Here is a 56,421-nt window from a genome sequence, read left to right as displayed (position 1 = left end):
CCTGCGCGGGGTCGACCTGGCCGTCCGGCCGGGGGAGTTGGTGCGGATCGCGGGGGCGAACGGGACGGGCAAGTCGACGCTGCTCAGGCTCGTCGCGGGGATCGAGCGGCCGAGCGCGGGGCGGGTGGTGCGGCCGGGGACGGCGGCGTACGTGCCGGAACGGTTCCCGCCGGCGCTGCCGTTCGACGCGGCCTCGTACCTGCTGCGGGTCGGCCGGGTGCACGGGCTGACGGACGCGGAGGCGCGGCGCGGGGCGGCGGAGTGGCTGGACCGGTTCGGCATCGCGGACCGAGCGGGCACGCCGCTGAGCCGGCTGTCGAAGGGCACCTGCCAGAAGGTCGCGGTCGCGCAGGCGCTGCTGCCCGGGGCGCGGGTGCTGCTCCTGGACGAGGCCTGGACCGGGCTCGACCCGGCGGCCCGGACGGTGCTGGACGAGGCCGCGGCCGAGCGGGCGGCGGGCGGCGGCGCGGTGCTGTTCGTCGACCACGACCCGGCGCGGCTGGCCGGACTGACCACGGCCGCCTACCGGGTCGGCTCGGACGGCGGGCTGCGGCCCGCGGAGGAGCGGGCCGTGCGGGCGGACGGCCCGTCGGTGCGGGTGGAGGTGGACGTGGACGTCCTGGACGGTGATCCGCTGCCCGCCCGGCTGCCGGGCGCCCCGGAGCTCACCGCGCTGGAGGGGACGGCGGTGCGGCTCACGGTGGCGGCGGCGCACTCGGACGCGCTGCTGCGCCGCCTGCTGACCGGCCGTCCGGCCGTGAGCGTGCTGGCCGTCCGGCGGCGGGAGGGGGAGCGGTGAGGCAGGTCGGGGCGCTGGCCCGGTACCACCTGGAGCTGCTGCTGCGCGGGCACGGATGGCTGCCGCCGTTCCTCGCGTACGCGCTGCTGCTGGTGCTGGGCGTGACGGCGGGTGATCCGTTGCTGGGCGGGCTGGGCTACGGCGCGGGCGTGCTGCTGCCGGTCAGCGCGTGGTACGTCCGCAGTGCGCTGAACGCCGAGCCGCCGGCCTCGCGGGCGTGTCTGGTGGCGGCGGCGGGTCCGGCCCGGGTCCAGCTGGGCGGGCTGCTGGCGGCGCTGACGGTCGGTCTGATGCTGGCGGTGGCCGAGGTGGCCGGGCTCTGGTGGGTGAGCGGGCCGGTCGCCAACCCGAAGGCGGACCAGCCGCCGGTCGGGGTGTCGCTGCTGGCCGGGCTGCTGGCCTCGGTGGTCTCCGTGCTGCTGGGGGTGCTGGTGGGGGCGCTGTGCAACCGGCCGGTGCTCGCGCGGGCGCAGTACGGCATCCCGCTGGCGCCGGCGCTCGCGACGGCGGTGCTGGTGGCGCCCGGCTCGCCGGCGAACGCGGCGGTGAGCGGCCTGGTCGCCGCCGACCGGACCGGGCGGGTCGGCCCGCCGTGGCTCGAACTGCTGGCGGCCGCGGGGCTGCTGGTGGCGGCCGCGGCGGGTTCGGCGGCGCTGGCGGGGCGGCGGCCGGAGTGAGCCGGCGGGCGCGGACCCCGATGATCCGGACAATTGCTGACACACCGTGAAGAAGAGCCGATAAATATGGATAGTGCTCGTTAGGGTGACGAATCGGGGCGCGGGCGCTTCCGCTCCCCGGTACGTCCGACGCGCGGGAAGGACCCGCGGTGAGCACCCCCAGGACGGTCCGTGGCGACACCCTCCGCCGTGACCACCACCGCCGCCCGGCCGGCCCGGCCGGTGCCGACCCGGCGCACCACCGAGCTCGTGCTGGTGCTGGCCGCGGTGCTGATCGCCGTGTTCGGCTACGTCGAGGTCGGCGTCGACCTGGACGGCACGGTGCCCGCCGACACCGCCGGGTACGGCGCCGCGCTCGGCGTGCTCGCCCTGCTGGCGCACGCCGTCGTCCGGTGGCGGGCCCGGTACGCGGACCCGCTGCTGCTGCCGATCGCGGTGCTGCTCAACGGGATCGGGCTGGTGGTGATCTACCGGCTCGACCGGGCGACCTCCGGCCCGGGCGCGGCCTCCACGCAGCTGCTGTGGTCCGCCCTCGGGGTGGGGCTGTTCGGCGCGGTGGTGCTGCTGGTGCCCGACCACCGGCGGCTCCGGCGCTACGCCCACGTGGGCGCGCTCGCGGCACTCGTCCTCCTGGTGCTGCCGATCTTCTTCCCGCCGGTGTACGGGTCCCGGATCTGGATCGTCGTCGGGCCGCTCTCCTTCCAGCCGGGGGAGTTCGCCAAGGTCCTCCTGGCGGTCTTCTTCGCCGCCTACCTGGCCGTGCACCGGGACGCCCTCGCGCTCACCGGGCGGCGGGTCTGGCGCTGGCAGCTGCCGCGCGGGCGGGTGCTCGGGCCGGTGCTGCTGATCTGGGCCGCGTTCGTCGGGGTCCTGGTGCTGGAGACCGACCTCGGGACCTCGCTGCTGTACTTCGGGCTGTTCGTCGTGATGCTCTACGTCGCCACCGCGCGCACCGGCTGGATCGCGATCGGGCTGGGCCTCGCGGCGGCCGGCGCGGTGACGGTGGGATTCCTGGAGGCCCACGTGCGCAGCCGGGTGGCGGACTGGCTGGACCCGCTCGGCTCGATCGCGGCGGGCAAGGGGGCCAACCAGATCGCCCAGTCGCTGTTCGCCTTCGCGTGGGGCGGGGAGCTCGGGACGGGCCTCGGCAACGGGCACTCGGTGCTGATCGGCTTCGCGGCCAAGTCCGACTTCATCCTCGCGACGATCGGCGAGGAGCTCGGCCTGACCGGGCTGGTCGCGGTGTTCCTGCTGTACGCGCTGCTGGTCTCGCGCGGGTTCCGGACGGGCATCGCGCTGCGCGACCCGTTCGGGCGGCTGCTGGCGATCGGGCTGGCGGCGATCGTCGGCCTGCAGGTGTTCGTGGTGGCGGGCGGGGTGCTCGCGCTGATCCCGCTGACGGGGATGACGCTGCCGTTCGTCGCCCAGGGCGGCTCGTCGGTGGTCACCAACTGGATCATCGTGGCGCTGCTGGTCCGCATGAGCGACATCGCGCGCCGGCCTGCTCCGGGGGAGGCCTGATGGCGCGCTTCGGGCCGGCCCGGGGGAACGGGCCGCAGGGGCTCCCAGGGATCTCCGTGACCGGCCGCCGTGCCGGCACGTTCTGCCTGCTGCTGATCGCCGCGCTGTGCGTCCAGGCCACCCGGGTGCAGGTCTTCGAGGCGAAGGACCTCGACCACAACAGCGCCAACCAGCGGCTCACCGTCGAGCGGTACGGGCAGCCGCGGGGGAACATCCTGGTCGGCGCGGACACCGTCACCGGCTCGGCGCCCACCGGCGGCCGGTACGCGTACAAGCGCACCTACACCGACGGCCCGACGTACGCAGCCGTCACCGGCTTCGCCTCGCAGGCGTACGGCGACACGCAGCTGGAGGGGACCGAGGACGACCTGCTGACCGGGACGGACAGCCGCCTCGCCGGCTGGGCGGTCTGGGACGCGGTCGCGCGCCGGCAGAACCCCGGCGGGGACGTCTACACCACCCTCGACCGGGCGGCCCAGGAGGCGGCGATGCGCGGGCTGGGCGCGCAGACGGGCGCGGTCGCCGCGATCGAGCCCGCCACCGGGCGGATCCTGGCGCTGGCCAGCACGCCCACCTACGACCCCGGGAGCTTCGCCGGGTCCACGTCGGCCGACCAGACGGCGTGGAACCGGCTGCAGGCCGACAGCGGCCAGCCGATGCTCAACCGGGCGCTGCGCCAGACCTACCCGCCCGGCTCGGCCTTCAAGGTGGTGACGGCCGCCGCCGCGCTCGCCAGCGGGGTGGTCACCGACATCAACGCGCCCACCGGCGCGCCCTTCCCGTACGTCCTGCCGGGGACGACCACGCCGCTGGTCAACGACACCAGGGCCTGCGACCAGCCCGGGCAGTCGCTGGACACCGCGATGACCTACAGCTGCAACAGCGTCCTCGGCTACCTCGGCGTGCGCACCGGCCTGGACGCGATGGCCGCGATGGCGGCGAACTTCGGCTTCAACGACGCCAGGCTCGACATGCCGGTGCGGCCGTCGCGCTCGAACTTCGACACGAAGATGAACGACTCGCAGCTCGCGCTCTCCTCTATCGGGCAGTTCGACACGGCCGCGACCCCGCTGGTGATGGCGATGGTCGCGGCCGGGGTCGCCAACAACGGGACGGTGATGCGTCCACAGCTTGTGGACAAGCTGACGAAGAGCGACGGGACGGCGGTCCAGCTGATGAAGCCGGCCGTCTACAAGCGGGCGATGGAGCCGGGGGTGGCCGCGCAGGTGCAGCGGCTCATGACGGACGTCGTGGACAACGGCACCGGCGCCAACGCCCGGATCCCGGGCGCGGTGGTCGGCGGGAAGACGGGCACCGCCCAGCACGGCGTGGACAACAGCGGGACGCCGTACGCGTGGTTCGTCTCGTGGGCCAGGCCAGCCGGATCGGACAAGGTGCCGCCGGTGGCCGTCGCCGTGGTCATCGCGGACAGTGACGCCACGGACGTGACCGGTGGCGGGCTCGCGGCGCCGATCGCCCGCTCGGTGATGCAGGCCGTCCTCGGACGGTGACCGGGGCGATACCCCTGAGCTGCGGCTTTACCTCGCCCGAGGGAGATTCGCCGTTTACGAAGCGTCCGGTTTGTCCTTGTCCATTCGACAGTTCGTATAATGCGCAAGCCCGGACTGTTCGTTTGCGACACTGGTGCATTCGCGCGGTACTGTCCCATCTTTGTTCGGTTGGTCCCCGATGACACCCCGTATCGCACTTGGTGACCGACCGCTAGGACACCCTCCCTCGCCTAGAAAGACCGCGGTTTTGGCCAGCAACTCCCTTGGTGCGCGTCTGCTGCGACGCAAGCCCGTGTCGACACTGATCGCCGAGAGCGAGGGCCGGGACAGCCTCCCGGCCGGCGCACCGGAGGAGGGCGGACGCTCCGGCATCCACCTCCGCCGCTCCATCGGACTCTGGCAGCTGTCCTCGATCGGCATCGGCGCCACCATCGGTACCGGCATCTTCTTCGTGCTCAACACCGCGGTGCCGTCCGCCGGACCGGCCGTCATCCTGTCCTTCGTCATCGCCGCCGTCACGGCGGGCCTCACGGCGCTGTGCTATGCCGAGATGGCTTCCGCGATCCCGGTCTCCGGCTCGTCCTACTCCTACGCCTACGCGACCCTCGGCGAGGGCGTCGCCTTCGGCGTCGGCATCTGCCTGCTGATGGAGTACGGCGTGTCCGCCTCCGCGATCGCGGTGAGCTGGGCCGAGTACCTCGACAAGTTCCTCGACCTGGCCTTCGGGGTCAAGATCCCCGAGCAACTGGCGGGCGCGCCGGACAGCACCCACTGGTTCAACCTGCCGGCGCTGCTGCTGGTCGCCATGGTCTGCTTCCTGCTGATCCGCGGCGTCAGCGAGTCGGTGAAGGTCAACGCGGCGATGGTCGCGATCAAGATCCTCATCCTGGTGCTGTTCGTCGGCGTCGCGCTCACCGGCTTCCACTCCGGCAACCTGACCCCGTTCATGCCGCTCGGCATCGGCGGCGTGCAGGTCGCGGCCTCCAGCATCTTCTTCTCGTTCATCGGCCTGGACGCCGTGTCCACCGCCGGCGAGGAGGTCAAGAACCCCCGCCGCACCCTGCCGCTGGCGATCATCATCTCGCTGGTCGTGGTGACCCTGCTCTACATCCTGGTCGCGCTGGCCGGCATCGGCGCCCAGCCGTGGCAGAAGTTCGACGGCCAGGAGGCCGGGCTCGCCCAGATCCTCCAGGACATCACCGGCCAGAGCTGGCCCGCGATGGTCTTCGCGGTCGGCGCGATCCTCTCGATCTTCAGCATCACCCTCGTGGTGATCTACGGCCAGACCCGCATCCTGTACTCCATGGGCCGCGACGGCATGCTGCCCAAGCGCTTCGCCGAGCTCTCGCCGCGCACCGGCACCCCGGTCTGGAACACGATCGTGGTCGGCGTCGGCGTGGGCGCGCTCGCCGCGTTCGTCCCGCTCAACATCCTGGCCGACATCACCAGCCTCGGGACGCTCATCGCCTTCTCGGTCGTCTCGGTGGGCGTCATCGTCCTGCGCCGCACCCAGCCCGACCTGCCGCGCGGCTTCAAGGTGCCCGGCTACCCGGTCGTGCCGCTGCTCAGCGTCGGCTTCTGCGGCTACCTGATCACCGGCCTGCACGCCGACACCTTCCGGGCCGGGGCGATCGCCCTCGCCGTCGCCGTGGTCGTCTACTTCGGTTACAGCATCAAGAACTCGAAGCTGGAGCGCGGAGCGGAGCAGCAGAGCGCCCCGGTGGACAGCCACTCCGGCTGATCCGTCTCACGCTCCGGATCCGGCGGTGGTCACCGCCCGTTGCTATGGATACGAAGGGTCGCCAGGTGGCAAGACGCCTGGCGACTCTTCGCGCGTAGACCGCGACTCTCCGTCGATCCCGGTGGCGACAGCGCGGGCCCCCCACCCATAACCTTCCACCATGGTGAGCACCCGCACGCCCGGCTTCTCCCGCCCGCGCGGCCGCTTCACCGGCCGTTCCAGAACGCCGGCCCCCCAACCGGTCGGACCGCCCTCCCGGCCCGACCGCCCCCTGCGCGGCCTGGTCTCCAGGGCCGTCCCCCGCCAGCGCCGCGAGAACACGTTTCCGCCCACGGCCGCGCGGACCGACCCCGCCCGGCTCGCCTCCCTGCGCAGCGTCCAGCTGCTCGGCTGCGCCGTCGCGGCCGGCTGGGCGGCCGCCTTCCCGCTCGTCTCCGACCTGCCCAACCAGCGCGTCTGGGGCATCATCGCGGCCCCCGCCTACCTCCTGGCCGGGCTGCTCTGCCTGATCCTGCCGCGCCGGTTCGCGGCGCGTTCCGCCGCGGCGGTCGCCCTCCTCGGGGCCGTCGTCGTGCCGCTGGCGCTCCTCGCCGTCCAGGGCCGCCACCAGTCCGAGGTGATGGTGGTCGAGCGCTCGGCCCACCTGCTGCTCACCACCGGCAGCGCCTACCTGCAGCACCCCGTCGTGGTCACCGACTACAACCCGTACCTGCCGGCCATGTCCCTCTTCGGGATGCCCCGCCAACTGCTCGGCAGCGGCGACGCCTTCACCCGGGTCGCCGGGGACGCCCGGATCTGGTTCGCGCTCACCTTCTTCGCCTGCCTGCTGGCCAGCTGGCGCCTGCTGCGGCCCTCCCGGGACCGCGCCCCGCTGCTGCCGCTCGCGGTGCTCACCGCCTCGCCGCTGATAGCGCTCGCCCTCGTCGTCGGCGGTGTCGACCTGCCGCTGATCGGCGTCTGCTGCCTGGCCATGGCACTCGCCGAGCGCGACCGCACCGTCGCCGCGGGGCTCGTCCTCGCCCTCGCCTGCACCCTCAAGTGGACGGCCTGGCCCGCGCTGCCCGTCGCCGTCCTGCTGCTGTGGCGGCTCTACGGGCGGCGCCCGGCGGCCCGGACCGGGCTGATCGCGGTCGGCACGAGCCTGGCCGTGCTCCTGCCGTCCGTGCTGACCAGGGCGGCCGAGCTGCGTGAGCAGGTGGTGCTCTTCCCGCTCGGGATGACCGCGATCCGCACCCCGGCTGGCAGCCCGCTGCCCGGCAAGGTGCTGGCTGGCTTCGGACCGACCGGGCACACCGTCTCGCTGACGCTGATGACCCTCGGCGGCGTCGCGGTGGCCATCTGGCTGCTGGCCCGGCCGCCGGTGACCGCGACCGGCGCCGCCGACCTGCTGGCCGCGGGGCTCGCGATCGCCTTCATGCTGGCCCCGGCCGGGCGCTTCGGGTACCTCGCGCTGCCGGCCGTCCTGGTGATCTGGCCCCGGCTCGCCGCGCGGCGGTGGAGCAACCGGCCGGCCGCCGTGGTGCGGCGGCGCCCGGAACAGCCGGACCGCCCGGAACGGCCGGAGCCCGCTCTGCCGAGAGGCTGAGCGGGCTCCTGGGGGTGCCGGTGCGTGTGGGGTCTACCGGTTGCCGAAGGACTTGAGCAGCGAGGCGACGGCCGGGCCGGCCGCGTCGACGCCGTGGCCGCCGCCCTGCACCTCGGCCGCGACCGCGATGTTGCCGCGGTAGGCGGTGAACCAGCTGTTGGTGGTGGCCGCGCCGGCGACCTCGGCGGAGCCGGTCTTGGCGCCCGCGTTGTCGGTGATCCCGGCCATCACGGCCTGGGCCGTGCCGCCGGTGGCGGTGGCGTTCATCATCGCGCGCAGCTTGCCGGCGACGTCCGGCGAGATCTGGCGGGCGGCCGGCTGCTGCGGCAGGCCGGCGACCAGGATGGGCTGCTTGAACGCGCCGCTCTGCACGGTCGCCGTGATCGAGGCGATCGCCAGCGGGTTCATCTGGACCTTGCCCTGGCCGATGTAGTTCATCGCCTGCTCGTCCTTGCTGCCCGGGGTGGCCGGGATCTTGCCGTCCGAGTTCGGCAGGCCGGTCTTCCACTCCAGGCCGACGCCGTAGACGTCCTTGGCGGTGGCCGCGAGCGTCTCCGGCTTCAGGCTGGTCAGGCCCTGGTTGATGAAGGCGGTGTTGCAGGACACCTTGAAGTCGTCCTGGAGGGTGTTGTTCGGGAAGGCGCCCGGGAAGTCGTTCGGGATCGCCACCGGGTTGCTGCTCTTCTCCGGGCAGGCCACGTTCGAGTCCGGGTTGATCCCGGCCTCCAGCAGCGCCGTCGAGGTGACGATCTTCATCGTCGAGCCGGGCGCGAGCAGGCCCAGGAAGGCCCGGTTCTGGCCGTTGGACGGCGCGTTGGCGAAGGCCAGCACCTGACCGGTGCTCGGCTCGATCGCGACGATGGAGCCCTGCTTGCCGCCCAGGTCGGTCATCGCCTTCTCGGCCGCGGCCTGGATGGCGTTGTCGATCGTCACCTTGAACGGCTTGCCCGGCTTGGGTTCGACGATCGTGAACAGCTTGTCCGGGGCGGTCTTGCCGGCCGGGTCGCTGATGACGACCGCGCTGCCCGCGTCCTGGTCCTTGTTCGGGTCCGGCGGCAGCAGCTTGCGGGCGTTGTCCTGGAGGGTCGCCAGCGACGCGGTGAGCGAGGGGGCCTGCAGCGGCTTGCCGTTGCGGTCCACGGCGCTGGACGGCGGGGCGAAGACCTGCTGGGTGGCGATCGTCTCGTTCCCGGACAGGTGCGGGTGGAGCACGCTCGGGGCCCAGTGCACGGCCGGGGTGTCGTCGCTCATCTTCACGACGCCGAGGAAGCCGTTGTAGTCCCAGACCCGGGCGGTGCCCTCGAACTCGGCGCGCGCCTTGAAGCCCATCAGCACGCCGGTGGGCGCGGGGGTGGCGGCGGCGGACGGCGAGTCGCTCGCGCCCGGCGTGCCGGCGGCCGAGGGGGTCGCGGACGCGGAGGGTGCGCCGGACGGCTTGGCCGGGGTGGGGGTGCCGGTGGCCGAGGCGAAGGCCTGCGGGGTGGCCGGGCCGGACGGGGTCAGCGTCAGCGCGCTCGGCTTGACCTGCTCCTTGAAGGCGGTCAGCGCGGCCGTGGCGGCGTCCGGGTTGTCGGTCAGCGAAGCCGCCTTGGCCACGTCGCCGGCCGCCCAGGCCGCCAGGAAGTCCTTGGCGCCGCTGGCCGCCTGGTCCGCGGAGGGGGGTTCGGCGACCACCGTGCGGGGCTTCTTGGCCGAGCCGGACCCGTCGCCCGAGCCGTTCACCAGGCTGTACGCGCCGTAGCCGCCGCCTGCGAGCACGGCGACGGACACGCCGGTGATGATGCCGATTTTCGCGCCTTTGCGCATGGTGCTGCTCCCCCAGGGGTCGGGCGACTAACGCGGTACTGACCCCCCACCCTAGGCAGGCCGACTCGGTGCGCCGACGAAACGCCCGGGAGTTGTGACGGTTCTGGTACGTGTCGAACACCGTATGCGTACGGTCCCCGCACTCCCGGCCGGACCGGGGCGCGGCGGGCCGGCCCGGCCCGGAGCCGGCTCAGATCCAGCTGTTGAACCACATCCGCCGGCGCCAGTCGTCCATCGGGATCGTCTGTCCGGAGAACAGCGGGAAGAAGAACAGGAAGTTCCAGACGATCAGCAGGACCAGCAGGCCGGCCGACGCGCCGCCGATGATCCGGCGGTCCCGGGAGGCGCCCGGGGGCCCGATCATCGCGCCGAGCATCATCGTCACCGCGAGCACCAGGAACGGGACGAAGGCGACCGCGTAGAACAGGAAGATCGTCCGCTGCTGGTACTCGAACCAGGGCAGGTAGCCGGCCGCCAGGCCGCACAGCACCGCGCCGGCCCGCCAGTCCCGCCGGGCCGCCCAGCGCCACAGGCAGTACACCAGGGCGATGCAGCCGGCCCACCACAGCAGCGGGGTGCCGAGGCCGAGCACCTCGCGGGCGCACTCGGCCGCGGTGCAGCCGTCCTGGCCCGTCTTCGGGGACTCGTAGTAGAAGGAGACCGGCCGGCCGAGGACCAGCCAGCTCCACGGGTTCGACTGGTAGGTGTGCGGGTCGGTCAGGTGGGTGTGGAAGTCGTACATCGTGGAGTGGTAGTGCCACAGGGCGCGCAGGCCCTCCGGGATCCACGGGTAGTCGGTGCTCCGGCCGGCCGCCCAGTCGCGGCCCCAGCCGCCCTGGCCGGGCGCGTTGCTGCTGGCGAACCAGCCCCACCACGAGGCGACGTAGACCCCCAGCGCGACCACGACGACCGAGACGAAGGCCGGCAGCGCGTCCCGGGTGAGCGCCGCCAGGTACGGGCGCGGGGCCCCGGCCAGGCGGCGCGCGCCCGCGTCCCAGAGCACGGTCATCAGGCCGAAGGCGGCCGCGACGTACAGGCCGCTCCACTTGGTCGCGCAGGTCAGGCCGACGCAGACGCCGGCCGCGATCCGGTACGGGCGCCAGCCCAGGCGCACCCGCTGGGCGAGCGCGGCGTCCGCGATCCCGTCGAGCCGGGCGGCCAGCAGGGCCCTGGTGCGGTCGCGGTCCAGGATCAGGAAGCCGAAGGCGGCGAGGATCCAGAACATCACCACGAGGTCCAGCAGGGCCGAGCGGCTGAGCACGAAGTGCAGGCCGTCCACCGAGAGCAGCAGGCCGGCCACGCAGCCCAGCAGGGTGGAACGGAACAGGCGGCGGGCGATCCGGGCGATCATCAGCACGGACACCGTGCCGAGCAGGGCCACCGCGAAGCGCCAGCCGAAGGGGTTCATCCCGAACAGCCACTCGCCGAAGCCGATGATCCACTTGCCCACCGGCGGGTGGACGACGTAGCCGGCCATCGGGCGGTAGGGGGCCGTCCCGTCCTTCATGATCTGCTCGTTGGCGCCGTCCGGCCAGTTGATCTCGTAGCCGCCGTGCCAGAGCGCGTACGCGTCCTTGGCGTAGTACGTCTCGTCGAAGATGATCGCGTGCGGCTCCCCGAGGTCGGTGAACCGCAGGATCCCGGCGAAGACCGCGACGGCGACCGGGCCGAGCCAGCCCGACCAGCGGCACAGGAACGCCCACAGGGCCGGCGGCACCGCGATGCCCAGGCGCAGCAGCAGCGGGGACGGCGGGACGTCGTCCGGCGTCACCCCGGGGCCGTCCGGCATCGGCGGCACGAGGCGTTCGGTCAGCGGCGCGGCCGGGCGCGGCGCGTAGCCGAAGCCGGCCAGGCGTCGGCGCCAGGCGGCGGGCCGGTCGGCGGGCGGGTCGGCGGGCGGGTCGGCCACCGGCGGGCGCGGGGCCGGGACGGCGGGCACGGAACCGGACGGCAGGTCCGTCGCGCCGAGGCCACCCGGTGTGGTGCGGTCTCTACCAGTGGGCGTCTGCGCCGCCGTGTCGCCGTTCATCCGCCACATCGTAGGCGCGCGGTCCTATCGTCGGACCGGCCCCTCGGAAGCTGCCCGAATCGTCACCATAAGCACGCGGGCTGGAAGGATGGGGCCCGTGACAGGAGTACTCGTTCTCGCAGGCACCCCCATCGGCGACGTCTCGGACGCCCCGCCCCGGCTGCTCACCGAACTCTCGACCGCGGACGTGATCGCGGCCGAGGACACCCGGCGGCTGCGCCGGCTGACCCAGGCGCTCGGGGTGACCCCCGCCGGGCGGGTGGTCTCCTACTTCGAGGGCAACGAGGTCGGCCGCACCCCCGAACTGGTCGAGGCACTGCTCGGCGGCGCCCGGGTGCTGCTGGTCACGGACGCAGGCATGCCGTCCGTGTCCGACCCCGGCTACCGGCTCGTCGCCGCGGCGGTCGCGGCCGACGTCAAGGTCACCGCGGTGCCCGGGCCGTCCGCGGTGCTCACCGCGCTCGCCCTGTCCGGGCTGCCCGTCGACCGCTTCACCTTCGAGGGCTTCCTGCCGCGCAAGACCGGCGACCGGGCCCGCCAGCTCGCCTCGATCGCCGCCGAGCCGCGCACGATGGTCTTCTTCGAGGCGCCGCACCGGATCGCCGAGGCGCTCGCGGCGATGGCCGAGGCCTTCGGGCCCGAGCGGCCCGCGGCGGTGTGCCGCGAGCTGACCAAGACCTACGAGGAGGTCAAGCGCGGCCCGATCGGCGAGCTGGCGGCCTGGGCGGCCGAGGGCGTCAAGGGCGAGATCACCGTGGTCGTCGCCGGGGCCCCGCCGGCCGCGCCGCAGGAGCTCACCCCGGCCGAGCTGGCCCGCCTGGTCGCCGTCCGCGAGGAGGCGGGGGAGCACCGCAAGGAGGCCATCGCCGCCGTCGCGGCGGAGCTGGCGCTGCCCAAGCGGGAGGTGTTCGACGCCGTCGTCGCGGCGAAGAAGGAGGGCTCCGGGACCGGGAAGCACGGCCCGGCCGGTACCGGGAAGTAGGACCCGGCCGGTGCCGGGAAGCAGGGCCCGGCACCACGGGGGAGGGGGCGCCCGCGGCCACGGGGAAGTGGGCGCGGGCGGGTACGGGTTCGAACGGGTTTGATAAGCCGGTGAATTCCGGGGGTTGCGTGGCGGGCGGTGCGTCGTACCTTGGAGTGAAGGCCCCGGTAAACGCCAACTGAGCTGAAGCTTTGGCCGCGGTTTCCGCAATGGATCCGACCTTTCGTCTAGGGATCCCCAACCCGCATCCAAGTCTTCACAAGCAGGGCATCGCCAGGGGCGGTCCGGGCATTTCCTGGAATGGAAAGACCCAGCCGGGCGAGCGCCCGGCGGGCGCTGGGAGACGGCTATGAGCGAGACGATCGGTAGCCCCCTCGGTGGCAACGCGCTGAGCGACCCCGTCCCGGCCGGGCGGGCGCACACTCCCGTCGAGACCGTTCGGGAGGCCTACTCCTTCGCGTGCCTGAAGTGCGGGTACGGGTGGGAGCAGGCGTACGACATCGAGCACCACGTCGCCAGGGACGGCCACGTCGTGTTCGAGTACCACGCCAACGGTGTCCGGGTACCGTCCCCGCTGCTCAAGCCGACCTGCCCGGGGTGTGGTGGACACACCGTCCGGATCATGCGCGAGGGCCGGGTGGCCGTCGCCGACCAGCCCTGGCAGCACGCCCCCGGCTACCCGGCGCACGCCGAGCCGGCCGGGCCGCCCGCGGTGTCCGGGCCCGCGCAGCCGCGCGGACGCTGGGCCCGGTTCTGGTCGCGGTTGCTGGGCTGACACCAAGGCGCGCACCGGGGCGCGCAGCGGGGCCGTCCTCCCGTGACCGCCGGGGCGGTCCCCGGGCGGCCGGTGTCTGCGGTCGGCGGGGGCGGCTCCCGGGCGTCCGCGGGGCGGAACGCGGTCGAGGGCCGCTCGCGTGCCCGACTAAGCTTTCCGACCATGGCGGCCACTGCAGACCACAGCACCACCGGGGCGAGCGCCCCGGCGTACTACGTTTCCACCCCGATCTACTACGTCAACGATCGCCCGCACCTGGGCCACGCGTACACCACCGTGGCGGGCGACGTCCTCACTCGCTGGCACCGCCAGCGCGGCGAGAAGGTGTGGTACCTGACCGGCACCGACGAGCACGGTCAGAAGATCATGCGGACCGCCGAGGCCAACGGCGTCACCCCGCAGGAGTGGTGCGACAAGCTGGTCGAGGAGGCGTGGAAGCCGCTCTGGGAGCACCTGGAGATCGCCAACGACGACTTCATCCGCACCACCCAGCAGCGCCACACCGACCGCGTCCAGGAATTCGTCCAGGACCTGTACGACAAGGGCGAGATCTACAAGGGCGGTTACTCCGGCCCGTATTGCGTCGGCTGCGAGGAGTTCAAGCTCCCGGCCGAACTGCTCGACGGCGCCACCGCGGACGAGAAGCTCTGCGCCGTGCACAAGCGGCCGGTGGAATGGCTGGAGGAGGAGAACTACTTCTTCCGTCTCTCCGCCTACGGACCGAAGCTGCTGGAGTTCTACGCCGCCAACCCGGACTTCATCCAGCCCGCCTCGGCGCGCAACGAGGTGCTGCGCTTCGTCGAGCAGGACCTGAAGGACCTGTCGATCTCCCGCTCCACCTTCAACTGGGGCGTCCCGCTGCCCTGGGACGAGAAGCACGTCCTGTACGTGTGGGTCGACGCGCTGCAGAACTACATCACCGCCGCCGGCTACGGCAGCGACCCGGAGCGCTTCGCCGAGCTGTGGCCCGCCTCCGTCCACCTGGTCGGCAAGGACATCCTGCGCTTCCACGCGGTGATCTGGCCCGCCATGCTGATGGCCGCCGGACTGCCGCTGCCCAAGCGGGTCGTCGCCAACGGCTGGCTGATGGTCGGCGGCGAGAAGATGTCCAAGTCCAACCTGACCGGCATCGCGCCCACCGACCTCACCTCGCACTTCGGCGTGGACGCCTACCGGTACTACTTCCTGCGCGCGATCCCGTTCGGCACCGACGGCTCCTTCTCGTGGGAGGACTTCACCGCCCGGTACACCTCCGAACTCGCCAACGACTTCGGCAACCTGGCCTCCCGCGTCGCCGCCATGGTCGGCAAGTACTTCGACGGCGTGCTGCCCGCCGCGACCGCGTCCGGCGAGGCCGAGAAGGCCGTCCAGGACGGGCTCGCCGCCGCCGTCGCCGCGGCCGACCGGAAGATCGGCGAGGACCTCGACTTCGCGGGCGGCCTCGCGGCGATCTTCGAGTTCGTCAAGCAGGTCAACGGCTACATCAGCGACCAGGAGCCCTGGAAGGTCGCCAAGGACGACTCGGCCGAGGGCCGGGCCCGCCTGGCCACCATCCTGTACACCGCCGCCGAGTCGCTGCGCGCCACCGCCGTCCTGCTCAACCCGGTGATGCCGGCCACGGCCGAGAAGCTGTGGGCGTCCCTCGGTGCCGAGGCCGGACTGGGCGCGCTCGCCGCGCAGACCGTCGCCACCACGGCCGACTGGGGCCGACTGCCCGTCGGCGCCACCGTCACCAAGGGCGAGATCCTCTTCCCGCGCCTCGAAGAGAAGCCCGCCTCCTGATGGCGAAGAAGGACGACGACCGGTCGACCCCGCCGCCGCTGCCGGAACCCCTGGCGGTGGCGGTGGCCGACTCGCACACCCACCTGGACATGCAGTCCGGCACGCCCGAGGAGGGCCTCGCCCGCGCGGCCTCGGTCGGGGTCACCACCGTCGTCCAGGTCGGCTGCGACGTGCCCGGCTCGCACTGGGCAGTCGAGCTGGCCGCCCGGTTCGAGCAGGTCCACGCGGCCGTCGCGCTGCACCCCAACGAGGCGCCGCGGATCTTCCTCGGCGACCCCGACGGCTGGTCCGGGCAGCAGCGCCCGGCCGGCGGTGCGGCGGCGCTGGACGAGGCGCTCGCCGAGATCGACGCCCTCGCGGCGCTGCCGCAGGTGCGGGCCGTCGGCGAGACCGGCCTCGACTACTTCCGCACCGGGCCCGAGGGCGTGGAGATCCAGAAGGAGTCGTTCCGCCGGCACATCGAGATCGCCAAGCGGCACGGCAAGGCCCTGGTCATCCACGACCGCGACGCCCACGAGGACGTCATCGCCGTCCTCCTGGAGGAGGGCGCCCCCGAGCGGACCGTCTTCCACTGCTACTCGGGCGACGCGGAGATGGCCAAGGTCTGCGCCGAGCACGGCTGGTACCTGTCGTTCGCGGGCCCGGTCACGTTCAAGGCCAACCAGCCGCTGCGCGACGCCCTGCTGGCGACCCCGCTCGACCGCGTCCTGGTCGAGACGGACGCGCCCTTCCTCACCCCGCACCCCTACCGCGGCCGGCCCAACGCGCCGTACCTGATCCCGGTCACGGTCCGGTCGATGGCGGCGACGCTGGGGCTGCACGAGGACGAGCTGGCGACGGCGATCGCGGCGAACACGGCGCGGGCGTTCGGGTACTGAGCCGGGGGCGCCTCGTTCGTGGGTGCCGGGGTTGGGGCCGGGGCTGGGGCTGGGGCTGGGGCTGGGGCTGGGTGCCGGTGCTGGTGCTGGGTGCCGGGGCTGGGTGCCGCCCGGTTCGGGGGTACCGAACCCGGTGCGTCCGGTCTGCGGGCGGCATCGGGAACCCGTCCGTCCGGTCCGGCGCGTCCGGACGGCAGGGCCCGCGCCCGTATCCTTGGCCCGTGAGCACCACCGAACCCACCCCTGACAGCCACCTGCTGGGCGCCGCCGACATCCGGGAGCTGGCCGCCGCGTTCGGCGTGAAGCCGACCAAGCAGCGCGGGCAGAACTTCGTCATCGACGGCAACACCGTGCGGCGGATCGTCCGGGCCGCCGACGTGACGGAGCAGGACGCGGTGGTGGAGGTCGGCCCCGGCCTCGGGTCGCTGACGCTCGCCCTGCTGGAGGTCGCGCGGCACGTCACCGCCGTCGAGATCGACCCGGTGCTCGCGCAGCACCTGCCGGACACCGTCGCCGCCCGGATGCCGGGCAAGGCCGACGCCTTCGACCTGGTGTTCAGCGACGCCATGGAGGTCACCGAGCTCCCCGGCCCGGCCCCCACCGCGCTCGTCGCCAACCTCCCGTACAACGTGGCGGTGCCCGTCCTGCTGCACATGCTGGCCACCTTCCCCAGCATCGAGCGCACCCTGGTGATGGTGCAGAGCGAGGTCGCCGACCGGCTCGCCGCCAAGCCCGGCAACAAGGTGTACGGCGTCCCGTCGGTCAAGGCCAACTGGTACGCCGACGTGAAGCGGGCCGGCGCCATCGGGCGCAACGTCTTCTGGCCCGCCCCCAACGTCGACTCCGGCCTCGTCTCGCTGATCCGCCGCGAGCCCCCCAGGACCACCGCGAGCCGCGCGGAGGTGTTCGCGGTGGTCGACGCCGCGTTCGCCCAGCGGCGCAAGACCCTCCGGGCCGCCCTGGCCGGCTGGGCCGGCTCCGCCGCCGGGGCCGAACAGGCCCTCGCCGCCGCCGGGATCGACCACAAGCTGCGCGGCGAGATGCTGACGGTGGAACAGTTCGCCGCCATCGCCGAGCACAAGCCGAAGGCTGGGAACGAGTGATCACCGTACGGGTGCCGGCCAAGGTCAACGTCCAGCTGGGGGTCGGCGGCCTGCGCGCCGACGGCTTCCACGACCTGGCCAACGTCTTCTTCGCCGTCGCCCTCGGCGACGAGGTGACGGCCACCCCGGGCGACGGCCCGGGCATCACGCTGACCTGCTCCGGCCCGGACGCCGGCGCCGTCCCGCTCGACGACGGCAACCTCGCCGCCCGCGCGGCCCGGCTGCTCGCCGCCCACCACGGCATCGCCGACCCCGCCGTGCACCTGCACATCGCCAAGGCCATCCCGGTCGCCGGCGGCATGGCCGGCGGCAGCGCCGACGGCGCGGCGGCACTGGTCGCCTGCGACGCCCTGTGGAAGCTGGACACCCCGGCCGACGTGCTGCTGGAACTCGCCGCCGAACTCGGCTCCGACGTGCCGTTCGCCCTGGTCGGCGGCGTCGCCCTGGGCCGCGGCCGGGGCGAGATCCTGGAGCCGCTCCCGGTCGAGGGCACCTACCACTGGGTCTTCGCCGTCGCCGACGGCGGCCTCTCCACCCCCGCCGTCTTCCGCGAGTGCGACCGCCTGCGCGACGAGGCCGGCACCGGCTCCAGCGCCGTCGACGTCCCCACCCCCGACGCCGACCCCGCGCTGCTCACCGCCCTGGCGGACGGCGACGCCGTCGCCCTCGCCGCCGCGCTCTCCAACGACCTCCAGGCCGCCGCCCTCTCGCTGCGCCCCGCCCTCGCCGCCACCCTGCGGGCCGGCACCGAGGCGGGCGCGATCGGCACCCTCGTCTCCGGCTCCGGGCCGACCTGCGCGTTCCTCGCCAAGGACGCCGACGGCGCCGCCGCCATCGCCGCGGCCCTGCGCGCCTCCGGCACCTGCCCGAGGGCGCACGCCACGTACGGGCCGGTCGCGGGGGCCGCGGTGGTGGACCGGCCGCTGTAGGGGATCGGCCCCGGTGATGCATCGGCCCCTGTACTGGGGCCGAGCTCGGCGGTGCGGGCGGTGAGCTCGGCGGTGCGGGCGATTCGGCGGGCCCATTAGGCTGGGGAGATCGGGGCGTCCCCGAGAGGGGCGCCCGGCCGGGGAACGGCGGGCCGCCCCGGCACCGCCGAACCCCCCAGGAGCGCAGCACACGTGGCCGTCAACCTCGCCACCATCGAGTCCGTCACGAAGGTCTACGGCACCCGCGCCCTGCTCGACGCGGTCAGCCTGGGCGTGAGCGAGGGCGACCGGATCGGCGTCGTCGGCCGCAACGGCGACGGCAAGACCACCCTGATCCGGATGCTCGCCAAGCTGGAGGAGCCCGACGGCGGCCGCATCACCTGGAACGGCGGCCTCGAACCGGCCGTCCTCACGCAGCACGACTCGCTCGACCCGAAGGCCACCATCCGGCACGAGGTCATCGCCGACCGCGCCGACCACGAGTGGCTCGGCGACGCCCGCATCCGCGACATCATCGAAGGCCTCTTCGGCGGCCTCGACCTGCCCGGCTTCGCCGACGGCCTGGACACCGTGATCGGCCCGCTCTCCGGCGGCGAGCGCCGCCGGATCGCCCTCGCCAAGCTGCTCCTCGGCTCGCCCGAGCTGATCATCCTCGACGAGCCCACCAACCACCTCGACGTCGAGGGCATCAACTGGCTCGCCCAGCACCTGCAGAAGCGCCGCTCGGCCCTCGTCTGCGTCACCCACGACCGCTGGTTCCTCGACCAGGTCTGCACCCGGATGTGGGACGTCCAGAGCGGCTCCGTCCACGAGTACGAGGGCGGCTACTCCGACTACGTCTTCGCGCGCGCCGAGCGCTCCCGCATCGAGGCCGTCGAGGAGCAGAAGCGCCAGAACCTCGCCCGCAAGGAGCTCGCCTGGCTGCGCCGTGGCGCCCCCGCCCGCACCTCCAAGCCGCGCTACCGCATCGAGGCCGCCAACGCCCTGATCGCCGACGTGCCGGAGCCGCGCGACAAGTCCGAGCTGATGAAGTTCGCCAACGCGCGCCTCGGCCGGACGGTCTTCGAGCTGGAGGGCGTGACCGTCAAGGCCGGCCCCAAGCTGCTCCTGGAGAACCTCACCTGGCAGCTCGGCCCCGGCGACCGGATCGGCCTGCTCGGCGTCAACGGCGCCGGCAAGACCTCGCTCCTGCGCGCCCTGCGCGACGCGTACGCCTCCGAGGGCGACGTGCAGCCGGACTCCGGCGTGATCAAGGTCGGCAAGACCGTCCGGCTCGCCTACCTGTCCCAGGAGATCGCGGAGCTGGACCCGGAGGTGCGCGTGCTCCAGGCCGTCGAGCAGGTCCGCTCGCGCGTCGACCTCGGCAAGGGCCGGGAGATGAGCGCCGGCCAGCTGTGCGAGCAGTTCGGCTTCGGCAAGGACAAGCAGTGGACGCCCGTCGGCGACCTCTCCGGCGGCGAGCGGCGGCGACTGCAGCTGCTGCGCCTGCTCATGGACGAGCCCAACGTGCTCTTCCTCGACGAGCCGACCAACGACCTCGACATCGAGACGCTCAACCAGCTGGAGGACCTGCTCGACGGCTGGCCCGGCTCGATGGTCGTCATCAGCCACGACCGCTTCTTCATCGAGCGGACGACCGACGTCGTGCACGCGCTGCTCGGCGACAAGCGGATGCGCATGCTTCCGGGCGGCGTCGACGAGTACCTGGAGCGCCGGGCGCGGATGGCCGCCGCTGCGGCTGCTGCCGCGTCCGCGGCCGCTCCCGCGGTCGAGGAGGCCGCCGGGGCCGGGCTCTCCGGCGGGGACCTGCGCGCCGCCAAGAAGGAGATGCAGAAGCTGGAGCGGCAGATCGCCAAGCTGGACCAGAAGGAGTCCAAGCTGCACGCCCAACTCGCCGAGCACGCCGCCGACTTCTCCAAGGTCGCGGAGCTGGACGCGCAGCTGCGCGCCGTCCGGGAGGGGAAGGAGGAGCTGGAGATGAGCTGGCTGGAGCTGGCCGAGCAGGTCTGACGGCCCTACGGGGTGAGCAGGGCTTCGAGCTCGTCCGCCGCACGGCCCAGCGCGCTGCGCGCCGGGTCGTGCGGCTTCGTCGGGCGGGCCGCGGGGCCCGTCGGCGGGCGGTGCTCACGGGCGGCGGCGGTCAGGTCGTCCAGCGCCCGGCGCACCCGGTCGACCTCGGCGGGGTCCGGCACCCGCCCGCCGTACCGGAGCTGCGCCGCGTACGCCGCCACCGCGCCGCCCAGCCGCTCCAGCGCCGCCGTCGCCGGCAGCCACTGCTCGGCGAGCCGGCCGGTCGGGGGCGGTTCGGCGAGGCCCTGCTGCACCTCCAGGCGGGCGTCCGCGAGCGACCGGTACGCGGTGCGGCGCAGCCACACCTCGGCCCGTCCGGCCGTCGTCACGGCGTCCAGGTAGGACCGGAGCGTGGTGGCCGCGTCGACCACCCGCGGCTCGATCCGGTGCCGCGGGCGCTCGGGCCACAGCAGGTAACCGAGCAGCAGGACGATCGCGCTCGCCAGGGCCGTGTCCAGCACCCGCGGCCGGAACTCGGCCGCGCTGCTCTGCCCGCCGAGCTGCAGCAGGAGCAGTGCCATCGGCGTCATCGCGACCGTCGTCAGCCCGTAGTGCGCCGCCGTCGCGTACGGCAACAGGGCCACGCAGAGCGCGGCGACGGCGGTGAGGATCCACTCGTCGGTGGTCACGCCCACGACGGCGGCGGTGAGCGCGACGCCCAGCACGGTGCCGACCGACCGGCTCACCGCGCGCAGGAACACCGAGCCGAGGTCCGGCTTGAGCACGAACGCGATCGTCATCGGGACCCAGTAGCTCTTGCTCAGCGGGTAGTTGGCGGTGACCGCCGCACCCACCGCGGTGCAGAGCGCCACGCGCAGCCCGTACGCCACCGAGCCGCGCGACAGCAGGCGCGCCCGGATGCGCCACGGGTCGGGCGGCGGCGCGGGGGCGGTGCCGAGCACCACCTCCCGGCCGGCCACCGTGTCCGCGGCGGCGCGCAGGGCGGCGTCCAGGGCCTGGCGAGCGGGGGTGTCGGGGCGCCAGTCGGGGACGGTGATCTCGCTGCCGCCCTGTTCTATGGCGCGTGCGAGGCGGACAGGGACGTCGGCGACCTCGGGCGGGACGGGGCGGCGCGCCCACAGCAGGCCGGTGGCCGCCTCGGAGGTGGCCAGGGCGGCCTCGTACCGGGGATCGGTCCGGTCCGGGTGGAAGTCCTGCACCTGGTTCAGCCGGGCCGTCAGGACCCGGCGCGAGGCCGGACCCTGCGGGGTGCCGAGATCGGCCAGCATTCGGCCGAGCGCGTCGTACGCGGCGGCCAGGGCGCGGTCGCGCTCGTCGACGTGACCGGCCGGCAGCCCGAGGACGAGGACGAACGCCGCACCCGCCAGCATCATCGGCGCCGCCGCCCACCACGGATGCGGCAACGGCATCCCGCTCCCCAGCGCCGTCGACACCAGCAGCAGCATGCCGGCGGCGGAACCGCGCGGGCCGGTGGCGCTGAGGGCGCCGGACACGAACGCGGTGACGGTGAGCGCCGCGCCGAGGACCAGCGGCGAGACGTGGACGTACTGCAGCACCGTCCCGATCAGCATTCCGAGGGCGGAGGCCAGCAGGGCCGTCCCGATCCGCCGCACCCGCAAGCCGTTCGGCTCGGCCCGGTCGTTCATCGTCGCGTGCATCGCCCCGAGCCCGGCGAACACCCCGAGATCCAGCCGGTGCGCGAGGAGCCCGACGGAGAGCGGCACCCCCATCCCGGCAGCCGCCCGCACCACCAACGCACCCGGGAACACGACCCGCGTCGGCCGCACGGCCCGGGCCCACCAGGCGGTGGCGGGGATCTCCTCGACAGGCATGCGGTCACGTCCGTTCTGCGGCCAGGGGTCGCTGCTGTGCGACATTGCGCGGCAGATCGGGTCGTACACCGCGATCCTACCGGCCCGAGCGCGCCCGCCCGCCCGTTCGTACCGATCGCACCCAAGCGCACCAAGGCTGACGGTGCCGATCGCTAGCATGACCCGTACCGGCAACCCGTCGGGGTGGTGGCGTTGCCGACAGTGACTACAAGGCTCAGTAGTTGACGGTGTGTTGCGGACCGCCATCCGCAGCGGGGGAGAGGTGTTCGCTGTGCCAGGAGAAGTCCCGCCCGGTCCCAGGCCGAAGCCGGACCAGCCCGTGGGGGTACCGGAGACGCCCAACGTCGCGGACCTGGTGTCCGCGTTCGGCAAGCAGGACGTCAAGGTGGAGCTCGACACGCTGACGGCGTTCGCCAACAAGATCGAGGCACTACTGCAGACGATGGAGGGCTCGGCAGCGGCACCCGACAAGCTGCAGGCGCAGAAGCTGACGGGGAAGGTTCTGATCAGTGGCGCCTACAGCGAGCATGTGGTGGAGGCGACGGCTCTAATGGGTGCCTACGACAAGGTTCACACCCAACTCGTCAAGCTCCACAAGGACTTCGCCTCCCAGATCGAGGCTATGAAACTCGCGGTGGCCAAGACGGCCGGCAGCTATGCGGGCAACGAGCAGGCAACGGTCGACGCGCACAAGACCGTGCACGCGAACTTGGGCGGGGCAGGCGGGGCAGCGTCGAAGAGCATCGAGGGGCTGTGACGAAATGGCAGACGGCACGAACTTTGAGCAGTACGACCATGCCCAGCTGAAGGACATGGTCCGCTCGACCGACGCGAAGACCGTGGTGGACCGCGGCGTACAACTCCAGGCGGCCGGCCAGGTCCTGAAGGACCTGAGCGCAGCCCTCAAGTCGCACGTCGACAACGTCGGTTGGGAAGGCCCGGCGGCCGAGAGCTTCAAGACCTGGGCCGGAAACCTGCAGAAGTCCGCCACGCTGCTCGGCGACTACTCCACCAAGGCCGGCGACGCGCTCCTGCAGGCAGGCGAGTCCCTCAGCACCGCGCAGGTCGCCGTTCCCGATCCTCCCAACAAGCAGATCAGTCTGCTGGCGGCCGCCAAGAACCAGCTGCAGTACCTGTCACCCGGCGTGGGATCCCAGATCGCCGAGTCGGGCCAGTCCTTCGACGACTTCATGGCGAAGAACAAGGAAGGCTGGATCACCAAGGCCCAGGCCGACGTGGCAGCGGCGAGGATCGAGAGTGACCGCCAGGAAGCCATCCGACAGATGGAGAAGCTGGCGCAGGCCTACTCCGCGGCCACGACGACACTGAACTCGCTGGAAGAACCGACCCTGCCGGGAACGCCGGGGGCCAAGCATCGGGAGGACCTGGTTGGTTACTCCCCCGGCGGTGAGGGATCGACACACCCCGATGGTGCAGTCCACCACCCGAGCGGGAGCGCCGGTGGCCAGCGTTCTGCCTACGCCCCGCCGGGCGGCGGCTACAGCGGCGGCTCGGAAGCGCTTCGCCAACCGCCAGTTGGTCAGCAGAAGCCAGAGGCGTTGGGGCGGATCGATCCGATTTCTTCGAGTCGTGGAGAGGGCGTGCCACCTCCGCAGGAACAGGAGGGGGCAGTAGCTCCGTCGATTCCCGTTGACCGTCCTGGTTTGGGTCTCGATAGCCTGCCAGCCGTCCCAAGCCTGCTGAGCCCGAGTGTGCCGGTCGGTCCGATCGATGGCGGGAATCTGCCACTCGATGGTGTGGGAGGGGCTCCCGGACGCTCGGGCGGGGCTGCGGAGGCCGGAGGTAACCCCGCCTTCCCGATCGGCGGTTCGGTTCCGGCGGGTGGCCACCCAGGAAAGGGTGGATCGGTGCCAGGCAGGAGTGGTGGCTCGACTTCTGGCAGGCCGGCTCCCTTCGGCGGCGGTTCTCTTCCAGGACGGTCAGCTACCCCAGGGCTGCCCACCGGGACAGTCTTCGGAGCTTGTGAGGCGCAGCCGGGGCGAGCAGGGGTATCGGGGATGCCGGGGATGGGTGGCATGCATCCCGGTCCGGTTGGCCCCGGTATGGGTGCCTCGGGCGGGGGCACACGTGGCCGGGGCCTGACCTCGACCGGTGGCGGGATTGTTGGCGGACGGAAGAGCCCTTCCGCTGGTGGCGAGTTCACCCCCGGCGGTACTGGCCTGCGCAGGCAGACTGCGACTGTTGAAGGTGGGGCTCGCTCCGGCCAGAACGGCATGATGCCGGGCGTGCATGGGGGCGGGGCGGGGAGGAACGAGCGGGATCGCCGCCAGAGGCCTGACTACCTGCACGAGGACGAGGAGACCTGGACCAGCGGTACACCGCTTAGCAATCCGAACGTGGTTGAGTAGAACTGACGCGACTGCCCGGCCGGTTGGTCTGTCCCCAAGGGCCGGGCAGACCTGTCCGGGGCACGGCCCTCGGCTGACACGAAGACTGACGAGGAGTTGTGATGCGGCGAACGTGCGGCAGAGTGCGTTGGCGCGGCCTTGCTGGAGCGGTTTTGGCGGTCGGCGTCATGGCCGGTCCGGCTGTGGCTCCAGCAGCTGCCGGGGGTTCCATTCGTGGCGATCAGTGGTATCTGGACGCGATGCACGCTCCGGAGATGTGGAATACGTCGACCGGACAGGGCATCACCGTTGCCGTGATTGATGGCGGGTTCAAGTTCGATCACCCGGACCTAACCGGACAACTTCTGCCGGGTAAGGACTTCAGTGGACTGCCGGGTGGGGTTGGGGACGACTCCGACGGTCACGGTACGGCGATGGCGAGCCTCATTGCCGGGTCTGGCAAGGGAATGGGGGGGAAAGGTGCCTATGGCCTGGCGCCGGGGGCCAAAATCCTTCCCGTGAAGGTCGACGGTGGTGTCCCGGGCCACGCGGTTCCCGCAGCGGTCTTTCTTGATCAGATCGGGCAGGCCGTCGATTTCGCGGTTGATCAGGGGGCCAAGGTCATCAACATCTCGCAGGGGGTCGCTGCGGCTGTGACGTCTCCCGAAAATGCGGCAAAGCTAAATGCCGTACTCGCTCGTGCGGTGGCCAAGGGTTCGTTGGTGATTGCCAGCGTAGGGAACAGTGCAGAGGACGGAAACCTGGTCGAGTACCCGGGAGGTTTGCCGTATGTCGTCGGTGTCGGGTCCGTCGACAGGAATTTGGTGACGGCGGCTGAGTCTCAACAGGGTTGGCAGGTTGATCTCGTGGCGCCTGGCACAGATATCGTCCAGGCGTGTATCGACCCTACTGGCTACTGCAAAGGCCACGGCACGTCGGCTGCGACCGCTTTGGTCTCAGCCTCGGCGGCCCTGGTGTGGGCCGTGCACACCGACTGGACGGCGAATCAGGTTCTGCGGGTCCTCATCAACACGGCTGGTAAGCCGACCGACGGTTCCAGCCGCAACGACAGCGTCGGGTATGGCGCCGTCCGCCCTCGCATCGCCTTGGCCACGCCGGGCGATCCGGGGCCGGCGGATGTGTACCCGATTCCGAGCAAGACGGCTCCGATGCCCTCGGCTTCGCCATCGGCCGCTACCTCTTCTGCCTCGGTGACCTCACCCGCTGCCGTGCCCGCAGCACCGACGAACGTCAGTTCTCCGGCAGCGGCGCCCATCGCAGACAAGGCATCCGATTCGGGTGGCGCGGTGCTGCCGATTGCGATCGCCGTGGTCAGCGGAGTGGTACTGGTGGCGGGTGGGGTGATCTTCGTGGCACGGTGGCGAAATGCGGCCAGCAGGGTTGCAGCCGATGGGTCGCCGGTGAAGCCAACGGACAACCGTACGTGAGGTAATTGGCGGCCGAGTTGGGGCTGAACCGCTTCAGGATGCCGACATCGAGGCGCGCGAGTTCGACCACGACAGCGACCTCACCGCCCGAACGAATGCAGCGGCGGCCTCTCGGTCCGCGGCAGGAGCGAGAGGCCGCCGGGCGACGCGCCGTCGTGCGAATCAGACCACCCCGGGCGCCTGCGCCGGGAAGTGAATCGGGTTCACGCACCCGCTCGTGCTGGCGGCCGTCTTGGCCGTCTTCAGTGCAGTGTTCAGGCGGGCCTGGCGAACCGATGGCAGCTCGGGGTCGACGAGTTCGGAGTCTCCCCAGACCATGACCTCCAGGTACGTGAGATGTGTCAACTTCGCCGCTGGATTATCGCAAAGAAACGCGAGCCGCATTCTGCTGTGTTCCTCCCACAGCCCCTGGATGTCGGGGCCGAGGTCCGACTGCCGCTTCGCCGCCGGGTCCGCGTTCGCTTCGTAGACATCGTGGTAGGTGAGCTTGCCCCACGGGCGGACGGTCACCCCCGAGAGCACGTGGTGATCCTCCTCCACTGTGCAGGTCTGATTCTGTAGGCCCGGCTGGAGCGAGTTTTCGTCCCCACGGTGCTCTCCGTAACGAACGGTGTACGTCCCCCGCGCCGCACCGGCCAGCGAACGCAGGTCATTCTGATCCAATATCGACCAGCAGGCACTTTCGGGCAGGTTCAGCGAGTCGTGCGAGGCCCACCACCACAGCCCGCCGCCCCCGCCGACGACCAGCGCCAGCACCATCGCGAGTACCAATCGGCGTTGCCGGTACCGGACCGCTTTTTGTTCTGCGGGGGCACTTTCGAGGGGATTCTCCGGGGCGTCAGGCATTGATTGCCTTTGTCAGGATGCTTCCGTCGGAGAGACCCTGCTTCGCCCCGTTGGCGGCCGTATTGGCCAAGGCGTTGAGGTACGTCGGGTCGATTCCCTTGCCCTTCGCCGTCTCCCTGATGGCTGCTTCTGCCGCGTCCGACGCGGCGTTCCTCCCGCTGTTGAAGCAGTCCGCGGCGGCGTCGCTCGGATATCTGTCGATGTGGTAGCCCAGCGCTATGTTCTGAAATATCTTGTCGGTGGGAATTGTCAGAAGCTTATCCGCCCCGGGGATTCCCTCTATCGCCTTGCCTGCGGTAGCCGTCCATACCTGCTTGGCCCAGCCGACCTTCTCGTCGACGCTGTTGTTGTAGTCGGTCATTTCCTGCAGCTTCTGCTTGTAGACCTCATCGGTTGCCACAGCGTTGAGGATGCCGGCCACCTCGCCTCCAGGGCGGGCAGCATTCGTGATGGCCTCGCCGAAGAGTTCCCCGTACTTGTCCTTCTGCAGCATGACGTCCTGCAGGTGGGCAGTCGTGTAGGCCTGTTGTGCCTGCGCGATCGTGCCGAAGGCATCCGGGTTCCGGCCGAGCACCCCCAGCAGCTTCTGGGTGGCGCCCTGGTCGAGGCCGGCCGGGTCCCCGTTGGTCGGCATCGAGTGGTTGTTGTGGTCGACTGCGATCTGGACGTCGCCCATGTACGACGCCACCATGTGGCCGAAGCTCGGGTCCATGGTGGTGAATATCCCGTCCTTCTTGAGCAGCCCGGGGCCGTCCGTGTTCCCGAACCGATCGACGACGTCTTTCATCACCGCGCTCATCTCGCGTGAGTGTGTGGGCATCGGACCGTCGGTCGCGTCGTAGGCCCGCCCGGTGGTGGCCGCCTCCAGCGCATGGCCGAGTGCGGTCGCGTCATGTGCCGCTGCCCGGTAGTGCGGAGTGAGGTGGTCCGGCTCGAAGTCCTGGAGGAGGGAGTTGAAGCCCGCGTCGGTCAGTTGTTTCAGGTAGGTGTTCGGCTGACCGGTGGCCTTGACCGTTCCGTCCTCGTTGTAGGTGGTTGCCGGGTCATGGAAGTACGCGGTCGCCGCCTCCGGCTTGTGGCCGAGCGCCTCCAGGGCGCCGGCCATCGGGTTGAGGCCTGAGCCGTCTTTTCCGAGGACCAGTACCTGTTCCAACGGGTTGGCCTTGCTGACGGCGTCCTCCCAACGGCCTGGATTCGCTGCACTGAGCTGGGTGATGTGCTCGACCAGCGGGTTGAGGAAGCGCTGGTCGTACGTGCCGGTCCGGAGGATGTTGGAGAGGATCTGGTAGCCGTACGGGTTGCCGCCTTGGAGCTGGTCCGGGAGCAGTTGGTACTGGCTGGCTCCAGCCTTGCGCAGTCCCGCCTGCCACGCGTCGGACAGATGCGGTTGCTTGGCCCCGTCCGTTGCCGTTGCGAGGGTGAGGCCGAGATTGGCCTGCATATCGGCCAGGGCCCGTTTCGTCGCGTCGTTGCCGTAGTAGCCGCTGTACTCGGCCATCGCGCCGAAGGACTTGAGGAAACCGTCCGGCCCCATGGAGTCGAGGAAGAGGGTGGCGAACCGCGAGCCGCTGGAGTGCGCCTTCAGCAGGGCGTCGAGCTGGGCGATCTGTGCGGGCGTGGCCTTGTCCCCGAGACGCATCAGGTCCACTGCCTGCTTTGCCTCCTGCTCGGAGACGCCGCCCACCGGCTTCTTGTTGAACGCCTTCCGGTCAGTGCCGGTGTCCGCTGCGAGAGCGGCTGCTGCGGCGGCGTCCGCTTCGGCGGCCCGGGACAGTGCTTTGGCTATCGCGTCGGCGGCGTCGGTGGCCTTCTGGCGGTAGGCCCCGGTGTAGTCGGGGTCCTTCTTCTCCTCCGGGGTCGTCGCCGGGGGCCAGTGGACGGTTCCGTCGTTGTCGACCGTCAGCTTCTGGTCGGTTGCCGATCGGATCGCCGCCTCCAGGTCGGCCTTTGCGGCGGTGATCTCGGTGTGGGCATCACGGAGGGTCTGGGCGATGCCGCTGGCCTCCTCGAAGGCCGCGTCGATTTCGTTGCGTATCTTCGTGATGTTCTCAGCCGCGGTCTCGGCCGCGAATCCGCGCCAGCCCGAGCCGTTCAAGGGCGTGATGATGTCGCCGGTCAGCTCGGAGGAGAAGTTCCACTGCCGAAGCATCGCCTCGAACTCGCCGGCCAGGGTGTCAAGGCCGGTCACCTGCGCGTTCCTCAGTTCTTCGAACTTCATGCCGGTGCTTCAGCCCTTTCCGAACGCGCGGGTATTCGCCTGATCCGTTTGCGCATACCGGTCGGCGTTGAGGCGTAAGTTCCCGGCCACGTTTCCGATCGCATCCTCAAGGGTCCTGACCTGGTCCGTCCAGACGCCGGCCGCGCTGGTGATCGCAGCGCGCAGCGCCCAGCTGGTCGGGAGCTGCGCGGAGGCCGCGGAGGCGTGCGTGGTGGGCTGCTTGCACGCCTGCCCGAATTTGGTCTTCAGGGTGTCGCTGTTGGTTGCCGCACGCCTCAGCGCCTCCGGACTGACGGCTACGGTCGGCGCCGATGCTCCGGGCGCGGGGGCGCTCGGTGTGTAGACCGGCGCCGGCGCTCCGGACTCGACGGCGGCCAGGTCGGGAAACTGCTTCCTGGCCGCGTCCGTCAGTTTTCCGGAGCTGTCGAAGAGCCACGGGTTCATTCGGCGCTCGAAGTCCAGATCAACCATCAATCCCCCCTCAGGAGTGGGCTGAACGACCTCCACCGTGCGCGGAGTGTCGCCACTTCGTCGCTGCGAGTCTGCCACGGGGCGCGCGGGATGGGGTCGTGCGCCGGGGTCACTCGGGTGGGGGCTGGGGGTGGGGTGGGTGGGGCGGGCAGGGTTGGGGGCATGGGTGTGCAAGTGCGGCGGGCGGCGGCTGCGGCTCTGATCGGGACCGCGATCGAGTTCTATGACTTCTTCATCTACGGGACGGCGGCGGCGCTCGTCTTCGGGGCGGTGTTCTTCCCGGGGTTGGGGGCGGTGGGGGCGCTGTTGGCGGCGTTCTCGGTGTACGCGGTGGCGTTCCTGGCGCGGCCGTTGGGGGCCGTGGTGTTCGGGCACTTCGGGGACCGGTTGGGGCGGAAGACGACGCTGGTGGTGTCGCTGCTGCTGATGGGGGTGGCCACGGCGGCGGTGGGGGTGTTGCCGGGGTTCGGGGTGTGGGGGTGGTGGGCGCCGGTGGCGCTCGTCGTGTTGCGGGTGTGTCAGGGGGTCGGGCTCGGCGGGGAGTGGGGTGGGGCTGCGCTGTTGTTGGCGGAGCACGCGCCGGCCGGGCGGCGCGGGCGGTACGGGGCGTTCCTGCAGCTGGGGCCGACGGTCGGGTTCGTGCTCGCGAACGGGGTGTTCCTGCTGGTGCAACTCGGCCTGGACGAGCGGGCGTTCAGGGAGTGGGGGTGGCGGGTCCCGTTCGTCGCCTCGCTCGCGCTCGTCGCGGTCGGGCTGTTCATCCGGCTGAAGGTCGAGGAGTCTCCGCTGTTCCGCGGGCAGGAGGCGGGCCGGGCCGGGCTGCCGGTGGCGGAGGTGCTGCGCGGGCACTGGCGCACGGTGCTGGTGGGCTGTGGCGTGATCACCGTGGGGTACGCGCTGTTCTACCTGACCACGACGTACGCGCTGGCGTACGCGGCGACCGGTCTCGGGGTGCCGAGCACCGTGCTGCTGCCGATGTTGCTGGTGGGCGCGGTGGGCATGGGCGCGGCCGGGTGGACGACCGCGGGGCGCAGTGACGGCTGGGGCCGGCGGCGGACGATGCTGTGGGCGACGGTGTTCGCGACGGCCTGGTCGCTCGTCGAGTTCCCGCTGCTGGAGACGGCGCGCCGGCCGCTGATGTTCGTGGCGCTGGCCGGGGCGATGGTGGTGCTGGGTGCCCTGCTGGGGCCGGTCGCGGCGTTCCTGCCGGAGCTGTTCCCGACCCGGGTGCGCTACACGGGCGCGGCGCTGACGTACAACCTGGGCGGCGTGGTCGGCGGGGCGCTGACGCCGCTGGTGGCGACCCGGCTGACGGCGGCGTACGGGACGGCCGAGCTGGTCGGCTGGTACGTGGCGGCGCTGGGCGTGGTGGCGGTGCTGTGCTTGCGGCTGCTGCCGGAGACGTGCGGTGCGGAGCTGGGGTCGGTGGACGGCGAACGCCGCCGGGCGCCCCTGCTGGGGACGGATCCGGCGGCGTAGCCGACAGGCGGTGCGGCAGGTGCGGCGCGGTCAGCCGGCCAGGGCGGCGCGGCCGGCCAGGACGACCGCGGTGTGCTTGGCGACGCGCTCGCCGAGGTGCTCGGCGGTCGCGATGTCGGCCTTGTGGACGGCCTCGGCGCCGGCGTCGGCCGGCGAGGAGGCGGCGGCGCCGCTGAAGAAGCCGAGGCGGTTGAGGTCGTTCTCGCTGGCGGTGGTGGCGTTCCAGCCGGGCTTGAGGCCCAGGTTGACCCAGTTCATGCCGTGCTGGGCGGCGAGGGTCTGGAAGTAGCCGAGGGTGCCGGCCTTGTCGCCGCTCTTGGAGGCGGAGTTGGTGAAGCCGGCCGCGACCTTGTCCTGCCAGACGTCGCCGAACCAGCGCTTGCTGGTGGCCTCGGCGAAGACGTGGAAGGCGCCGGACGCGGTGCCCATGTAGGTGGGGGAGCCGAAGACGATCGCGTCGGCGGCGTCGAGCTGGGCCCACTGCTCGTCGGTGATGGTGTCGACGGCGATCGAGACGACCTCGGCACCGCCGGCGGCGGCACCGCGGGCGACGGCCTCGGCGATGACGGCGGTGTGGCCGTAGCCGGAGTGGAAGGCGATGGCGACGGTGGGGCGGATGGCGGTCATGCGGGCACTCCTGTACGGGCGGCGGTGGCCCGGGGGACGAAGAAGGAAGGGGACGACGGGCCTCGGCCCGCTTGGTCTCCAATATAGACCAAGTCTCCAATGGTTACCAAGGGGGGATTGGAGACCGACGGAGCTACCCTGGGTGTCATGACGACGGAGGAAACGGCCCGCGCCGACATCGGGTGGCACCGGGAGTCCTGGGACTCCCGGGAGCCCCAGGGATCCCAGGAGCACGTGCAGCGGGAGGAGCTGGAGCTCAACGTCTTTGCCCAGCTCTGTCCCAGTCGCGAGATGTTCGCCGAGCTGGCCGACAAGTGGTCGCTGCTGATCCTGATGAGCCTGGCCCTCTGCGGCCCGCAGCGGTTCTCCGAACTCCAGCGCGGGATCGGCGGGGTCAGCCGCAAGATGCTCACCCAGTCGCTGCGCACGCTGGAGCGCGACGGCCTGGTGCGCCGCACGGTCCACCCGGAGACGCCGCCGCGCGTGGTCTACGACCTGCTGCCGCTCGGCCGGGAGCTGGCCGAACTGGTCTCGCCGCTCGGCCGCTGGACGGAGCGCCGCGCCAAGCAGATGCTCGCGGCCCGCGAGGTGTTCGACGCGGCGCACGCCGAGGCGTGAGGGCGACGGAAGGGGGCGGAGGGGGCGGAGGGGGCAGGTCGGAGCCGATTTCCCTTCCGGGCCGACGGCCGTGTAATGTCTTCCTTGTTCGACCGGCCCGGCGGAAACGTCCGGCAAGCCCCTATAGCTCAGTCGGTAGAGCGTCTCCATGGTAAGGAGAAGGTCTGCGGTTCGATTCCGCATGGGGGCTCCACTCGAAGACCCTCGCCTGAAGGCGGGGGTCTTTCGCGTTCCCGGCCCGGCCGGGCCGCCGACACGCGGTGGCCTAGCGAGTCGGGTACGGAATGCGCTGTGATGGTGCGTCATCGGCCGCCCGCCCGTGGGGAGCGGGCGCGAGCCGGACCCCGACCGGGAGGGCGTCATGGGCGTTCGACTCGTGGTGGTCGACGACCACCGGCTGCTGGCCGAGGCACTCGCGACCGCGCTCCAGCTGCGCGGTCACCGGGTGCTCGCGGTCGGCTCGCCGGCGGGCGTGGCCGCCGACCTGGTGGCCGGGCGCAGGCCCGAGGTGTGCCTGCTCGGCGTGGCCGCGCCGGCCGAGCCGGGCGCGTTCGACGGGCTGCGCCGGATCCGCCGGGAGCGGCCCGAGGTGGCCGTCATCGTGCTCGGCCCGGTGGGTGAACTGCGCGGTGTGGCCGGGGCGTTCGCGGCCGGGGCGGCGGGCTACGTGCCGAGCGACGAGCGGATCGAAGTGGTCGAGCGGGCGATCGGGCGGGCCCGGGCGGGCGAGGCGGCGGTGGCCGTGGACGTGCTGCGCGGCGCCTTCGACCAGCTGCTGCGGCCGGCCGCCGAGCCGGACGACGAAGCCGTCCGGCTGCTGCGCCTGCTGACCCGCCGTGAGGTGCAGGTGCTGGCCCGGATCGCGGACGGCGAGGACACCGCGGCGATCGCCGCCGGGATGCGGATCGCCGCGAGCACGGCCCGGACGCACGTCCAGCGGGTGCTGATGAAGCTGGGCGCGCGGACCCGGCTGGAGGCGGCGGCGGTGGCCGCCAGGACCGGCCTGCTGGAGCGGATGGCCTCCGACTGAAGGCGTGCGCCGGAGGGCGATGAAGGGCACCGGAGGGAGCTGCCGCGGGCGGTCGCGGGGGCCGCGGACCCTGGTCCGGAGCACCCCCGGAGGGCAGGGAGAATAGGCGCCAGTCGTTCGCACGTTTCCGATGGCCCCGCCGATCCGGCGGCCATCGCCCGCTGGAGGTCTCATCATGAGTAAGTACCTGGTCACGGGTGGCGCCGGCTACGTCGGCAGTGTGGTGGCCGCTCACCTGCTGGAGGCGGGGCACCAGGTGACCGTCCTGGACGACCTCTCGACGGGTTTCCGCGAGGGCGTTCCGGCCGGTGCCGAGTTCGTCGAGGGCCGGATCCAGGAGGCCGGCAAGGTGCTGGACGGCTCCTTCGACGGCGTGCTGCACTTCGCCGCCTCCTCGCAGGTCGGCGAGTCGGTCGTGGACCCGGAGAAGTACTGGCGCAACAACGTGGCCGGCTCGCTGGAGCTGATCAGCGCGATGCGCGAGGCCGGCGTGCGCAAGCTGGTGTTCTCCTCGACCGCCGCCACCTACGGCGAGCCGGAGGTCGTGCCGATCGCCGAGACCGCCCGCACCGCGCCGACCAACACCTACGGCGCCACCAAGCTCGCCGTCGACCACCTGATCACCAGCGAGGCCGTCGCCCACGGCCTGGCCGCGGTGTCGCTGCGCTACTTCAACGTGGCCGGCGCGTACGGCGCCTACGGCGAGCGGCACGACCCCGAGTCGCACCTGATCCCGCTGGTCTTCCAGGCCGCGCTGGGCCAGCGCCCGCACATCGCGGTGTACGGCGACGACTACCCGACCCCGGACGGCACCTGCATCCGCGACTACATCCACGTCGCCGACCTGGCCGACGCGCACCTGCTGGCGCTGGACGCCGCCAAGCCGGGCGAGCACCTGATCTGCAACCTGGGCAACGGCAGCGGCTTCTCGGTGCGCGAGGTGATCGAGTCGGTCAAGCGCGTCACCGGCCGCGAGATCCCGGTGCAGGTGTCCGGGCGCCGCGCCGGCGACCCGGCGGTGCTGGTGGCCTCCGCCGAGCGTGCCCACGACGCCCTCGGCTGGACGCCGCGCCGTCCGAACCTGGACGACATCGTCGCCGACGCCTGGAAGTTCACGCTGGAGAAGAACGGCCTGTAAGCGGGCCGAGCTCGAAGGAACCGCAGGCGCCGCCCCGGACCTCCCGGGGCGGCGCCTCGGCGTTCTCCTGGACGCCCCCGCGACACCGGTCGGAAAGTGGCGCGGACGGATCGAATCCAGTCACGTGCGCACCTCCTGACGAAACTTCACCAAACCGCCACGAGCGCGTCCCCAGGCCCGTACGCTGAATGCGGTACCGGTTGGGGGTGGCGCGCGTTCGGCCCCGCCGGCCACCGGTGGGCGGGCGGAACGGAGTGCCGCATCCGCGGGCGCCGGGGCCGGTCCCCGCCCCGGGCTCGGGCCGGTCTGAGCAGGGGGGTAGTGACGATGGGGCGGATCCGCGTCCTGGTGGTCGACGACCACCGGATCTTCGCCGAGGCCCTGGCCGCGGCGCTCGCCGCCGAGCCCGACGTCGAGGTGGGCGCGGCGGGCAGCGCGGCCGCCGCCGAGCGCGCCCTGGAGCGCGCCGCCGTCGAGGGGCGGGCCTTCGACGTCGTCCTGATCGACGCCGACCTGGGCTCCGAGGCGGCCGTGCCGCCGGGCCCGCGCAAGCCCGTCCGCGCGGGTCCCGAGCCGCTCGACCCGGCCCGCCGGCGCCCGCCCCCCGTGGTGGCGCCGCCGCGCCGCCCGGCCGTGCCGCCGACGGGTCCGGGTGGACGCTCGGCGGATCCGCTGCGGCCCGATCCCCAGCGCACCGAGCACGTCCGCGCCGAGCACGTGCGCACCGACCAGCTGCGGCCGGTCGCCCCGCCGCCGGACGGGATCACGCTGCTCGGCCGGGTCCGCCGCGGCCACCCGGGGCTGCGCGCGATCGTCCTGGCCACCGCCGACGACCCGCACCGCGCCGCCCGGGCCCTGCACGCGGGCGCCACCGGCTGGGTGGCGAAGGAGAGTTCGCTGGCGCGGCTGCTCGCCGTCGTGCGCGGGGTGCTGCGCGACGAGACGCACCTGCCGCCGGCGCTGCTCACCGGGGTGATCCGGGAGCTCACCACCGCCCGGCGCGACCGCACCGAGAGCGAGCGCCTGGTGGACACGCTCACCCCGCGCGAGAAGCAGATCCTGCGCTGCATGGTCGCGGGCCTGGGCCGGCAGGCGGTCGCCGAGCGGCTCTACCTGTCCCCGCACACCGTCCGCACGCACATGCAGAACGTGCTCGGGAAGCTCGGCGTGCACTCGACCCTGGCCGCCGTCGCGGTCGCCCGCCGGGCGGGGGTCAGTCCCGCGGAGCCCGCCGCGCCGCCGTCCGTCGCCTCCACCAGCTGAGACGAGCCGAACCCGGCCGGAGCCGGCGGCCGCGGCGGCGGGCCGGTCCGCCGGTCAGCCCGGGATGTTGTCGAAGGGGGCGACCAACAGCCGCAGCAGACCGGCGAGTTCGCCCTGCTGGCCGGCGGTGAGCTGGGCGAGGAGTTCGCGCTCGTGGGCGAGCAGTCCGGCGAGGGCCTGGTCGGCGCGGTCGCGGCCGTCGTCGGTCAGGCGGACCAGGACGCCGCGGCGGTCGTCGGGGTCGGGCAGGCGCTTGACCAGGTTCTTGCCGGTGAGCCGGTCGATCCGGTTGGTCATGGTGCCGGACGTGACGAGGGTCTGGGTGAGCAGCTGCCCGGGCGAGAGCTGGTAGGGGGAGCCGGCGCGCCGCAGGGCCGTCAGGACGTCGAACTCCCAGGGCTCCAGGCCGTGCTCGGCGAAGGCGGTGCGGCGCGCGCGGTCCAGGTGCCGGGCGAGCCGGCTGACCCGGCTGAGCACCTCAAGCGGCTCCACGTCGAGGTCGGGGCGCTCCCGGCGCCATGCTGCGACCAGCCTGTCGACCTCGTCCTCCATGACGATCAGTGTATCGGTGGATGTGTCGATGTGAAGTCTCTTGACATCGAGAAATGTGCCAGCGAGGCTAAAAGCAGATATCTTGATGTCGAGATACTTTCGAGGTGTGCCATGCCCGCTCCTGCCTGGGACCCGGCCCAGTACCTGCGCTTCGCCGACGAACGGACGCGCCCGCTGCGCGATCTGCTCGCCCGCGTCCCCGCCCTGCCGCACGAGCCCGCCGCGACGATCCTGGACATCGGCTGCGGGCCCGGCAACTCCACCGCCGTCGTGCGCGAGCGCTGGCCGCAGGCCAGGATCACCGGCGTCGACAACTCCGCCCCGATGTTGGAGACCGCCCGTACGCAGGGCGAGCCGAGCGCCGCGTACGTCCTCGCCGACGCCGCGGAGTACGACCCGGCCCCGGCCGGGCCCGACCTGATCGTCTCCAACGCGGCCCTGCAATGGATCAACGCGGAGGAGCGCCGGCCCCGACGGGGACCCTCCGCGCCGAAGGCGGGCGAGGAGGGACGGTTGGACGGCCACCTGGCGCTCCTGCCGCGCTGGGCGGAGGCGCTCAGGCCCGGCGGCGTCATCGCCTTCCAGGTGCCGGGCAACTTCGACGCGCCCAGCCACACGCTGCTCGCCGGGCTGCGCCGCAGTCCGCGCTGGGCCGACGTCCTCGGCGACGACGCCACCCGCGCCGGCGTCCACGAGCCCGGGCGGTACCTCGACGTGCTCGCCGGGGCCGGCTGCGCCGCCGACGTCTGGGAGACCACCTACAGCACGCTGCTGACCGGCCCGGATCCCGTTCTGGAATGGACGAAGGGCACCGCCCTGCGGCCCGTGCTCGCCCGGCTCGCCGACCCGGAGCGGCGGGCCGCCTTCCTCGCCGAGTACGGGGCGCTCCTGCGCGAGGCCTACCCGGCCGGGCCGCACGGCACGGTCTTCCCGTTCCGGCGGATCTTCGCGGTCGCGACGAGGCGGTAGGCGGGCGGGGCGCGGAACCCGGCCGGCGACCCGCCGGTCAGAGCTTGCGATCGCCGACCAGGTTCGGGTGCCGTTCCAGGCCCTCCAGCCCGTGCCAGGCCAGGTTCACCAGGTGCGCCGCGACCTGCGCCTTGTCCGGCTTGCGGACCTCCAGCCACCACTGCCCGGTCAGCGCGACCATCCCGACCAGCATCTGCGAGTACATCGGGGCCAGCCGCGGGTCGAACCCGCGGGACTTGAATTCCAGCCCGAGGATGTCCTCCACCTGCGTCGCGATGTCGCTGATCAGCGAGGCGAAGGTGCCCGTCGACTGGGCCACCGGCGAGTCCCGGACGAGGATCCGGAAGCCGTCCGTCGAGGTGTCGATGTAGTCCATCAGCGCGAACGCGGCCTGCTCCAGGAGCTCGCGCGAGTGCCCGCCGGTCAGCGCCCCGGTGACCATGTCCAGCAGGAGCTGCATCTCGCGGTCCACCACCACCGCGTACAGCCCCTCCTTGCCGCCGAAGTGCTCGTACACCACCGGCTTCGAGACCCCGGCCCGCTCGGCGATCTCCTCCACCGACGTGCCGTCGTAGCCGCGCTCCGCGAAGACCGTCCGGCCGATCTCCAGCAGCTGCTCGCGCCGCTGCTTGCCGGTCATCCGCACCCGCCCGCCGCGGCGGCGGGGCCCCGCCGCGGCCGCACCCCGGGGCGCGGCCCCGTCCGCCGGGGCAGCGGCACGCGGACGGGCCTGCGCCGCTCCGGGCGCCGCGTCCGTCCGCGTGCCGTCGTGACCGCCTGTGCTGTCTGCGCTGCTCCCGTTCACCCCTACATCATGCTGGAAGCGCGCCCTCATGCGGCGCGGCGGGCGGCGATCCGCTGTGCGTCCGGCCAGCGGACGTCCCGGACCCAGCCGGCCAGCTCGAACCAGCGGATCAGCCGGGCCGAGGAGTCGATCTGTCCGCGCAGGACGCCGTGCCGGGCGGAGGTCGGGTCGGCGTGGTGCAGGTTGTGCCAGGACTCGCCGCAGGAGAGCACGGCCAGCCACCAGACGTTGCCCGAGCGGTCCCGGGAGCGGAACGGGCGGCGGCCGACGGCGTGGCAGATCGAGTTGATCGACCAGGTCACGTGGTGCAGCAGGGCGACCCGGACCAGCGAGCCCCAGAAGAACGCGGACAGCGCGCCCTGCCAGGACAGCGTCACCAGCGCGCCGACCAGCGCGGGCAGCAGCAGGGAGATCGACGTCCAGAGCCAGAACAGCCGGGAGATCCGCCGCAGCGCGGGGTCGTTGACGAGGTCCGGCGCGTACTTGAGCTGCGGGGTCTGCTCCTCGTCGAACATCCAGCCCATGTGCGCCCACCACAGGCCCTTCAGAAGCGCGGGCAGGCTCTCCCCGTAGCGCCACGGCGAGTGCGGGTCGCCATCCTTGTCGCTGAAGCGGTGGTGCTTGCGGTGGTCGGCCACCCAGCGCACCAGCGGGCCCTCGACGGCGAGGCTGCCGACGACGGCGAGGGCGAGGCGCATCCGGCGGCCGGCCTTGAAGGCGCCGTGGGTGAAGTAGCGGTGGTAGCCGACGGTGATGCCGTGGCAGGTGAGGAAGTACATGGCGACGGTGACCACCACGTCCGTCCAGCCCAGGCCGCGGCCCCAGGCGATCGGGACGGCCGCCAGCAGGGCCGTGAACGGCACGACGATGAAGAGGGCGAGCGCGAGGCGCTCGGCGAAGCCCTGGCGCTCCCCGCCACGGGTGGCGGACAGCATCGCGGGGGACGGTTCGGAGGAGTCGCTGGGCGGCGCGGTGGAACCGGCGCGCGCCTCACCGGCCTGGATGGTCATGTTCTCGTCCCTCGACGGGGGCCCTCTGCGGGCGGGGGTGGGAAGGCTACGGTGCCGTAACCTACGGCATCGTAGGTTGCGTTCCGTGGCGAAGGGAACACACCGCCGCACGGCGCTTGAGTGAATTCACCCGACTGGATGGATGAACCGCCGTCCCGGTGGTGGAGCGTCACACGCGCCGGAGACGGACCGCGCGGCGGCGGGCGCGGGTCGGCCATGGAGGTAGATGTGGAGCCGCATACCCCGTAGTCTTGCCCCAGCGCGCCTCCGGCGACCTTCGGGCCGGCGTGCCGGTCCCGGATCGTCTAAGGGCAGGACAGCTGGTTTTGGTCCAGCTTATGGGGGTTCGAATCCTCCTCCGGGAGCACTCTGAGCGGCCCCGGCCCGGTATTGCGGCGGGCCAGGGGGTGGCTTTTCGGCCACTTTCCTCGCACTATCCTCGAACTGCCAGGGCTTATGTGCGGATCCTCGCCCCTGGCCGCTCTGCCCTCTCTGTGAACCGACCGAGGAGCCTCCCCGCATGGGTGCCAATTCGCTTGCCGCCGTTGTCGTTCTTGCCGCCGGTGGCGGGACACGGATGAAGTCGAACAAGCTGCCCAAGGTGCTGCACGAGGTGTGCGGACGGACGCTGGTCGGTCACGCCGTCTCGGCGGCGCAGGAGTTGACGCCGGGGCAGCTGGTCGTCGTCGTCGGCCACCAGCGGGAGCAGGTCGAGGAGCACCTCGCGGCGCACTACCCGGCCGCCCGCCCGGTCGTCCAGCACGAGCAGAACGGCACCGGGCACGCGGTGCGCACGGCGCTGGAGGCGCTCGCCGCCGACGGCGTGGTACTGGACGGCACCGTGATCATCACCGCCGGCGACTCGCCGCTGCTGACCGGGGCGACGCTGCGGCGCCTGGCCAGGGCGCACGCCGAGCAGGAGAACGGCGTCACCGTGCTGACCGCCGTGGTGCCCGAGCCGTTCGGCTACGGCCGGATCCTGCGCGACGAGGACCGCTCGGTGGCCGCGATCGTCGAGGAGAAGGACGCCACCGACACCCAGCGCCTGATCACCGAGATCAACTCCGGGGTCTTCGCCTTCGACGCCAAGCTGCTGACCGCCGCGCTGGCCGAGCTGACCACGGACAACTCGCAGGGCGAGGAGTACCTGACCGACACCCTGCAGATCCTGCGCGAGGCCGGGCACCGGGTCGGCGCCGTCGTGGCCGAGGACCCGCGGGACATCCTCGGCATCAACGACCGCGTGCAGCTCGCCCAGGCCCGCCGCCTGCTCAACGACCGCCTGCTGGAGCGCGCGATGCGCGAGGGCGTCACCGTGGTCGACCCGGCGACGACCTGGATCGACGTCCAGGTGACGTACGAGGCGGACGCCGTCGTGCTGCCGAACACCCAGCTGCAGGGCGCCACCCACCTCGGCGAGGGCTGCGAGGTCGGCCCGAACTCGACCCTGCGGGACACCCGGGTCGGCGCCGGCGCCGTTGTGAGCAACACCACGGCCGACCGAGCCGAGGTGGGCGAGCTGGCCAGCGCCGGCCCGTACGCCTACCTGAGGCCGGGCGCCAAGCTGCTGCGCAAGGCGAAGGTCGGCACCTACGTCGAGGTCAAGAACTCCGAGCTCGGCGAGGGGGCCAAGGTGCCCCACCTGTCGTACATCGGCGACGCCACCATCGGCGAGGGCACCAACGTCGGCGCGGCCTCGGTCACGGTGAACTACGACGGCGTCAACAAGCACCGCACGGTCATCGGCGCGCACTGCCGGACCGGCTCGGACAACATGTTCATCGCACCGGTCACGATCGGTGACGGCGCCTACACCGCGGCCGGCTCGGTCATCACCTCCGACGTTCCGCCGGGCGCGCTCGGCGTGAGCCGGGCGCAGCAGCGCAACATCGAGGGCTGGGTGGAGCGCAAGCGCCCCGGGACCGCATCGGCGCAGGCCGCGAAGGTTGCGACGGACGGGGCGGCGGAAGCCTGACGGGACGCGCGGGCGTCCGAGGGGCGGTCCCGGGGCGGACGGTTTCTGCGCGGGCGCGTAACCTTGGGGACATACGTGCGCCACTGGGCTTACCGCCCGTGTCCAGGCGTACCGACATTCCCCGAACCCATCTTGCGTGCGGGCTGCGCCTGCTCGCGTTGGATGGTCGGGGTTCAGCGTCCGCAAACGCGAGGAGACGGTGCAGTGAGCGGGATCACGACGTCGGGCGAGAAGAAGCTGAAGCTCTTCTCCGGCCGTGCCCACCCGGAGCTGGCGAAGGAGGTGGCCGCGGCGCTGGGGACCGAGCTGGTTCCGACCAAGGCCCTGGACTTCGCCAACGGCGAGATCTACGTCCGCTTCCTGGACTCCGCGCGCGGTGCGGACTGCTTCGTGATGCAGAGCCACACGGCTCCCATCAACCAGTGGATCATGGAGCAGCTGATCATGATCGACGCTCTGAAGCGGGCCTCCGCCAAGAGCATCACCGCGATCCTGCCGTTCTACGGCTACGCCCGCCAGGACAAGAAGCACCTCGGCCGCGAGCCCATCTCGGCCCGCCTGGTCGCCGACCTGCTGCGCCAGGCCGGCGCCGACCGCCTGATGGCCGTGGACCTGCACACCGCGCAGATCCAGGGCTTCTTCGACGGCCCGGTCGACCACCTGTTCGCGCTGCCGCTGCTGGCCGACTACGTGGGCGAGCGGGTCGACCGCGACAAGCTGACGATCGTCTCGCCGGACGCCGGCCGGGTGAAGGTGGCCGACCAGTGGTGCGACCGCCTGGACGCGCCGCTGGCGATCATCCACAAGCGCCGCGACATGACCCAGGCCAACACGATCCTGTCGGCCGAGGTCGTCGGTGACGTCAAGGGCCGGGTCTGCGTCCTGGTCGACGACATGATCGACACCGCCGGCACGATCTGCGCCGCCGCCGACGCGCTGTTCGACAACGGCGCCGCGGACGTCCTGGTCGCCGCCACCCACGGCGTGCTCTCGGGCCCGGCCGCGGACCGCCTGAAGAACTCCCGGGTCAGCGAGTTCGTGTTCACCAACACGCTGCCGACCCCCGCCCAGCTCCAGCTGGACAAGATCACCACGCTGTCCATCGCCCCGTCGATCGCCGCCGCGATCCGCGAGGTGTTCGAGGAGGGTTCGGTCACGAGCCTCTTCGAGGGCGTGCACTGACGAAGGCCCGCGCAGGCGGCCCCGGTCCGGAACGGGCCGGGGCCGCCGTCGATTTCGCGGGAGGGCACAGGTGCGGTTAGACTCGTGAAACTGCTCGGCGAGGGATGCCGTGTGCCCGCTCGACGGGTGCCCGCTCCGTGATCGACGCGCTGCCGGTGCCGGTTCCCCGGACCCTGGCAGAGGTCGTTGCCGCCGAGTGACCCCCAACGTACTGAGGGTGTGGTCCCGGCGGTTTTTCGCGTTGCCTGCACCCCCGCGCCGTTCTTCACGAGGAGTGCAGTCGTGTCCGAGATCCGCCTTGCCGCTGAGACCCGTTCCGAGTTCGGCAAGGGTGCCGCCCGTCGCGCCCGCCGCGCCGGCTTCGTCCCCGGTGTCGTCTACGGCCACGGCCACGCCCCGGTTCACCTGAACCTGCCCGGCCACGACCTGATGATGGCCCTCAAGACCCCGAACGCCCTGCTGGTCGTCCCGATCGAGGGCAAGGACGAGTACGTCCTGCCGAAGGCCGTCCAGCGCGAGGCCATCAAGCGCACCATCGAGCACGTCGACCTGCTGCTCGTGAAGCGCGGCGAGAAGGTCACCGTCGAGATCCCGGTCCTCACCGAGGGCGAGCTGGCCCCGGGCGGCAACCTGCTGGAGCACGTCCTCAACGCGCTGCCGATCGAGGCCGAGGCCACCCACCTGCCCGAGTCCGTCACCGTCTCGGTCGAGGGCCTGGAGGCCGGTGCCTCCATCCACGCCAAGGACATCGTCCTGCCGGCCGGCGTCACCCTGGCCGTCGACGCCGACGCCGTCGTGCTGCAGGTCATCGGCGCCCAGGCCGCCCCGGCCGAGGACGAGGCCGCCGAGGCCGAGGGCGCCGAGGCCTGAGCCTCGCGCTGACGACTGCTTGAGACCGCTGCCCCGGTCGCTCCCTCTGGAGCGGCCGGGGCAGCGGTGTGTCCGGGAAGATGGCGTGGAGCGCGAGGGCGAGGAGTAGGGACATGGCGGAAGAAGCGTACGAAGGGCCGTGGCTGGTCGTGGGGCTGGGGAACCCGGGCGAGCAGTACGCCCGGAACCGGCACAACATCGGCTTCATGGTGGTCGACCTGCTGGCGCAGCGGATGGGCGCCAAGTTCAAGGCGCACAAGAGCCGGGCGCAGGTCGCCGAGGGGCGGCTGGTCGGCAAGCGGGTCGTGCTCGCCAAGCCGATGTCGTTCATGAACCTGTCCGGCGGTCCGGTGACGGCGCTGCGCGACTTCTACAAGGTCCCGGCGGCCGGGATCGTGGCGGTCCACGACGAGCTGGACATCGACTACGCGGCGCTGCGGCTCAAGCTCGGCGGCGGCGACAACGGGCACAACGGCCTGAAGTCGATCACCAAGTCGCTCGGGCCCGACTACCACCGGATCCGCTGCGGCATCGGCCGCCCGCCGGGCCGGATGGAGGTCGCGGACTTCGTCCTCAAGGACTTCTCCGGTGCCGAGCGCAAGGAGCTGGAGTGGTTCGTCGACCGCTCGGCGGACGCGGTGGAGGCCCTGCTGTCGGAGGGCCTGGAGCGGGCGCAGGGGACGTACAACTCCTGACGGCGTGACCGGGGGTCGAGGCGACGCGCCGGGTCGGCAACAGTCGTACAACGCTTGACGTTCCACACCTGAATAGGTGTGAGAACCCCGTGCGCGATCGGATAGCGTCGGTCCCGGTACGCGAACGGGTCCTGGGGAGTAGCTCGATGCGGAGATTGCGTCCGGTCCGCCGACTGCGGCGGATCCGGGTGATGCGGTTGCGGCGGTTCGGCCGGCGGATCGGCACGGCCGGTGCGCTGGGGGCGGCGGGGATGCTGCTGTCCAGCGGCGTGGCACACGCCGATCCGGTGGCGGAGCCCGACCAGGCGGCGTCGCCGGAGCCGGCGGCCGCGCAGTTCGCGCCGGTGCTCGGCGATTCGGTCGGGCCGGACGCCGGGCTGCTGGCGGTCGGCGGCGGCCTGGTGGTCGTGGCCGGCGGTGCCGCGCTGTGGCTCAAGCGCCACCGCGCCGGCGGATCGCCCGAGTAGGGGGAAGAACGGCTCACGGGCCGGGGTCCACGCACGTGGACCCCGGCCCTTTCGCGTGCCCGGAATCCCGGGCGCCGGCTTGTCATCCGTTTCCGGCGGGCGGGGCGTCCTGTGGGTATGAAGCGCGAATCGATGAGCCCGGGGGGCGTCGACGGGGACCCGTTCGACGAGTTCGTCGCGGCGCGGTACCAGGCGCTGCTGCGCGGTGCCTTCCTGATCACCGGCGACGTCCACGACGCCCGGGACCTGCTGCACGACGCGTTGGCGCGGGTGTACGCCAAGCGGTCGGCCATCCGGGAGCCGGCGGCGACGGAGGGGTACGTGCGCCGGACGATGATCCGCACGCACGTCTCGCGGTGGCGCCGGACCAGGCGCGAGGTGCTGACCTCCGCTCTGCCGGACGGGCCGGCGGCCCAGGAGGCCGAGCGGGACGAGGAGTTGGCGGCGGCCCTGGGGGCGCTGCCGCGGCGCCAGCGCGCGGCGGTGGTGCTGCGGTACTACCTCGACCTGCCGGTGGCGCAGGTGGCGGAGGAGCTGGGCTGCACGGTGGCGACGGCCAAGACCCACCTGGCGCGGGCGGTCAGGACGCTTCGGCAGGAACTGGAACCGGCTAAGGAGTTGGTGGGACGTGAGCGCTGAGGACGGGTTCGAGGAGGAGCTGGCCCGCCGGCTCGGGCTGCGGGCGTCGGCGGTCGGCGGCAGCCCGCCGCTGGCCGCGCTCAAGGCGGCCGGGCGGCGGCGGGCACGGCAGCAGGGCGCGGTGCGGGGCGTGACGGCGGTCGCGGTGCTGGCCGTCGGCGCGGGGGCGCTGACGCAGCTGGGCGGCGGGGGGACGGCCTCGGACGAGCGCGTGGGCGGAGGGCCGGCCGGGGCGCCGACGGGAGGGGCGGCGTCGCCGTCGGCCGGGCGGAACTCCGGCAAGGGGCGGATGGTCTTCGGGTGCGACGCGGGGCCGTCCTCGCTGCGGACGCCGGGCCAGCACTGGCACCCGACCGACCTGCCGACGGGCCCGCCGAGGATCACGCCGACGTCGACGACGCCGCCGGTTTCGCCGTCGCTCACCCCGCCCCCGTTCACCCCGCCCCCGTTCACCCCGCCCCCGTTCACCCCGCCGTCGTTCACGCCGCCGTCGTTCACGCCGCCGTCGTTCACCCCGCGGTCGGGCCTGCCGTCGACGGGCTCGCCGTCGACGCTGTCGTCGGCCCAGCTGCTGCAGCTCGACCTCGCGCGCGCGAGCGAGGCCGTCGACAAGGTGGGGACGGAGAGCTACGCGGACCACTACTTCGGCGTCTGCCGCGACCCCGGCCTGAACACCCTCTACGTGATGCGCGTCCCGGGCGACGGCGCCCTGGACGACGCCGTGACGCGAGCACTGGCCGACTGGCCCACCGTCAAGCTGCAGTTCACCGCCGCGGTCGGCTCGTACGCCGAACTGCGGGAGCTCCAGGACCGGATCGACGGTGACCGCGCCTACTGGAAGGACAAGGGCGTGCAGCTGGAGTTCGTGCAGGTCGCCAACGACGGCTCCGGGGTGGTGGTCGACACTCCGCAGTGGGAGTCCGCCGGGGCGCAGATCAAGGCGAAGTACGGCTCCAAGGTGGCCGAGGTCCGCTAGAGGAGCGCAGACGAAGGGGCCGGTGTCCGACGGGGGTGGACACCGGCCCCTTCGACGCGTCTGCCGTCAGCCGGTGTTGCGCAGGCCGGCGGCGATGCCGTTGACGGTCAGCAGGAGCGCGCGGGCGCGCAGCGGGTCCTCCTGGCGTCCGGCCGTGACCTCCTCGCGCTGGCGGCGCAGCAGGGCGACCTGGAGGTAGGAGATCGGGTCGAGGTAGGCGTCGCGGACGGTGAAGGTCTGCTTCAGCACCGGGTTGTGCTCCAGCAGTTCGCCCTCGCCGGTGAGCCGCAGCACCTCGCGCAGGGTGAGCTCGTGCTCGGCGACGATCTGGTCGAAGACGTGCTGGAGGTCGGCCGGCACCAGCTGCTCGACGTAGTGGCGGGCGATCCGCAGGTCGGTCTTGGCCAGCGTCATGGCGACGTTGGACAGGAAGTTGCGGAAGAAGTGCCACTGCCCGTGCATCTCGTCCAGCACGTCGCCGAGGCCGGCCTCGCGGGCGGCGGCGAGGCCGGAGCCGACGCCGTACCAGCCGGGGACGATCTGGCGGGACTGGGTCCAGCCGAACACCCACGGGATGGCGCGCAGTCCGTCCAGGCCGGCGCCGGAGTCGGGGCGGCGGGAGGGGCGGGAGCCCAGGTGCAGGGAGGCGAGCTGGTCGACCGGGGTCGAGGCGAAGAAGTACTTCGGCAGGTCCTCCTGCTCGACCAGGGCGCGGTAGGCGGTGTGGGCGGCCTCGGACACCCGGTCCATCGCGGCGTCCCAGCGGGCCAGCTCCTCGGGGGCCTGGCGCGGGGCGGTGTGCAGCGCGGAGGCGGAGAGCGTCGCGGAGATCGTCAGTTCGAGGTTCTCCCGGGCGAGGGAGGGCAGCAGGTACTTGTCGGAGATGACCTCGCCCTGCTCGGTGACCTTGATCTCGCCCTCCAGGGTGCCCCACGGCTGGGCCAGGATGGCCTCGTGCGAGGGGCCGCCGCCGCGGCCGACGGTGCCGCCGCGGCCGTGGAACAGGCGCAGCCGGATGCCGTAGCGGTGGGCGACGTCGCGCAGCCGGCGCTGGGCGCGGTGGATCTCCCACTGGGAGGTGGTGATGCCGCCGAACTTGGAGGAGTCGGAGTAGCCGAGCATGACCTCCTGGACGTCGCCGCGCAGCGAGACGAGCAGCCGGTAGGAGGGGTCGGAGAGCATCTCGTCGAGGATGCGGTCGGCCTGCTGGAGCTCGTCGGTGGTCTCCAGGAGCGGCACGATGCCGATCTTGGCGATGCCGGCGTGCAGGTCGATCAGGCCCGCCTCGCGGGCCAGGACGGTGGCGGCGAAGACGTCGTCGGCGCCCTGGCACATGGAGATGATGTAGCTCTCGACGATCTCGTCGCCGAAGCGCTCGAAGCCCTGGCGGATGGTGTTGAAGACGCCGAGGGTCTTGGTGCCGGCCTCGTCCAGCGGGGCCGGGGTGGGGGCGAGCGGGCGGCGCGAGCGGAGCTCCTTGGCGAGCAGCCGCTGGCGGTACTCGCGGGGCATGTCGGCGTAGCGCCAGGCCTCCTCGCCGAGGCGGTCGAAGAGCTGGCCGAGCGCGTGGTGGTGGGCCTCGGCGTGCTCGCGGACGTCCATGGTGGCGAGCTGGAGGCCGAAGGCCTCGATGGTGCGGATCGCGCGGGCGAGGCGGCCGTCGGCGATGAGTTCGCCGCGGTGGGCGCGCAGCGACTCCTGGATCAGGCGCAGGTCGGCGACGAGTTCGCGGGTGCCGAGGTAGTCGCGGCCCTCGACGTGCGGGGTGCCGCCGGCCAGGCGCTCGCGGGTGTTCTCCAGCTTGAGCCGGATGCAGGTGGCCTTGAGGCGGTAGGGCTCCTCGGCGTTCATCCGCTTGTAGCGCGGGCTGAGTTCGGGGAGCAGGTGCAGGTCGGTGTTGAGCGAGGCGAGGAGCTCGGCCGAGGCGCCGGCCAGGCGCTCGGAGGTGGAGAGCGTGTTGCGCAGGTCGTCGATCGCGGCGAGCGCGTCCTTGATGCCGTACTCGTGCTGGAGGTTGAGGACGTCCCAGGTGACCTGCGGGGTGACGTTGGGGTTGCCGTCGCGGTCGCCGCCGATCCAGGTGCCGAAGGTGAGCGGGCGGACGCCGTCGGGCAGGCTGAGGCCGACCCGGGCGAGCTCCTCCTGCAGCTCCTCCAGCACCTCGGGGACGGCCTCGCGGTAGAGCTCGTCCAGGTAGTAGACGGCGTTGCGGGCCTCGTCGGTGGGCTCGGGGCGGGCGATGCGCAGCTCGTCGGTCTGCCAGAGCAGGTCGATGACCTCGGCCAGGCGGCGGTCGGCGGAGCGCTGCAGGGAGGTGCGGCGCGTGGCGGCCCGGTCGGGGGTGGTGGCCGGGTCGGCGGCGGCGAGGCCGGAGCTGAGCTGCTCGCGGTGGATGCGTTCGAGGAGTTCGCCGATCCGGCGGAGCTTGTTGAGGACGCTGCGCCGGGCGGCCTCGGTGGGGTGCGCGGTGAAGACCGGCCGGACCGCGAGGTGGGCCAGGGTGTCCTGGAGGTGCTTGGGGTCGGCGTCGGCGAGCTGGTCGGCGGTCTGCGCGAGCAGCGAGCCCTCCCGGGCGCGGCGGGTGGCGAACTCCCGGCCGCGGTGCACCTGCTCGGTGACGTTGGCGAGGTGGAAGTAGGTGGAGAAGGCGCGGACGAGCTTCGCCGCGGTATCCAGGTCGATGCCGGAGAGGAGTTCGGCGGTGGCCTCGCCGTCCGTGCGGCTGAGCAGGCGGACCTGTTCGACCAGGCCCAGTAGCTGGGGGCCCTCCTGACGGACCAGCGTTTCGCCGAGCAGGTCGCCGAGGCGGCGGATGTCCGCGCGCAGGGCCGCGTTGTCTGCGTCTGGGCCGGCGGCGGCGACGGAGGTGGGGCTGTCCGCCGGGTTGGGGACCGGAGCGGTCACGGCTGGGCTCCCTGTGGTGGTGGGGTTCGGCAACGGCTCATCGTCACAGGTCCGCCCGCGTGTGGCAGGTGTGACGCGTGCGGACCGCGCTGTCCGACGCGACCAGCATAGGTGTCGGGGAGGTCGGTGTCCGCGAGGTGGCCGGATGGCGGACAGGATCACCGCGGCCGCCATGTGGTCTGGACCACTTGAAGGTCTGGGGAAGTTACCGGTGCCATCCCGGTGGGGAGGGAACGGGGTTGCACCTTAGGCTGTCAGGCATGAGCAAGTCGCCTGGGGAGCGCGCGCCGGTCCGGTCGTTCTGGTGGTGGGAACGACCGCGCAGCGCATTCCTCGACATCGGGCTGGCGCTGCTGGCCGCGGTGGAGTGCTCGCTCAGCACCATCGCCTTCCTCTCCGCGCGCGCGCACCTGAGCGCCGCCGGCGCGGCCGGCATCGCCGTGCTCGGCGCGCTGGCGGGCGGCTCGCTGGTGCTGCGCCGGCGCTGGCCGGCCGTGCCGGTGCTGGTGACGCTGGTGGCGATGCCCGGGATGCTCGGCGTCGTGCTGCTCGTGGTGGCCCTGTACACGCTGGCCGAGACGTGGGAGTGGCCCTCGCGGCGCCGCCGGGTGGTCGCGCTGTCGGCGCTGGCCTTCGCCGAGGCCGTCACCGTCATGCTGGTGTCGATGCTCCTGCCCGGTGGCGACGGCCCCCCGGACCCGACGCCGCTCTGGGTCCAGGTGCTGGTGGCCGTCCTGGTGGCGGTCGGCCTGACCGTCCCGCCGGTGGTGACCGGCCTCTACGTGGGCGCGCGGCGGCGGCTCATCGAGTCGCTCAAGGACCGTGCGCACGGTCTGGAGACCGAGCTCGACCTGCTGGCCGAACAGGCCCAGGAACGCGCCCGGCGGGCCCGGCTGGAGGAGCGCACGCGGATCGCCCGCGAGATGCACGACGTGGTCGCGCACCGGGTCTCGCTGATGGTGGTGCACGCGGGGGCCCTGGAGCGGATCGCCGCGAAGGACCCGCAGAAGGCCGCGCAGAGCGCCAAGCTGATGGGCGAGGTCGGCCGGCAGGCGCTCAACGAGCTGCGCGAGATCCTCGGCGTGCTGCGGATGGACGACGAGCGCCCGGCCGAACCGGACTCGCTGGCCGCGCTGCCGCGGCTGGTCGACCAGTCCCGGGCGGCCGGGATGGCGGTCACCCTGACGGTCAGCGGCAGCCGGCAGCAGTTCACCGGCGAGGCCGAGCAGACCGCGTACCGCGTGGTCCAGGAGGGCCTGACCAACGCGCACAAGCACGCCGGCGGCGCCGACGTGTCCGTCCTGCTCGCGTACGCGCCGAACGGGGTCCGGGTCAGCGTCGTCAACGCCTGCCCGGGCGGCGAGCACGGCGCGGCGAAGCTGCCGAGCGGGGGCAACGGGCTGGTCGGGATGCGCGAGCGGGTGATCGCGCTCGGCGGCACCTTCTCGGCCGGGCCGGAGGCGGACGGCGGGTTCCGGGTCGAGGCGGTGCTGCCCTCCCGGCTGGCCGTCCGCGCCGAACCGCTGCGGTAGCGGCGCCCGTCCGCGGTGGCGGTGCCCGTCCGCGGTGGCGGTGCCCGTCCGCGCTGGGGGTGCTCGTTCCTAGTACTCGTCCGCGGTGCGCAGCCGTTCCGGGGCGGTGCCGAGGATCAGCATCGTGATCGCCTGGTCGATCCCGTGGCCGAGGAACCACTCTCCCGTGTGATCCAGGCTGTAGACGCGGCCCTCCTCGTCGACCGCCAACAGTGCCTGTCCGTACGCCTCCTCGCCGAGCGGCGCGACCTTGCTGCCGAGCGCGCGGCCGAGGTCGGCCAGGGTGCGGGGCTGGTGCAGCCCGCACATCGGGTCGATCAGGAACGGGGTGCGGGCCAGTTGGCGGCCCGCGCCGGACAGGTCGAAGGCGAGGCCGCCGAACTCGGCCCAGGCCTCCACCGCCGCCGGGAACACCGCGTGCGGCACGCCGGCCGGCTCGCCGTGCCCCACCAGGGTGTCGGCCCACTCCTCGGCCCGCCGGATCTCCCAGCGGCCGGGGTGCCAGCCGGCCGCCTTGAGCTCGGCGGCGACGTCGGCGGGGAAGCGCGGGCGGGTCCGCCCGGGGGAGGCCGCGGCCAGGGTGGCCGGCGGGGGCGGGGGCGGGCTGGGCGGATTCAGGACGGGCTCCGGTGGTTCGGGGACAGGACGGCGGCAGGGACGCGGCACCGCACCGACGGAGGGCGTCGGCGCGGGCCGGCGGTCAGCGGGCGGGCGGCCCGACCGCGACGCTCTGCACGGTGAAATGCTCCAGCATCGGGACGCACGAGCGGCACGGCGGCGCGTGGGTGCCGTGCGCCGGGTCGTCCTCCTCGCGGATCCGGACGGTGGTCATCCGGGAGCCCTTGAGCGCCTTGCGGGCCTCGTGCAGGCTCATCGCCTTGCGGGCGGCGCGCTTGGAGCGCTTGCCGTCCACCGTGGCCAGGTACTGCGACAGCAGCACCGCCTCCGGGCAGCGGCCGGTGAAGCGCTCGCGCAGCTCGACCGGCAGGCCGTCCAGGAACTCGCGGACCAGCGGGTGCAGGACCGGGCGCCGGGCGGACTTGTCCCCGGCCAGGGTGTGCACCTCGCCGCCCTTGAGCGACAGCGCGGCGGCGACGGCGGGCAGCAGGCTGTCGCGGAGGTGGCGCAGCACGGGCGGGCCCGCCGGCTCACCGGTGGTCATGCGTCTGCCTCCGTATCCGCAGGGTCTCCGCTGACGGTCCGGACTGGTCGGTCCAGTCCTGGGGCAAGCCTGTCAAACGACACCGACATCCGTACAACCGGGGTGCGGGGGTGCGCGAACGGGCGCCGGGACCCGGCGGGTTCAGGACGCGCTCCCGATGGAACACTGGCTCAATCCGCACGCAGCCGTCACGACTTGTCCGTCGATCCACCGAAACCGCCCCGGTGCCCCGGCGGCTGCCGGTACCGTTCCGGCAGCGAGCCGAAGGGGACGCGGCCGCCCGCCCGGGACGCCCGGCGGCGGCCCGGATCCGGTGCCCGCGCCGACCGTTGGGGCCGCCGGGGTGCGCCTGCCCGGTGCCGGAGCGAGGGGGCTCGTGCGATGACTTCTCCGACGTCGGGACGGGACGGGGGGCGCGACGGCGGACCGGACGGGGCCGAGGACGCCAACGAGGCGCCCGGCGGGCACGTGCCCACCCCGGGCGAACCGCTCCGGCCGGTGCCCGCCCGGCCGGTCGGCATCGCCGTGGTCGGCGCCGGCTACTGGGGCCCCAAGCTGGTCCGCAACGCCCAGCACACCCCGGCGCTGCGGCTGCACTGGCTGTGCGACCTCGACGAGGCCAAGGCCCGTACGGTGCTGGGGGAGTACAGCACCGTCGGCGCGACCTCCTCGTACCGGCGGGTGCTGGACGACGAGCGGGTCGGGGCCGTCGCGGTGGCCGCGCCCGCCGCCGCGCACCACGGGCTCGTCCGGGCCGCGCTGGAGGCCGGCAAGCACGTGCTGGTCGAGAAGCCGATCACCACCTCCGCCGACGGGGCCGCCGAGCTCGTCGAACTCGCCGAGCGGCGCGGGCTCGTGCTGATGTGCGACCACACCTTCTGCTACACGCCGGCGGTGCGCCGGATCCGCGAGCTCGTGCACGGCGGCGAGATCGGCGACGTCCAGTTCTTCGACTCGGTGCGGATCAACCTCGGGCTGGTGCAGCCGGACGTGGACGTGCTGTGGGACCTCGCCCCGCACGACCTCGCCATCCTCGACTTCGTCCTGCCGCCCGGCGTCGATCCGGTCGGGGTGTCCGCCCAGGGCGCCGACCCGATCGGCGCCGGGCGGGCCTGCGTCGCCTACCTGACGGTCCGGCTGAGCAACGGCGCCCTCGCCCACTGCCACGTCAACTGGCTCTCCCCGACGAAGGTGCGCACCACGCTCATCGGCGGCTCCCGGCGCACCCTCGTCTGGGACGACCTCAACCCGCAGGCCCGCCTCGCCGTGCACGACCGGGGCGTGGACCTCACCCCGCCCGAGGAGGTCACCGACGCGATCCGGCACCGGGCGCTGATCTCCTACCGCGTCGGCGAGATGGTCGCGCCCGCGCTGGTCGAGCAGGAGGCGCTGCGCAACGTGATGGCCGAGTTCGCCGCCGCGATCGTCGAGGGCCGCGCGCCGCTCACCGACGGGCACGCCGGGGTGCGGGTGCTGCGGCTGCTGGAGGCGGCCTCGCTGAGCCTCCGACTCGGCGGGGTCACCGTTCCGGTGGGGATGGCCGACCGGGCCGACCGGGCCGAGGGGGCCGAGAGGGCCCCGCGGGTCGTGGTCAGGTGAGCGGCCGCACCGGGGGCGCCGGGAGCACCGGCGGCACCGGTGGCATCCCGTTGGTGGACCTGGCCGCCGCCCACGCCGAGATCGCGGCCGAGGTCCGGGCCGGCTTCGAGCGCGTCCTCGCGTCCGGCGGCTACGTCAAGGGCCCCGAAGTGGCCGGGTTCGAGCGGGAGTACGCCGGCTTCACCGGCACCCGGCACTGCGTCGGCGCCGCCAACGGCACCGACGCCCTCGAACTCGCCCTGCGCGCCCTCGACCTGCCGCCCGGCGGCGGCGTCGTACTGCCCGCCAACACCTTCGTCGCCACCGCCGAGGCCGTCCTGCGGGCCGGACTGCACCCGGTGCTCGTCGACGCCGACCCGGCGCACCTGCTGATCGACCCCGCGCGCGCCGCCGACGCGCTCCCCGGGGCCGTCGCGCTGCTGCCCGTCCACCTCAACGGCCAGCTCGCCCCCATGGGCCCGCTGCTCGAACTGGCCGACGGGCGGCCGGTGGTGGAGGACGCCGCGCAGTCCCAGGGCGCCCGGCAGCACGGGCGCGGCACGTACGGGCGGATCGCGGCCACCAGCTTCTACCCCGGCAAGAACCTCGGCGGCTACGGCGACGCCGGCGCGGTGCTCACCGACAACGCCGAACTGGCCGACGCCGTCCGGCTCATCGGCGACCACGGTGCCCGCGAGAAGTACACCCACGAACGCCTCGGCTTCAACTCCCGGATGGACGCCCTCCAGGCCGTCGTCCTGCGCGCCAAACTCCGCCGCCTGCCCGCCTGGAACGCCGCCCGCCGCGCCGCCGCCGCCCGCTACGACGCGCTGCTCGGCGGCGTCGACGGCCTCGCCCTGCCCCGCACCGCCCCCGGCAACGAGCACGTCTGGCACCTGTACGCGGTGCGGATCGGCCCCGGCCGGGACCGCGACGCGGTGCTCGCCGCGCTGCACGCCGCCGGGATCGGCGCCGGGGTGCACTACCCCGTCCCCGTGCACCTCCAGCCCGCGTTCCGCTTCCTCGGCCACCGCGAGGGCGCCTTCCCGACCGCCGAACGGGCCGCGCGCGAACTGCTCACGCTCCCGCTTTACCCGCAGATGACCGAGGCGCAGCAGGTCCGGGTGGCCGAGGCACTGCTGGCGGCACTGCGCACGGCTCACGCGTAGGTGCGGGGGTTCGGCCAGGAGGGTGACCCCCTACGCTGGTGTCCAGCAAACGCACCGATTTTGCAGCAGCCAGTGGGGGCTCCCAGATGACGACAGGTCGGCCCGGCGCCGCCGCCGCACCGAACGCGGCATACGCAGGTCAGGTGGTGCACTTCCCGGACCCGGTCCGCGCGGAGCGTTACCCCGCCGGGGTCCGGGTGGACGAGCACGGCTACCCGGACTTCGCCCCGTACGCCGCCGCGGCGGCCGAGGTCGCCGACCCGCCGGAGGGCCTCGGCGTGGACGAGCTGCGGCTGACCGACTACGTCTCGGCCAACGCCGCGCTGTTCACCGAGGGCCACCCGCTCTGGGCCGACCTGCACACCGCCGTCGCGACCCCGCCCGGCTGGACCTGGCACCACGTCGCAGGCCGGGCCGCCCCCGGCTGGCGCCGGATGGAGCTCGTCCCGGTCGAGGTCAAGGCCCTGCTGCGGCACCACGGCGGCCTCGCCACCTCCGGCGCCGACCACGGCCAGCGCGGCACCCGCCCGCTCCAGGAGCGCCGGCCGGTGCACTTCCCGCTGGCCCTGGACGGCAGCGACCCGATCAGCGTCCCGGAGGACCTGCTCCAGCGCGCCGAGGACCGCCTCGGCTACCGGCTGCCGGGCGCCTACCGCAGCTTCCTCAAGCTCGGCGGCGGCCGCGCCCCGGTCGGCGTCGCGCTCGACACCGAGCTGGGCATGCTGCTCGACCAGCCGTTCCTGACCCTCACCGAGGAGTACGGGACGGCGGACGTCGTGTACGCCAACAAGTGCCTGCGCGACCACCTCACCAAGGACTACCTCGGCATCGCCTACGCCCAGGGCGGCATCGTCGCGCTCAAGGTCCGCGGCGACCGGATCGGCACGGTCTGGTTCCACCTGTACGACGACGCCCGCGACACCGGCCTCCCGGAGGCCCCGGAGGACCGGGTCGAGCGGCTGCTGCTGCCCTGCGGCGAGGACTTCGACGAGTTCCTGCTGCGGCTGGCGGGCAGTCCGCCCGAGCTGGAGACGGTCGCGGAGCTGATGGTGGACGGCGGGTTCGCCCGGGCCGTCCCGGGCGAGTGACCGGGACGACGGGGACGACGGGGACGACGAGGATGGGGACAGGGGTGAACCGGGCGTGGTGACGTACGCGCAGGCGCATGAGCTCGCCGACGAGTGGATCAACGGCGGGGTGCCGGGGTCGCAGCAGCGCGAGGTGCGGGTCCGGGAGTTCGACCTGGGCTTCGTCTGCTGGGCGGTGCAGCCGGCGGACGGGACCCCGGAGGAGGGCGGCCCGACCGGCGGGGCGCGGCTGGTGATCGCCCGCGACTCCGGCGCGAGCACGCTCTGGCCCGCGCTGCCGGTCAACGAGGTCGTCCGGCAGTACGAGGAGGTGTACGGGCGGCCGGTCGCGGCCAACCCGGCGGGGGCGGCGAAGCCCGCGCCCGGGCCCGTCGAGGCGACGTCCTTCCTGCTCAGCCCGCCGCAGTGGCTGCAGGAGGCGGGCGCGGCGGCGATCGCGGCGGAGGCGGAGCGGCTGGGCGAGGCCCAGGCTCCGGCGCCCGTTGCGGCCCCGGCCCCGGCGCCCGTTCCTGCCCCGGCGCCCGCGCCGGCCGAGCAGTCCGCGCCCGAGGCGACCGGCCTCCCGGCCGAGGCCGCCTCGTGGGCCCCGCCGACCGGGCCGCCGACGCCGCCGCCGGCCGTCCTCGTCGCGCCGCCGGTCTCCGACCGGCCCGCCGGGGACGCGCCGACCATGCTCGCCCCGCCGCCCGGCCACGACGCGCCGTCCGTCCCGCCGCAGGTGCAGTCGGCCCCGCCGGTCCCGCCGGGGCCCGCCCCGGCCGGCTCCGAGGCGGCGACCATGCTAATGCCCGAGGGCCTGCGCACGCTCGGCTCCGAGCCGTCCGACGCGCCCCCGCCGGCCGGCTCCGAGGCCGCGACCGCGCTGATGCCCAGGAGCGTCCCCGGCCTGCCCCCGGCACCGTCCGCGCCCACCCCGGAATCCGCGCCCGCGCCCGCACCTGCTCCCGTGCAGCCTCCGGTGGCCGAGCCCGCGCCGACGCTGCTGGCGCCGCCGGAGGCGATGCCGGGGCTGATGGGCCTGCCCGGTGCGCCGGAGACGCCCGCCCCCGCGGCACCGCCCGCCTCGCCCGCCGTGCCACCGGCCGGTCCCGCCGTGGAGTACGCACCGACCATGCTGGCCCCGCAGGGCGGCGTCCCGGGCCTGATGGGCCTGCCCGGCGCCCCCGAGACGGCCACCCCCTCGGCACCGCCCGCCGCGCCGCTGGCCGGTCCGGCCGTGGAGTACGCGCCGACCATGCTGGCCCCGGGCGGCCCCGGCCTGGGCGGCCTGCCCGGTGCGCCGGTGCACCCCGGGCCTGCGGCGCCCCCCGGGCCGGCCGAGGCGGCGCAGTCCGGCGGGCTCGGCCGCAACGCGGCCTCCGCACCGCCGCCGCCCCCGCCG

Annotated in this window: 46 protein-coding genes, 2 tRNA genes and 1 pseudogene (1 of these 49 only partly in view); 36 read left to right on the top strand and 13 right to left on the bottom strand. The window is 73.0% G+C overall.

The features are described 5' to 3' along the window. The 6 genes from ACFVU9_RS21325 to ACFVU9_RS21300 all read left to right on the top strand — a co-directional run. Window positions 1-799, top strand: partial view of an ATP-binding cassette domain-containing protein gene (locus ACFVU9_RS21325; RefSeq protein ID WP_387595404.1) — the 3' portion only. Its footprint begins 50 nt before the window's first position; 799 of the gene's 849 nt are visible here — the last part of the coding sequence; its start codon lies beyond the left edge, outside the window; it ends in the stop codon at window positions 797-799. Then, window positions 796-1,476, top strand: coding sequence for an ABC transporter (locus ACFVU9_RS21320; protein WP_387595401.1), 681 nt, complete (start codon window positions 796-798; stop codon window positions 1,474-1,476). The genes ACFVU9_RS21325 and ACFVU9_RS21320 overlap by 4 nt, the downstream gene beginning before the upstream one ends. Window positions 1,477-1,647: 171 nt before the next feature. After that, window positions 1,648-2,997, top strand: a complete 1,350-nt coding sequence (locus tag ACFVU9_RS21315; RefSeq protein ID WP_387595398.1) for an FtsW/RodA/SpoVE family cell cycle protein — start codon at window positions 1,648-1,650, stop codon at window positions 2,995-2,997. Further along, on the top strand, window positions 2,997-4,508 hold the full coding sequence (locus ACFVU9_RS21310; RefSeq protein ID WP_387595395.1) for a penicillin-binding transpeptidase domain-containing protein: 1,512 nt from the start codon (window positions 2,997-2,999) through the stop codon (window positions 4,506-4,508). Before ACFVU9_RS21315 ends, ACFVU9_RS21310 begins: the two co-directional genes overlap by 1 nt. Window positions 4,509-4,686: 178 nt before the next feature. Beyond that, complete coding sequence (locus ACFVU9_RS21305) at window positions 4,687-6,249, top strand: amino acid permease (RefSeq protein ID WP_380444241.1); 1,563 nt, start codon at window positions 4,687-4,689, stop codon at window positions 6,247-6,249. Between the two features lie 160 nt (window positions 6,250-6,409). Continuing rightward, a complete protein-coding gene (locus tag ACFVU9_RS21300) occupies window positions 6,410-7,834 on the top strand; it encodes a glycosyltransferase 87 family protein (protein WP_380444243.1) in 1,425 nt (474 codons plus the stop codon). Between the two features lie 33 nt (window positions 7,835-7,867). Here the strand turns inward: ACFVU9_RS21300 and ACFVU9_RS21295 are convergent, their stop codons facing one another. After that, the gene (locus tag ACFVU9_RS21295; protein ID WP_380444245.1) at window positions 7,868-9,640 is read right to left on the bottom strand and encodes a penicillin-binding transpeptidase domain-containing protein; all 1,773 of its coding nucleotides are present in this window, start codon (window positions 9,638-9,640) and stop codon (window positions 7,868-7,870) included. Between the two features lie 190 nt (window positions 9,641-9,830). Then, complete coding sequence (locus tag ACFVU9_RS21290; protein ID WP_387595390.1) at window positions 9,831-11,669, bottom strand: dolichyl-phosphate-mannose--protein mannosyltransferase; 1,839 nt, start codon at window positions 11,667-11,669, stop codon at window positions 9,831-9,833. A gap of 97 nt (window positions 11,670-11,766) precedes the next feature. Here ACFVU9_RS21290 and rsmI point away from each other — a divergent pair, with 97 nt between their 5' ends. The 7 genes from rsmI (at window position 11,767) to ACFVU9_RS21255 (ending at window position 20,128) form a co-directional block, all read left to right on the top strand. Next, window positions 11,767-12,651 carry a 16S rRNA (cytidine(1402)-2'-O)-methyltransferase gene (rsmI, locus tag ACFVU9_RS21285; RefSeq protein ID WP_387595387.1) on the top strand — a complete coding sequence of 295 codons (885 nt, stop codon included), beginning with the start codon at window positions 11,767-11,769 and terminating at the stop codon, window positions 12,649-12,651. Window positions 12,652-13,000: 349 nt separating this feature from the next. Further along, window positions 13,001-13,426, top strand: coding sequence for a hypothetical protein (locus ACFVU9_RS21280; RefSeq protein WP_380444251.1), 426 nt, complete (start codon window positions 13,001-13,003; stop codon window positions 13,424-13,426). Window positions 13,427-13,588: 162 nt separating this feature from the next. Further along, on the top strand, window positions 13,589-15,208 hold the full coding sequence (metG, locus tag ACFVU9_RS21275) for a methionine--tRNA ligase (RefSeq protein ID WP_380444253.1): 1,620 nt from the start codon (window positions 13,589-13,591) through the stop codon (window positions 15,206-15,208). Further along, a complete protein-coding gene (locus tag ACFVU9_RS21270) occupies window positions 15,208-16,086 on the top strand; it encodes a TatD family hydrolase (RefSeq protein ID WP_380444255.1) in 879 nt (292 codons plus the stop codon). Before metG ends, ACFVU9_RS21270 begins: the two co-directional genes overlap by 1 nt. A gap of 221 nt (window positions 16,087-16,307) precedes the next feature. Then, the gene (rsmA, locus tag ACFVU9_RS21265; RefSeq protein ID WP_380444257.1) at window positions 16,308-17,189 is read left to right on the top strand and encodes a 16S rRNA (adenine(1518)-N(6)/adenine(1519)-N(6))-dimethyltransferase RsmA; all 882 of its coding nucleotides are present in this window, start codon (window positions 16,308-16,310) and stop codon (window positions 17,187-17,189) included. Next, on the top strand, window positions 17,186-18,118 hold the full coding sequence (locus ACFVU9_RS21260; RefSeq protein ID WP_387595382.1) for a 4-(cytidine 5'-diphospho)-2-C-methyl-D-erythritol kinase: 933 nt from the start codon (window positions 17,186-17,188) through the stop codon (window positions 18,116-18,118). The genes rsmA and ACFVU9_RS21260 overlap by 4 nt, the downstream gene beginning before the upstream one ends. A gap of 192 nt (window positions 18,119-18,310) precedes the next feature. Then, window positions 18,311-20,128: an ABC-F family ATP-binding cassette domain-containing protein gene (locus tag ACFVU9_RS21255; RefSeq protein ID WP_387595379.1), complete on the top strand. Its 1,818-nt coding sequence runs from the start codon at window positions 18,311-18,313 to the stop codon at window positions 20,126-20,128. A 5-nt stretch (window positions 20,129-20,133) separates the two neighbouring features. Here the strand turns inward: ACFVU9_RS21255 and ACFVU9_RS21250 are convergent, their stop codons facing one another. After that, window positions 20,134-21,981: an FUSC family protein gene (locus tag ACFVU9_RS21250; RefSeq protein ID WP_387595376.1), complete on the bottom strand. Its 1,848-nt coding sequence runs from the start codon at window positions 21,979-21,981 to the stop codon at window positions 20,134-20,136. 319 nt (window positions 21,982-22,300) lie between these two features. On the opposite strand from ACFVU9_RS21250, the gene ACFVU9_RS21245 reads away from it, so the two are divergent. The 3 genes from ACFVU9_RS21245 to mycP all read left to right on the top strand — a co-directional run bounded on the left by ACFVU9_RS21245 (window position 22,301) and on the right by mycP (window position 25,777). Further along, window positions 22,301-22,738, top strand: a complete 438-nt coding sequence (locus tag ACFVU9_RS21245; RefSeq protein ID WP_387595373.1) for a hypothetical protein — start codon at window positions 22,301-22,303, stop codon at window positions 22,736-22,738. Between the two features lie 4 nt (window positions 22,739-22,742). Then, the gene (locus tag ACFVU9_RS21240) at window positions 22,743-24,350 is read left to right on the top strand and encodes a WXG100 family type VII secretion target (protein WP_387595370.1); all 1,608 of its coding nucleotides are present in this window, start codon (window positions 22,743-22,745) and stop codon (window positions 24,348-24,350) included. 101 nt (window positions 24,351-24,451) lie between these two features. Next, window positions 24,452-25,777 carry a type VII secretion-associated serine protease mycosin gene (gene mycP / locus ACFVU9_RS21235; protein ID WP_387595367.1) on the top strand — a complete coding sequence of 442 codons (1,326 nt, stop codon included), beginning with the start codon at window positions 24,452-24,454 and terminating at the stop codon, window positions 25,775-25,777. 162 nt (window positions 25,778-25,939) lie between these two features. Here the strand turns inward: mycP and ACFVU9_RS21230 are convergent, their stop codons facing one another. From ACFVU9_RS21230 to ACFVU9_RS21220, 3 genes are read right to left on the bottom strand one after another with little or no spacing between them, the layout of a single operon-like run. Then, on the bottom strand, window positions 25,940-26,623 hold the full coding sequence (locus ACFVU9_RS21230) for a hypothetical protein (RefSeq protein ID WP_387595364.1): 684 nt from the start codon (window positions 26,621-26,623) through the stop codon (window positions 25,940-25,942). After that, on the bottom strand, window positions 26,616-28,841 hold the full coding sequence (locus ACFVU9_RS21225) for a hypothetical protein (protein ID WP_380444272.1): 2,226 nt from the start codon (window positions 28,839-28,841) through the stop codon (window positions 26,616-26,618). The genes ACFVU9_RS21230 and ACFVU9_RS21225 overlap by 8 nt, the downstream gene beginning before the upstream one ends. 9 nt (window positions 28,842-28,850) lie before the next feature. Beyond that, window positions 28,851-29,312, bottom strand: coding sequence for a WXG100 family type VII secretion target (locus ACFVU9_RS21220; protein WP_387595360.1), 462 nt, complete (start codon window positions 29,310-29,312; stop codon window positions 28,851-28,853). 162 nt (window positions 29,313-29,474) lie between these two features. Here ACFVU9_RS21220 and ACFVU9_RS21215 point away from each other — a divergent pair, with 162 nt between their 5' ends. Beyond that, on the top strand, window positions 29,475-30,791 hold the full coding sequence (locus ACFVU9_RS21215; RefSeq protein ID WP_380444276.1) for an MFS transporter: 1,317 nt from the start codon (window positions 29,475-29,477) through the stop codon (window positions 30,789-30,791). A 30-nt stretch (window positions 30,792-30,821) separates the two neighbouring features. On the opposite strand, the gene ACFVU9_RS21210 is transcribed toward ACFVU9_RS21215, so the two are convergent. Further along, window positions 30,822-31,418 carry a flavodoxin family protein gene (locus ACFVU9_RS21210; RefSeq protein ID WP_359968111.1) on the bottom strand — a complete coding sequence of 199 codons (597 nt, stop codon included), beginning with the start codon at window positions 31,416-31,418 and terminating at the stop codon, window positions 30,822-30,824. A gap of 147 nt (window positions 31,419-31,565) precedes the next feature. Between ACFVU9_RS21210 and ACFVU9_RS21205 the strand changes: the two genes are divergently transcribed. The 5 genes from ACFVU9_RS21205 (at window position 31,566) to ACFVU9_RS21185 (ending at window position 35,467) form a co-directional block, all read left to right on the top strand. After that, on the top strand, window positions 31,566-32,036 hold the full coding sequence (locus tag ACFVU9_RS21205; RefSeq protein WP_387595356.1) for a winged helix-turn-helix transcriptional regulator: 471 nt from the start codon (window positions 31,566-31,568) through the stop codon (window positions 32,034-32,036). A 117-nt stretch (window positions 32,037-32,153) separates the two neighbouring features. After that, a tRNA-Thr gene (locus ACFVU9_RS21200) sits at window positions 32,154-32,229 on the top strand. 168 nt (window positions 32,230-32,397) lie between these two features. After that, window positions 32,398-33,066, top strand: a complete 669-nt coding sequence (locus ACFVU9_RS21195; protein WP_380444282.1) for a LuxR C-terminal-related transcriptional regulator — start codon at window positions 32,398-32,400, stop codon at window positions 33,064-33,066. 175 nt (window positions 33,067-33,241) lie between these two features. Continuing rightward, window positions 33,242-34,204: a UDP-glucose 4-epimerase GalE gene (gene galE / locus ACFVU9_RS21190; protein WP_380444284.1), complete on the top strand. Its 963-nt coding sequence runs from the start codon at window positions 33,242-33,244 to the stop codon at window positions 34,202-34,204. A 327-nt stretch (window positions 34,205-34,531) separates the two neighbouring features. Continuing rightward, the gene (locus ACFVU9_RS21185; protein WP_380444286.1) at window positions 34,532-35,467 is read left to right on the top strand and encodes a LuxR C-terminal-related transcriptional regulator; all 936 of its coding nucleotides are present in this window, start codon (window positions 34,532-34,534) and stop codon (window positions 35,465-35,467) included. 54 nt (window positions 35,468-35,521) lie between these two features. Here ACFVU9_RS21185 and ACFVU9_RS21180 read toward each other — a convergent pair whose 3' ends face one another. Further along, window positions 35,522-36,019 carry a MarR family winged helix-turn-helix transcriptional regulator gene (locus tag ACFVU9_RS21180; protein WP_380444288.1) on the bottom strand — a complete coding sequence of 166 codons (498 nt, stop codon included), beginning with the start codon at window positions 36,017-36,019 and terminating at the stop codon, window positions 35,522-35,524. A gap of 111 nt (window positions 36,020-36,130) precedes the next feature. Between ACFVU9_RS21180 and ACFVU9_RS21175 the strand changes: the two genes are divergently transcribed. Continuing rightward, window positions 36,131-36,988 (top strand): methyltransferase domain-containing protein, encoded by an 858-nt coding sequence (locus tag ACFVU9_RS21175; protein WP_380444290.1) that lies wholly within the window; start codon window positions 36,131-36,133, stop codon window positions 36,986-36,988. Between the two features lie 37 nt (window positions 36,989-37,025). Here the strand turns inward: ACFVU9_RS21175 and ACFVU9_RS21170 are convergent, their stop codons facing one another. Both ACFVU9_RS21170 and ACFVU9_RS21165 read right to left on the bottom strand, forming a co-directional pair. Next, entirely contained in the window at window positions 37,026-37,628 is a 603-nt protein-coding gene (locus tag ACFVU9_RS21170; RefSeq protein ID WP_380444292.1) for a TetR family transcriptional regulator, read from the bottom strand. Between the two features lie 191 nt (window positions 37,629-37,819). Continuing rightward, the gene (locus ACFVU9_RS21165; RefSeq protein ID WP_387595350.1) at window positions 37,820-38,803 is read right to left on the bottom strand and encodes an acyl-CoA desaturase; all 984 of its coding nucleotides are present in this window, start codon (window positions 38,801-38,803) and stop codon (window positions 37,820-37,822) included. Window positions 38,804-39,097: 294 nt separating this feature from the next. Between ACFVU9_RS21165 and ACFVU9_RS21160 the strand changes: the two genes are divergently transcribed. The 8 genes from ACFVU9_RS21160 to ACFVU9_RS21125 all read left to right on the top strand — a co-directional run bounded on the left by ACFVU9_RS21160 (window position 39,098) and on the right by ACFVU9_RS21125 (window position 45,607). Beyond that, window positions 39,098-39,168, top strand: a tRNA-Gln gene (locus tag ACFVU9_RS21160). A gap of 155 nt (window positions 39,169-39,323) precedes the next feature. After that, window positions 39,324-40,778, top strand: a complete 1,455-nt coding sequence (glmU, locus tag ACFVU9_RS21155; protein WP_380444296.1) for a bifunctional UDP-N-acetylglucosamine diphosphorylase/glucosamine-1-phosphate N-acetyltransferase GlmU — start codon at window positions 39,324-39,326, stop codon at window positions 40,776-40,778. 204 nt (window positions 40,779-40,982) lie between these two features. Then, a complete protein-coding gene (locus ACFVU9_RS21150; RefSeq protein WP_380444297.1) occupies window positions 40,983-41,960 on the top strand; it encodes a ribose-phosphate diphosphokinase in 978 nt (325 codons plus the stop codon). A gap of 282 nt (window positions 41,961-42,242) precedes the next feature. Then, window positions 42,243-42,830, top strand: a complete 588-nt coding sequence (locus tag ACFVU9_RS21145; RefSeq protein WP_380444299.1) for a 50S ribosomal protein L25/general stress protein Ctc — start codon at window positions 42,243-42,245, stop codon at window positions 42,828-42,830. A 113-nt stretch (window positions 42,831-42,943) separates the two neighbouring features. Continuing rightward, window positions 42,944-43,525, top strand: a complete 582-nt coding sequence (pth, locus tag ACFVU9_RS21140) for an aminoacyl-tRNA hydrolase (protein WP_380444301.1) — start codon at window positions 42,944-42,946, stop codon at window positions 43,523-43,525. 146 nt (window positions 43,526-43,671) lie between these two features. After that, a complete protein-coding gene (locus ACFVU9_RS21135) occupies window positions 43,672-43,992 on the top strand; it encodes a hypothetical protein (protein WP_380444303.1) in 321 nt (106 codons plus the stop codon). A gap of 117 nt (window positions 43,993-44,109) precedes the next feature. Beyond that, window positions 44,110-44,631 (top strand): SigE family RNA polymerase sigma factor, encoded by a 522-nt coding sequence (locus ACFVU9_RS21130; protein WP_380444305.1) that lies wholly within the window; start codon window positions 44,110-44,112, stop codon window positions 44,629-44,631. After that, window positions 44,621-45,607 (top strand): hypothetical protein, encoded by a 987-nt coding sequence (locus ACFVU9_RS21125; protein WP_387595345.1) that lies wholly within the window; start codon window positions 44,621-44,623, stop codon window positions 45,605-45,607. Before ACFVU9_RS21130 ends, ACFVU9_RS21125 begins: the two co-directional genes overlap by 11 nt. 66 nt (window positions 45,608-45,673) lie before the next feature. Here the strand turns inward: ACFVU9_RS21125 and ppc are convergent, their stop codons facing one another. After that, window positions 45,674-48,433, bottom strand: coding sequence for a phosphoenolpyruvate carboxylase (gene ppc / locus ACFVU9_RS21120; protein ID WP_380444313.1), 2,760 nt, complete (start codon window positions 48,431-48,433; stop codon window positions 45,674-45,676). Between the two features lie 338 nt (window positions 48,434-48,771). Here ppc and ACFVU9_RS21115 point away from each other — a divergent pair, with 338 nt between their 5' ends. Next, window positions 48,772-50,043: a sensor histidine kinase gene (locus tag ACFVU9_RS21115; protein ID WP_380444309.1), complete on the top strand. Its 1,272-nt coding sequence runs from the start codon at window positions 48,772-48,774 to the stop codon at window positions 50,041-50,043. 69 nt (window positions 50,044-50,112) lie between these two features. Here the strand turns inward: ACFVU9_RS21115 and ACFVU9_RS21110 are convergent, their stop codons facing one another. Continuing rightward, a complete protein-coding gene (locus ACFVU9_RS21110; RefSeq protein ID WP_380448961.1) occupies window positions 50,113-50,709 on the bottom strand; it encodes an SUKH-3 domain-containing protein in 597 nt (198 codons plus the stop codon). A gap of 34 nt (window positions 50,710-50,743) precedes the next feature. Beyond that, window positions 50,744-51,205: a YwqJ-related putative deaminase gene (locus ACFVU9_RS21105; protein WP_380448959.1), complete on the bottom strand. Its 462-nt coding sequence runs from the start codon at window positions 51,203-51,205 to the stop codon at window positions 50,744-50,746. Window positions 51,206-51,586: 381 nt separating this feature from the next. Here ACFVU9_RS21105 and ACFVU9_RS21100 point away from each other — a divergent pair, with 381 nt between their 5' ends. From ACFVU9_RS21100 to ACFVU9_RS21085, 4 genes and pseudogenes are all read left to right on the top strand, one after another. Next, window positions 51,587-52,804, top strand: coding sequence for a Gfo/Idh/MocA family protein (locus ACFVU9_RS21100; protein ID WP_387595337.1), 1,218 nt, complete (start codon window positions 51,587-51,589; stop codon window positions 52,802-52,804). Beyond that, the gene (locus ACFVU9_RS21095) at window positions 52,801-53,952 is read left to right on the top strand and encodes a DegT/DnrJ/EryC1/StrS family aminotransferase (protein ID WP_387595334.1); all 1,152 of its coding nucleotides are present in this window, start codon (window positions 52,801-52,803) and stop codon (window positions 53,950-53,952) included. The genes ACFVU9_RS21100 and ACFVU9_RS21095 overlap by 4 nt, the downstream gene beginning before the upstream one ends. 86 nt (window positions 53,953-54,038) lie before the next feature. Beyond that, a complete protein-coding gene (locus tag ACFVU9_RS21090; RefSeq protein ID WP_380448953.1) occupies window positions 54,039-55,040 on the top strand; it encodes an HNH endonuclease in 1,002 nt (333 codons plus the stop codon). A gap of 55 nt (window positions 55,041-55,095) precedes the next feature. Next, window positions 55,096-56,421: pseudogene (locus tag ACFVU9_RS21085) on the top strand (hypothetical protein); the annotation flags it as partial.

Origin of the sequence: Kitasatospora sp. NPDC057936, from assembly GCF_042887525.1 — a bacterium.
In the GTDB taxonomy this organism is placed as follows: Bacteria; Actinomycetota; Actinomycetes; order Streptomycetales; family Streptomycetaceae; genus Kitasatospora.
This window is presented reverse-complemented; position numbering and strand designations above follow the sequence as displayed.

Excerpts from the sequence above, each read along its gene's own strand:
- ACFVU9_RS21230 (WP_387595364.1), bottom strand. The coding sequence starts at position 26,623 with ATGCCTGACGCCCCGGAGAATCCCCTCGAAAGTGCCCCCGCAGAACAA.
- ACFVU9_RS21300 (WP_380444243.1), top strand. The coding sequence starts at position 6,410 with ATGGTGAGCACCCGCACGCCCGGCTTCTCCCGCCCGCGCGGCCGCTTC.
- glmU (WP_380444296.1), top strand. The coding sequence starts at position 39,324 with ATGGGTGCCAATTCGCTTGCCGCCGTTGTCGTTCTTGCCGCCGGTGGC.
- ACFVU9_RS21295 (WP_380444245.1), bottom strand. The coding sequence starts at position 9,640 with ATGCGCAAAGGCGCGAAAATCGGCATCATCACCGGCGTGTCCGTCGCC.
- ACFVU9_RS21290 (WP_387595390.1), bottom strand. The coding sequence starts at position 11,669 with ATGAACGGCGACACGGCGGCGCAGACGCCCACTGGTAGAGACCGCACC.
- ACFVU9_RS21170 (WP_380444292.1), bottom strand. The coding sequence starts at position 37,628 with ATGACCGGCAAGCAGCGGCGCGAGCAGCTGCTGGAGATCGGCCGGACG.
- ACFVU9_RS21270 (WP_380444255.1), top strand. The coding sequence starts at position 15,208 with ATGGCGAAGAAGGACGACGACCGGTCGACCCCGCCGCCGCTGCCGGAA.
- ACFVU9_RS21215 (WP_380444276.1), top strand. The coding sequence starts at position 29,475 with ATGGGTGTGCAAGTGCGGCGGGCGGCGGCTGCGGCTCTGATCGGGACC.
- ACFVU9_RS21240 (WP_387595370.1), top strand. The coding sequence starts at position 22,743 with ATGGCAGACGGCACGAACTTTGAGCAGTACGACCATGCCCAGCTGAAG.
- ACFVU9_RS21195 (WP_380444282.1), top strand. The coding sequence starts at position 32,398 with ATGGGCGTTCGACTCGTGGTGGTCGACGACCACCGGCTGCTGGCCGAG.
- ACFVU9_RS21100 (WP_387595337.1), top strand. The coding sequence starts at position 51,587 with ATGACTTCTCCGACGTCGGGACGGGACGGGGGGCGCGACGGCGGACCG.
- ACFVU9_RS21090 (WP_380448953.1), top strand. The coding sequence starts at position 54,039 with ATGACGACAGGTCGGCCCGGCGCCGCCGCCGCACCGAACGCGGCATAC.
- ACFVU9_RS21310 (WP_387595395.1), top strand. The coding sequence starts at position 2,997 with ATGGCGCGCTTCGGGCCGGCCCGGGGGAACGGGCCGCAGGGGCTCCCA.
- ACFVU9_RS21180 (WP_380444288.1), bottom strand. The coding sequence starts at position 36,019 with ATGGAGGACGAGGTCGACAGGCTGGTCGCAGCATGGCGCCGGGAGCGC.
- ACFVU9_RS21225 (WP_380444272.1), bottom strand. The coding sequence starts at position 28,841 with ATGAAGTTCGAAGAACTGAGGAACGCGCAGGTGACCGGCCTTGACACC.
- ACFVU9_RS21210 (WP_359968111.1), bottom strand. The coding sequence starts at position 31,418 with ATGACCGCCATCCGCCCCACCGTCGCCATCGCCTTCCACTCCGGCTAC.
- galE (WP_380444284.1), top strand. The coding sequence starts at position 33,242 with ATGAGTAAGTACCTGGTCACGGGTGGCGCCGGCTACGTCGGCAGTGTG.
- ACFVU9_RS21175 (WP_380444290.1), top strand. The coding sequence starts at position 36,131 with ATGCCCGCTCCTGCCTGGGACCCGGCCCAGTACCTGCGCTTCGCCGAC.
- metG (WP_380444253.1), top strand. The coding sequence starts at position 13,589 with ATGGCGGCCACTGCAGACCACAGCACCACCGGGGCGAGCGCCCCGGCG.
- ACFVU9_RS21220 (WP_387595360.1), bottom strand. The coding sequence starts at position 29,312 with ATGGTTGATCTGGACTTCGAGCGCCGAATGAACCCGTGGCTCTTCGAC.
- ACFVU9_RS21115 (WP_380444309.1), top strand. The coding sequence starts at position 48,772 with ATGAGCAAGTCGCCTGGGGAGCGCGCGCCGGTCCGGTCGTTCTGGTGG.
- ACFVU9_RS21130 (WP_380444305.1), top strand. The coding sequence starts at position 44,110 with ATGAAGCGCGAATCGATGAGCCCGGGGGGCGTCGACGGGGACCCGTTC.
- mycP (WP_387595367.1), top strand. The coding sequence starts at position 24,452 with ATGCGGCGAACGTGCGGCAGAGTGCGTTGGCGCGGCCTTGCTGGAGCG.
- ACFVU9_RS21165 (WP_387595350.1), bottom strand. The coding sequence starts at position 38,803 with ATGACCATCCAGGCCGGTGAGGCGCGCGCCGGTTCCACCGCGCCGCCC.
- ACFVU9_RS21105 (WP_380448959.1), bottom strand. The coding sequence starts at position 51,205 with ATGACCACCGGTGAGCCGGCGGGCCCGCCCGTGCTGCGCCACCTCCGC.
- ACFVU9_RS21185 (WP_380444286.1), top strand. The coding sequence starts at position 34,532 with ATGGGGCGGATCCGCGTCCTGGTGGTCGACGACCACCGGATCTTCGCC.
- pth (WP_380444301.1), top strand. The coding sequence starts at position 42,944 with ATGGCGGAAGAAGCGTACGAAGGGCCGTGGCTGGTCGTGGGGCTGGGG.
- ACFVU9_RS21305 (WP_380444241.1), top strand. The coding sequence starts at position 4,687 with ATGACACCCCGTATCGCACTTGGTGACCGACCGCTAGGACACCCTCCC.
- ACFVU9_RS21135 (WP_380444303.1), top strand. The coding sequence starts at position 43,672 with ATGCGGAGATTGCGTCCGGTCCGCCGACTGCGGCGGATCCGGGTGATG.
- ACFVU9_RS21280 (WP_380444251.1), top strand. The coding sequence starts at position 13,001 with ATGAGCGAGACGATCGGTAGCCCCCTCGGTGGCAACGCGCTGAGCGAC.
- ACFVU9_RS21250 (WP_387595376.1), bottom strand. The coding sequence starts at position 21,981 with ATGCCTGTCGAGGAGATCCCCGCCACCGCCTGGTGGGCCCGGGCCGTG.
- ACFVU9_RS21205 (WP_387595356.1), top strand. The coding sequence starts at position 31,566 with ATGACGACGGAGGAAACGGCCCGCGCCGACATCGGGTGGCACCGGGAG.